49 protein-coding genes and 1 pseudogene are annotated in these 49,361 nt (G+C 42.3%); 40 read left to right on the forward strand and 10 right to left on the reverse strand.

What is annotated here, in order from left to right; genetic code table 11:
- Positions 1-33 precede the first annotated feature (33 nt).
- Positions 34-1,509: an AAA family ATPase gene (locus RM368_RS26645; protein ID WP_322696832.1), complete on the reverse strand. Its 1,476-nt coding sequence runs from the start codon at positions 1,507-1,509 to the stop codon at positions 34-36.
- A 168-nt stretch (positions 1,510-1,677) separates the two neighbouring features.
- On the reverse strand, positions 1,678-1,878 hold the full coding sequence (locus tag RM368_RS26650; RefSeq protein WP_322696833.1) for a hypothetical protein: 201 nt from the start codon (positions 1,876-1,878) through the stop codon (positions 1,678-1,680).
- Positions 1,879-2,150: 272 nt separating this feature from the next.
- Here RM368_RS26650 and RM368_RS26655 point away from each other — a divergent pair, with 272 nt between their 5' ends.
- The 17 genes from RM368_RS26655 (at position 2,151) to RM368_RS26735 (ending at position 17,011) form a co-directional block, all read left to right on the forward strand.
- Positions 2,151-2,708 carry a DsbA family protein gene (locus tag RM368_RS26655; protein ID WP_322696834.1) on the forward strand — a complete coding sequence of 186 codons (558 nt, stop codon included), beginning with the start codon at positions 2,151-2,153 and terminating at the stop codon, positions 2,706-2,708.
- Positions 2,701-3,573 (forward strand): alpha/beta hydrolase, encoded by an 873-nt coding sequence (locus RM368_RS26660; protein WP_322696835.1) that lies wholly within the window; start codon positions 2,701-2,703, stop codon positions 3,571-3,573. Before RM368_RS26655 ends, RM368_RS26660 begins: the two co-directional genes overlap by 8 nt.
- Positions 3,574-3,782: 209 nt before the next feature.
- Positions 3,783-5,342 (forward strand): GMC family oxidoreductase, encoded by a 1,560-nt coding sequence (locus RM368_RS26665; protein ID WP_322696836.1) that lies wholly within the window; start codon positions 3,783-3,785, stop codon positions 5,340-5,342.
- Positions 5,343-5,378: 36 nt separating this feature from the next.
- On the forward strand, positions 5,379-5,912 hold the full coding sequence (locus tag RM368_RS26670; RefSeq protein WP_322696837.1) for an SgcJ/EcaC family oxidoreductase: 534 nt from the start codon (positions 5,379-5,381) through the stop codon (positions 5,910-5,912).
- Positions 5,913-6,045: 133 nt separating this feature from the next.
- Positions 6,046-6,795: an SDR family oxidoreductase gene (locus RM368_RS26675; RefSeq protein WP_322696838.1), complete on the forward strand. Its 750-nt coding sequence runs from the start codon at positions 6,046-6,048 to the stop codon at positions 6,793-6,795.
- Between the two features lie 115 nt (positions 6,796-6,910).
- On the forward strand, positions 6,911-8,380 hold the full coding sequence (locus tag RM368_RS26680) for an NAD(P)/FAD-dependent oxidoreductase (RefSeq protein ID WP_322696839.1): 1,470 nt from the start codon (positions 6,911-6,913) through the stop codon (positions 8,378-8,380).
- Positions 8,381-8,515: 135 nt separating this feature from the next.
- Positions 8,516-9,508 carry an alpha/beta hydrolase gene (locus tag RM368_RS26685; RefSeq protein ID WP_322696840.1) on the forward strand — a complete coding sequence of 331 codons (993 nt, stop codon included), beginning with the start codon at positions 8,516-8,518 and terminating at the stop codon, positions 9,506-9,508.
- 256 nt (positions 9,509-9,764) lie between these two features.
- Complete coding sequence (locus RM368_RS26690) at positions 9,765-10,160, forward strand: DUF6130 family protein (RefSeq protein WP_322696841.1); 396 nt, start codon at positions 9,765-9,767, stop codon at positions 10,158-10,160.
- A gap of 293 nt (positions 10,161-10,453) precedes the next feature.
- Entirely contained in the window at positions 10,454-10,957 is a 504-nt protein-coding gene (locus tag RM368_RS26695; protein WP_322696842.1) for a nuclear transport factor 2 family protein, read from the forward strand.
- A gap of 52 nt (positions 10,958-11,009) precedes the next feature.
- Positions 11,010-11,414 carry a DUF302 domain-containing protein gene (locus tag RM368_RS26700; protein ID WP_322696843.1) on the forward strand — a complete coding sequence of 135 codons (405 nt, stop codon included), beginning with the start codon at positions 11,010-11,012 and terminating at the stop codon, positions 11,412-11,414.
- A gap of 203 nt (positions 11,415-11,617) precedes the next feature.
- Entirely contained in the window at positions 11,618-11,983 is a 366-nt protein-coding gene (locus RM368_RS26705) for a hypothetical protein (RefSeq protein WP_322696844.1), read from the forward strand.
- 31 nt (positions 11,984-12,014) lie between these two features.
- Positions 12,015-13,409, forward strand: a complete 1,395-nt coding sequence (locus RM368_RS26710) for a mercuric reductase (RefSeq protein WP_322696845.1) — start codon at positions 12,015-12,017, stop codon at positions 13,407-13,409.
- Positions 13,410-13,483: 74 nt separating this feature from the next.
- Positions 13,484-13,726 (forward strand): lactate/malate family dehydrogenase, encoded by a 243-nt coding sequence (locus RM368_RS26715; protein ID WP_322696846.1) that lies wholly within the window; start codon positions 13,484-13,486, stop codon positions 13,724-13,726.
- Positions 13,727-13,923: 197 nt separating this feature from the next.
- The gene (locus RM368_RS26720; protein ID WP_322696847.1) at positions 13,924-14,574 is read left to right on the forward strand and encodes an MOSC domain-containing protein; all 651 of its coding nucleotides are present in this window, start codon (positions 13,924-13,926) and stop codon (positions 14,572-14,574) included.
- Positions 14,575-14,692: 118 nt separating this feature from the next.
- A complete protein-coding gene (locus RM368_RS26725; protein ID WP_322696848.1) occupies positions 14,693-14,983 on the forward strand; it encodes a DUF302 domain-containing protein in 291 nt (96 codons plus the stop codon).
- A 226-nt stretch (positions 14,984-15,209) separates the two neighbouring features.
- Entirely contained in the window at positions 15,210-15,587 is a 378-nt protein-coding gene (locus RM368_RS26730) for a VOC family protein (RefSeq protein WP_322696849.1), read from the forward strand.
- Between the two features lie 404 nt (positions 15,588-15,991).
- Entirely contained in the window at positions 15,992-17,011 is a 1,020-nt protein-coding gene (locus tag RM368_RS26735) for an aldo/keto reductase (protein ID WP_322696850.1), read from the forward strand.
- A 263-nt stretch (positions 17,012-17,274) separates the two neighbouring features.
- On the opposite strand, the gene RM368_RS26740 is transcribed toward RM368_RS26735, so the two are convergent.
- A complete protein-coding gene (locus RM368_RS26740) occupies positions 17,275-17,589 on the reverse strand; it encodes an S-layer protein (protein ID WP_322696851.1) in 315 nt (104 codons plus the stop codon).
- Between the two features lie 311 nt (positions 17,590-17,900).
- Between RM368_RS26740 and RM368_RS26745 the strand changes: the two genes are divergently transcribed.
- The 3 genes from RM368_RS26745 (at position 17,901) to RM368_RS26755 (ending at position 20,614) form a co-directional block, all read left to right on the forward strand.
- Entirely contained in the window at positions 17,901-18,350 is a 450-nt protein-coding gene (locus RM368_RS26745) for an Hsp20/alpha crystallin family protein (protein ID WP_322696852.1), read from the forward strand.
- Between the two features lie 164 nt (positions 18,351-18,514).
- Positions 18,515-19,507 carry a cyclase family protein gene (locus RM368_RS26750; protein WP_322696853.1) on the forward strand — a complete coding sequence of 331 codons (993 nt, stop codon included), beginning with the start codon at positions 18,515-18,517 and terminating at the stop codon, positions 19,505-19,507.
- 432 nt (positions 19,508-19,939) lie between these two features.
- Positions 19,940-20,614 carry a hypothetical protein gene (locus RM368_RS26755; RefSeq protein ID WP_322696854.1) on the forward strand — a complete coding sequence of 225 codons (675 nt, stop codon included), beginning with the start codon at positions 19,940-19,942 and terminating at the stop codon, positions 20,612-20,614.
- 279 nt (positions 20,615-20,893) lie between these two features.
- Here RM368_RS26755 and RM368_RS26760 read toward each other — a convergent pair whose 3' ends face one another.
- Both RM368_RS26760 and RM368_RS26765 read right to left on the reverse strand, forming a co-directional pair.
- On the reverse strand, positions 20,894-21,997 hold the full coding sequence (locus tag RM368_RS26760) for a GHMP kinase (protein ID WP_322696855.1): 1,104 nt from the start codon (positions 21,995-21,997) through the stop codon (positions 20,894-20,896).
- A 47-nt stretch (positions 21,998-22,044) separates the two neighbouring features.
- Positions 22,045-22,251 (reverse strand): hypothetical protein, encoded by a 207-nt coding sequence (locus RM368_RS26765; RefSeq protein ID WP_322696856.1) that lies wholly within the window; start codon positions 22,249-22,251, stop codon positions 22,045-22,047.
- A gap of 292 nt (positions 22,252-22,543) precedes the next feature.
- On the opposite strand from RM368_RS26765, the gene RM368_RS26770 reads away from it, so the two are divergent.
- The 4 genes from RM368_RS26770 (at position 22,544) to RM368_RS26785 (ending at position 24,966) form a co-directional block, all read left to right on the forward strand.
- Positions 22,544-23,152: a glutathione S-transferase family protein gene (locus RM368_RS26770; RefSeq protein ID WP_322696857.1), complete on the forward strand. Its 609-nt coding sequence runs from the start codon at positions 22,544-22,546 to the stop codon at positions 23,150-23,152.
- A gap of 84 nt (positions 23,153-23,236) precedes the next feature.
- Positions 23,237-23,842 (forward strand): class I SAM-dependent methyltransferase, encoded by a 606-nt coding sequence (locus RM368_RS26775; RefSeq protein WP_322696858.1) that lies wholly within the window; start codon positions 23,237-23,239, stop codon positions 23,840-23,842.
- 311 nt (positions 23,843-24,153) lie between these two features.
- Positions 24,154-24,276, forward strand: coding sequence for a hypothetical protein (locus RM368_RS26780; RefSeq protein ID WP_409882902.1), 123 nt, complete (start codon positions 24,154-24,156; stop codon positions 24,274-24,276).
- 9 nt (positions 24,277-24,285) lie between these two features.
- Positions 24,286-24,966, forward strand: coding sequence for an SDR family oxidoreductase (locus tag RM368_RS26785; RefSeq protein ID WP_322696859.1), 681 nt, complete (start codon positions 24,286-24,288; stop codon positions 24,964-24,966).
- A gap of 10 nt (positions 24,967-24,976) precedes the next feature.
- On the opposite strand, the gene RM368_RS26790 is transcribed toward RM368_RS26785, so the two are convergent.
- Positions 24,977-25,408, reverse strand: a complete 432-nt coding sequence (locus RM368_RS26790; RefSeq protein WP_322696860.1) for a hypothetical protein — start codon at positions 25,406-25,408, stop codon at positions 24,977-24,979.
- A 541-nt stretch (positions 25,409-25,949) separates the two neighbouring features.
- Between RM368_RS26790 and RM368_RS26795 the strand changes: the two genes are divergently transcribed.
- The 5 genes and pseudogenes from RM368_RS26795 to RM368_RS26815 all read left to right on the forward strand — a co-directional run.
- Entirely contained in the window at positions 25,950-27,200 is a 1,251-nt protein-coding gene (locus RM368_RS26795; RefSeq protein ID WP_322696861.1) for a bifunctional sterol desaturase/short chain dehydrogenase, read from the forward strand.
- A 506-nt stretch (positions 27,201-27,706) separates the two neighbouring features.
- On the forward strand, positions 27,707-28,090 hold the full coding sequence (locus tag RM368_RS26800) for a nuclear transport factor 2 family protein (protein ID WP_322696862.1): 384 nt from the start codon (positions 27,707-27,709) through the stop codon (positions 28,088-28,090).
- Between the two features lie 771 nt (positions 28,091-28,861).
- Positions 28,862-29,107, forward strand: coding sequence for a hypothetical protein (locus RM368_RS26805; protein WP_322696863.1), 246 nt, complete (start codon positions 28,862-28,864; stop codon positions 29,105-29,107).
- Between the two features lie 137 nt (positions 29,108-29,244).
- Positions 29,245-29,682: a nitrogen fixation protein gene (locus RM368_RS26810; protein WP_322696864.1), complete on the forward strand. Its 438-nt coding sequence runs from the start codon at positions 29,245-29,247 to the stop codon at positions 29,680-29,682.
- A 223-nt stretch (positions 29,683-29,905) separates the two neighbouring features.
- Positions 29,906-30,064, forward strand: a pseudogene (locus tag RM368_RS26815) (heme biosynthesis protein); the annotation flags it as partial.
- A gap of 131 nt (positions 30,065-30,195) precedes the next feature.
- Here the strand turns inward: RM368_RS26815 and RM368_RS26820 are convergent.
- Together RM368_RS26820 and RM368_RS26825 are read right to left on the reverse strand one after the other, a co-directional pair.
- Positions 30,196-31,539 (reverse strand): cytochrome P450, encoded by a 1,344-nt coding sequence (locus RM368_RS26820; protein ID WP_322696865.1) that lies wholly within the window; start codon positions 31,537-31,539, stop codon positions 30,196-30,198.
- Between the two features lie 48 nt (positions 31,540-31,587).
- The gene (locus RM368_RS26825) at positions 31,588-32,229 is read right to left on the reverse strand and encodes a TetR/AcrR family transcriptional regulator (RefSeq protein WP_322696866.1); all 642 of its coding nucleotides are present in this window, start codon (positions 32,227-32,229) and stop codon (positions 31,588-31,590) included.
- Positions 32,230-32,344: 115 nt separating this feature from the next.
- On the opposite strand from RM368_RS26825, the gene RM368_RS26830 reads away from it, so the two are divergent.
- The 4 genes from RM368_RS26830 to RM368_RS26845 all read left to right on the forward strand — a co-directional run bounded on the left by RM368_RS26830 (position 32,345) and on the right by RM368_RS26845 (position 38,658).
- Entirely contained in the window at positions 32,345-33,712 is a 1,368-nt protein-coding gene (locus RM368_RS26830; protein WP_322696867.1) for an HlyD family secretion protein, read from the forward strand.
- A 163-nt stretch (positions 33,713-33,875) separates the two neighbouring features.
- Positions 33,876-35,945: an ATP-binding cassette domain-containing protein gene (locus tag RM368_RS26835; protein WP_322696868.1), complete on the forward strand. Its 2,070-nt coding sequence runs from the start codon at positions 33,876-33,878 to the stop codon at positions 35,943-35,945.
- 153 nt (positions 35,946-36,098) lie between these two features.
- The gene (locus tag RM368_RS26840) at positions 36,099-37,166 is read left to right on the forward strand and encodes a DMT family transporter (RefSeq protein WP_322696869.1); all 1,068 of its coding nucleotides are present in this window, start codon (positions 36,099-36,101) and stop codon (positions 37,164-37,166) included.
- A 331-nt stretch (positions 37,167-37,497) separates the two neighbouring features.
- The gene (locus RM368_RS26845; protein WP_322696870.1) at positions 37,498-38,658 is read left to right on the forward strand and encodes a peptidoglycan-binding protein; all 1,161 of its coding nucleotides are present in this window, start codon (positions 37,498-37,500) and stop codon (positions 38,656-38,658) included.
- Between the two features lie 76 nt (positions 38,659-38,734).
- Here RM368_RS26845 and RM368_RS26850 read toward each other — a convergent pair whose 3' ends face one another.
- Together RM368_RS26850 and RM368_RS26855 are read right to left on the reverse strand one after the other, a co-directional pair.
- Positions 38,735-39,190, reverse strand: coding sequence for a DUF2141 domain-containing protein (locus RM368_RS26850; protein ID WP_322696871.1), 456 nt, complete (start codon positions 39,188-39,190; stop codon positions 38,735-38,737).
- Positions 39,191-39,461: 271 nt separating this feature from the next.
- A complete protein-coding gene (locus RM368_RS26855; RefSeq protein WP_322696872.1) occupies positions 39,462-41,015 on the reverse strand; it encodes an ammonium transporter in 1,554 nt (517 codons plus the stop codon).
- A gap of 812 nt (positions 41,016-41,827) precedes the next feature.
- Between RM368_RS26855 and RM368_RS26860 the strand changes: the two genes are divergently transcribed.
- The 7 genes from RM368_RS26860 to RM368_RS26890 all read left to right on the forward strand — a co-directional run bounded on the left by RM368_RS26860 (position 41,828) and on the right by RM368_RS26890 (position 48,933).
- A complete protein-coding gene (locus RM368_RS26860; protein ID WP_322696873.1) occupies positions 41,828-42,313 on the forward strand; it encodes a glutathione peroxidase in 486 nt (161 codons plus the stop codon).
- Positions 42,314-42,445: 132 nt separating this feature from the next.
- Complete coding sequence (locus RM368_RS26865; protein ID WP_322696874.1) at positions 42,446-43,270, forward strand: SDR family oxidoreductase; 825 nt, start codon at positions 42,446-42,448, stop codon at positions 43,268-43,270.
- A gap of 22 nt (positions 43,271-43,292) precedes the next feature.
- Positions 43,293-44,222: an alpha/beta hydrolase gene (locus tag RM368_RS26870; protein WP_322696875.1), complete on the forward strand. Its 930-nt coding sequence runs from the start codon at positions 43,293-43,295 to the stop codon at positions 44,220-44,222.
- 77 nt (positions 44,223-44,299) lie between these two features.
- On the forward strand, positions 44,300-45,034 hold the full coding sequence (locus tag RM368_RS26875) for a glutathione peroxidase (protein ID WP_322696876.1): 735 nt from the start codon (positions 44,300-44,302) through the stop codon (positions 45,032-45,034).
- Positions 45,035-45,806: 772 nt separating this feature from the next.
- Positions 45,807-47,048, forward strand: a complete 1,242-nt coding sequence (locus RM368_RS26880) for a hypothetical protein (protein ID WP_322696877.1) — start codon at positions 45,807-45,809, stop codon at positions 47,046-47,048.
- A 35-nt stretch (positions 47,049-47,083) separates the two neighbouring features.
- Complete coding sequence (locus tag RM368_RS26885; RefSeq protein ID WP_322696878.1) at positions 47,084-47,851, forward strand: phosphatase PAP2 family protein; 768 nt, start codon at positions 47,084-47,086, stop codon at positions 47,849-47,851.
- Between the two features lie 380 nt (positions 47,852-48,231).
- Entirely contained in the window at positions 48,232-48,933 is a 702-nt protein-coding gene (locus RM368_RS26890) for a hypothetical protein (RefSeq protein WP_322696879.1), read from the forward strand.
- The last annotated feature ends 428 nt before the right edge of the window (positions 48,934-49,361 follow it).

A 49,361-nucleotide genomic window follows, 5' to 3' on the forward strand; every position in this document is an offset into this window, starting at 1 on the left:
GTGCAATTTATCTGGCTGCTTCTGTCATTTGGCTCAATTGATGACACGCCCTAGTATAAATAAATTACTGATAATAGGTTTAAGATGATGTATCAATAGCAAAGGTTTAAGTCGAGGCCTATGTTCTGCAATGCTATCTAGCTCTTCATAACTCAACTCTGGTATCAGTAGCTTCTCTGGCTTTCCTAATATTCGCCAGTCAAAATTTTTATATAATTGCTCAAGATTTTCTTCTCTTACTGAAGCAACAACAGTCCAACGTCGAGAACCATCTTGACTTAGAGGAATTTCAGCTAAAATACGAATTAAATCATTGATAACTTTACACTTTCCTGAATCAATAATTTTGTCAATACCATCAATGAAAATAGTAGGGTGGGACGTACCGCTTACTGCTAAAAGTAGCTTTTTTAAAGGTTGAGTTAGTTGTAATGAAGCAGCAAAATTATTCCAGTCATTCCCACTAATACGATCCCATGCAATAACAATAGTAAATCCTTCATTCCTATGGTATTGAACTAAAGTTTTTAAAATTGCAGATTTACCAGTACCTGGCGAACCGACTAGCAATAGAAGTGATGTTTTTTTCATCATTTCTCTAGCAGTATTCACGATTTCAACACGGTCAAGGACAAAACCACCAATATCAGAGCGAATGTCTCTCAATATAAAATCTATAGGCTCTTGTAATCGATTTAGATCATCACTACAGTCATGAGACGGAAGCAAAGCAAAATTATCGCTTAGTAGTTTTTGAGTCAGAATATCTGAATTAAAAGCCCCTGCACTTATATTAGCTTCCGCAGCATATTCTACAAGTTTTGTAAAAATATTTGGTGCTTCATTTTTTTGATCAGTAGGAAGCAAGTAGCTAACAGTTTGTATGGCATAAGTATAATCTCGTGAGCCTTCTTTTTGAAAATCAAAATGTAGAATAACCATCGAACGCAAAAAATTCCATAAATCATCATCACTGATGTCACTGCCTTGACAAATATTCAATTTATCGCGGATAAGTTCAACGAAACTACGTTGTGTTTGGTTCGTAAGTTTATTTTGAAAAATTCTGGTCAAGAAGTCTGTAGAATTAGGACTACTACGCGCCCAAGTAAGTACGCTTTGGTAAAATTCGTCAATTTTTTTTGAATAAAGACCAATAACAATTCCAAAGCGATCTATTCCTAAATGAAATTCAGATGATTTGAAAGTATCCCAGCAAGCACCTATTACTTCATCAAAAGTTGGATCTTGCAGACCAAAAGCAAGGTCACGTTTCATCTGAAGAGCAAGTTTCGCTTCACCAGTGGTCAAGTTTGAAATAATTATTAAGTCATCAAGGTATTCACCTTCATAAAGACGCTGAAAACGTACTTCTCGTGCTATTCCTGCTTCTTGTCCTCTGGGAACAGAAGCGATAAGCACTGATGCTAGGTAGTAAGCTGCAACATAGGCTTCGTAATTAGAGCCACCACCACCAGTTGAATAAGGACTAGCAATTTGTTTTGACATCTGTATTCTTATTTATCCTTTACTGCCTGCTTTAGATAAGCTAGAGTCCATTTTTTAGAAAACTTTTCATAATCTATCGACTCTCTAGAGTTTTCTTGAACTAATATTATCCCATCTTCCTATTTACTACCAATTACAATTCCATAGGCTCTTGCTAATTCATACCATTCATGAAACTGAGATTTTTTTGTCTATCTTAGTTTCATTAGGCTCCCAGTTTTCTACTAACGCACTTCTGAACAAACCTAATTTTGACTTTACTTTCCCTAATGCTAGTCTTTCTTTAACTACACCCAGAGCATTTAAAACTTGTTTTTCAGTAGATGAATTAATAATTTGAATTAGGTTATTGTTAAGTTTAATTCCCAATTTAGATATTTTACTTTTACCGCTTTTTGTCTTTTTAAAGTAACAAAAGAGGGATGAACCTTTACCTTTTCCCCTTTAGATTGGCTTTAGACTCCAACTAAAGTTGGAGACAACCTTCCACTACGAGATGGACAGGTTCATCCATCACTCGATTGTACAAAAATGTAAACTTAGAGTGGACTACAACAGAGGGTCAATTGTCTATATTAAATCCATAGCAACTTTAGTGCAGTTGGGTTGTAAGGCTTAGTTTGCTTAATACAAACCAAAACATGACTTACGACCGCGATAATCGTTCTTTATTCGTTCTGCCTTCAACCCAGGATCGTATTCAAGGTGTACTGAATGCTGCTGTAGTCTTCGTTATGTATGGAGATTATGAATGTTTTCAAAGTGCCAACGTCTATCGATTGATTAAAGTTGCCGGGCAGCAATTGAAGGTTTCGTTTGGAGAAAACAATTTAGGTTTTATCTTCCGTCATTTTCCTCAGCGAGAGATTCATCCACATGCTCAACGGGCAGCGGAAGCCGCCGAAGCAGCAGCGGCTCAAGGGCAGTTTTGGCAAATGCATGAGATATTGTTCATTCATCAACAAGAATTAGAGAATGGCTATCTAGTAGAGTACGCCAATCGTTTAGGACTTAATATTTCTCAATTTTTGCAGGATTTATCCAGGGGAACGTATGTCGATCGGATCGATGCGGATATCGAAGGTGGACTGCGAAGTGGAGTGGAGGCTGCGCCCGCTTTGTTTATTAATGGAATTCGCTATCTCGATCGCTGGACTGTTGAGCAGATAATGGCAGCCAGTGTTGCTGCAAATGATTAACGACAAGAACCAGAGATTTCAGCAATTTAGTAAGAATACAGAGGCGATCGCAATGATGGTTTTTACATGGAAAAAAGTTCAAAAATTGTTGCTGTGGTTATTTGCATTAAGTGTTGTTGTTGGAATATCAATACATTCAACACCAGCTACCTCCAAGGAATTACCTCAAGCCTCCAACTCTAAACCTGCGATCGTTCTCGTTCATGGGGCTTATGCTGACGGTACATCATGGCAACACGTTATTCCATTGTTGGAGCAGGATGGCTACAAAGTCACTGCTGTGCAGATTCCCCTCACCTCGCTTGCTGATGATGTAGCAACGACGAAGCGGGCGATTAATAATCAAAAAGGTTCTGTTGTTTTGGTCGGACATTCCTATGCTGGAAATGTGATTACAGGTGCAGCAGCTGGCAATCCACAGGTGAAAGCTCTGGTTTATGTTAATGCTTTCGCACCAGATGTTGGTGAAAAGACGAGCGATCTCAATAAAAGGTACGCAGCACCTCCGATTAGTACGGCGATCGTGTCTGATGCTGCAAACTTTCTCTATGTCGATCGCGATAAGTTTCACGAATTTTTTGCCCAGGACGTATCGAAGGCTGAGGCGCGAGTAATGGCAGCAACTCAAAAGCCGATCGCCAGCGCAGCGTTTGAACAATCAGTGAATGAAATCGCCTGGAAAACGATTCCTTCCTGGTTTATCGTGACTCAAAGCGATCGTGCCATCAACCCTGAACTTCAACGATTTATGGCGAAACGGATTGGTGCTAAGACAACCGAAGTTAACTCCAGTCATGTTCCTTTTATCTCTCATCCAAAAGAAGTTACTAAAGTAATTGAAGCAGCAAGCACGGCTGTGAAGTAATCCTAATCTAACGATTTGTTAGTAAGCCAAGTCCTGCAAACCAATGAGGCGCAAGTTTAGTTTCTGGCAGAACATTAATTGGTATGCAGTTAAATTCAGCAGATCGGATGTTGTAAATGAATAATTAGCAGTATTTCAGCGATCGCTCTTTAAATCAGTTCATTCTTGACTCCATTTATCCATTGTAGATAACAGAGGAAGAGAACTTTATGACTAATTATGACTACATTGTAATTGGTGCAGGTTCGGCTGGTTGTGTGGTTGCCAATCGTCTAACCGAAGACTGTGAGACAACCGTATTACTCCTCGAAGCGGGCAACCCAGCCACAAAACCAGAAATTCAAATTCCGGCGCAATGCTTTAGTCTAATAGGCTCTGAAGTTGATTGGGGTTACTTTTCTGAGCCGGAACCCTACCTGAATGACCGCAAAATGTTTTGTTCTCATGGCAAAGTCTTGGGGGGCAGCAGTTCGATTAATTTCATGATGTATGTTCGGGGCAATCCTCAAGATTACGATCGCTGGCAGGAATTAGGAAATCCCGGTTGGTCGTACCTTGATGTCTTGCCCTATTTCAAGAAATCGGAACACCAGCAGCGAGGCGCGTCAGAATTTCACGGGGTTGATGGGGAGTTAAGCGTTACCGATTTAATATCCCCTGCTGTAGTTTCCCAACGCTTTGTAGATGCGTGTGTGGCAATGGGATACAGCTACAATCCTGATTTTAATGGTGTACAGCAAGAAGGGGTAGGATTCTATCAGTTAACAGTCAAAGATGGTAAACGGCACAGTGCTGCCTCTGCTTTTCTCCTACCTATTCTCCATCGTCTTAATTTGACCGTAACGACAGGGGCATTGGTGACGCGATTGCTGTTTGAAGGCACTTGCTGTGTGGGAGTGGAATATCTGCATGAAGGTACTCTCCAGCAGGTTAGAGTCAACTTTGAAGTGATTTTAAGTGCAGGTGCGTTTGATTCGCCCAAACTGCTAATGCTTTCTGGTATTGGGGATGCAGAATCTTTGCAAGCGATGGGAATTTCTGTCATTGCAGATTTGCCGGGTGTTGGTCAAAACCTTCAGGATCACATTCTCACTTGTGTCGTTCAAGAAGTTACTCAAGATATACACCCCGCCATCACTAGTAATGGAGTTGAAGCCGGATTATTTTTGCATAGCAAGGGTAATGTGGCGGCTGCACCAGATTTGCAGTTCTTCTTCGGCCCGATTCAATTCTTGTCACCTGGTTATACTGCTGCTGATTTTGGATTTACAGGTGCAGTCTCTCTTACCCGTTTCCAAAATATTGGCAGTGTTAGTTTGCGATCGCTTGACCCTAAAGATCCACCAACCATTCGGATGAATTATCTACAAAGTCAAGCCGATGTGCAAAAGTTGGTTGAGGGAGTTAAATTAATGCGGCAATTGTTTCAGACTAGTGCCTTTGATAATTTTCGTAGCAAAGAGATTGCTCCAGGTTCTCACGTTCAGAGTGATGCAGCACTGGAAGCTTACATTCGGGATACTTGCAGCACTGTGTGGCATCCGGTTGGCACTTGCAAAATGGGCATTGACTCAATGGCAGTGGTAGACCCGGAGTTGCGGGTATATGGGGTTGAAGGATTGCGAGTTGTTGATGCTTCCATCATGCCAACAATTACCACGGGAAATACGAACGCACCGACCATCATGATTGGCGAAAAAGCAGCAGATTTAATTAAAGCGGAGCGTACCTCACAAAGCATTGCCAATAAACCCCTCTATGCCGCTTGAAAACTGGTCTATCACTTAAAAGAAAAACTCAAAAATATGAATTTACAAACAACTCAAACCACCACTACTGCTGACGAATCGGCAATCCGTGCTTTCCATTGCCAGATGATTGATGCTTGGAATCGAGGTAGCGGCGAAGGCTTCGCTGCCCCGTTCAGCGAAACTGCCGATTTCATCACGTTCGAGGGTACGCATCTCAAGGGCCGAAAAGAAATCGCTGCATTTCATCAGCAAGCGTTTGACACAGTTGTTAAAGGAACACGCCTAGAGGGTGAGGTGGATTTTGTCCGTTTCGTGAACTCGCAACTCGCGCTCATGCTCGTAGTTATCAGGGTAATACTGCCTGGACAAACCGAAACTTCACCGTCACGAGATTCGCTGCCGCTATACGTAGTAACGAAAGGCGACGAAGGTTGGCAGATCGAAGGGTTGCTCAATACCCGGAAGTTAACGCTAGAACGTCAATTCTTCTTAGACGACTTTGACTCACTAAGCGCAGAGGCTCAACGTCAAGTGACTGACCTTGTTGTAAGTCTCAAGCAGCGTCATCAGCAATCAAAGGAGATGTAAGGAATGGCACTAAGTCTAAAATACAAAAGACGATCGCCCTTACTCCCCACTACGGGCTGACCATTCTTCCTCCTAACTTTGCGCTCTATTAGCAACTGACTGCTTTAAACCCAACAATCAAAGGATGAGCATAATGAGAAAACTAGAAGGAAAAATCGCCCTTGTCACGGGTGGCAATAGTGGTATTGGTCTTGCCACAGCCAAACAGTTTGTTGCTGAAGGAGCCTATGTCTACATCACAGGTCGTCGCCAAGCCGAACTCGATGCTGCTGTGGAAGCTATTGGTAAAAATGTTACGGCTGTGCAGAGCGATGTTTCTAATCTGGCAAACCTCGATCGCCTGTTTGCCACCATTGAGCAAGAGCAAGGACACCTCGATATCATCTTCGCTAATGCTGGCGGTGGACAAATTGCCCCACTTGGAGCAATCACTGAGGAACACTTTGACAAAACATTCAACACAAACGTCAAAGGTTTGCTGTTCACCGTACAAAAGGCACTGCCACTGTTGCCAGAGGGCGCTTCTATTATTTTGAATGCTTCGATTACTTCTATAAAAGGTACGCCAGCTTTCAGTGTTTATAGCGCCACCAAAGCCGCCGTGAGATCGTTTGCTCGGAATTGGATACTCGACCTCAGAGAACGCAAGATCCGAGTGAATGCTATTAGCCCTGGTGTAGTTCCGACTCCTGGTTACGATCATTTGGGACTCAATGACCAGCAGTTGCAAGAATTCGTAGACAGCCAAGCCAGCACCATCCCACTGGGACGAGTCGGCACACCCGGTGAGATTGCCAAAGCGGTTGTTTTTCTGGCTTCAGATGACAGCAGCTTTGTGAACGGCATTGAGTTGTTTGTTGATGGCGGTATGGCACAGATTTGAAGTCCAAAAGGAGTTAAAGATGAAGCTGATCTCTGTTAATACCTCTTCGGTCGTCAGGATGTGAGATAGATCGACCCGAATAAACAATCGCATTTCACTATCTAAGGAGAGCGAGATGACAACAACGACCGATTCCGATTTTGCTGCCCGCGAGGCACTACGCCTCCTCGGCCCCGATCCCGAAAACTGGGTACCCGATCGCCCTGGCATCGATCGCAATGTTACTATAATCGGTGGCAGCGGCAGCGGTAGCGCCTTTGTATTTGCGCTACGGCGTGCTGGTATCGGTCGCGTGACGGCGATCGATGCAGCTGATGACGAGGCTCATGCAGGCGTGTGGCTGACACGAGCGCGGATGGAAAAGCTCCGCACGCCAAAAAATGTGCCTGGCCCGGAACTAGGCATCCCAGAATTATCCTTTCAAGCCTGGTACGAAGCGCGGCACGGTGCGTCAGCGTACGCAGCAATCGATCGCATTGGGCGAGTGACATGGGCTGAGTACCTCAGTTGGTATCGGCATTTCCTCGGTATCCAGGTTCGTTACCGGACGAAGTTGGTGCGGATTGAGCCAGCCGCAGGTTTCTTCCGCCTACACCTTGAGGTAAATGGTGTTCCGCAGATAGAGACTACGCGCAAAATCATCTTCGCCAATGGCGTGGCTGGCACTGGTGGTGCATACATACCTCCAGTACTAGCTGACTTACCACGCAGGCTGTACGCACATACCGCCGATGCCATCGATTTTGAAGCACTGCGCGGTAAGACTGTGGCGGTGCTGGGTGGGGCGGCTTCAGCTTTCGATGCAGCAGGAGTGGCGCTGGAATCGGGAGCTAAGGCAGTACACCTATTTGTCCGGCGGTCGGCGCTTCCATCTCTACCAATCCTTCGGATACGGGAATACCCTGGTGCTTACTGCAACTATCCCCAACTACCCGATGCAGCCCGCTGGTTCCAAGCTTGGCGCTTTCGTCAAGCAGGCTCCACGCCATCACGGAACGCGATTGAGCGAGCGATCGCCTTCCCGAACTTTCACATACACCTATCTGCACCTTGGAAATCGGCACGGGAAATGGGCGATCGTATTGTCATTCAGGTAAATGATGATGTTTTCGAGTTTGATTTTGCGATCGCTGGCACTGGTTACTTCGTTGATCCAACAAAGCGTCCCGAACTAGCCGACTTTGCCCAGCACATTGCCCTCTGGCGCGATCGCTACGAGCCACCAGAAGACCTGCGCGACGACTATTTAGGAACGCACCCTTACTTGGGTAAAGCCCGCGAATACCTAGAAAAAGTACCTGGCACTGCCCCTTATCTCAAAGACATTCACGTATTTAATCCTGCTGGTTTCGTCAGCTTCGGCTTGCCAATTGGTGACATATTTAGCATCCGCCGCGACATACCTGGAATAGTATCGTGCATCAGTCACGACTTGTTCTTTGAGGACTGGGCGCATCATGAGGCACGGATCGCAGGCGATATCGCCCCCGATTTTGAGAACTCGCTCTATGCTGCTGCGGTGTGGAAACAACCAATCGAGGCAGCGACCCGCCAGGTAGACAACCTTTTCACCAGTAACAAATAATTCCACCTGGGAAACGATGTCGGTAGAAAGCGATCGCCATTTTACAATCGTTGCCGATCAAGCATCACTGTTAAACCAATTCACTTAACAGTGTCATTTCAACAAATTGTTTACTAATTATCAAAGGAGAATGTCATGGTTGCTCAAGTAAATTCACAAGCAAAAATTTTGGAAGTTGCAGACGATCCACGTCTTTCCAGTGGGGTGAAGGAATTTTTGAAAGTGCTGAATTCAGGAGGTGTACCACTGGAGACACTCACTCCACTTGAAGCACGTCAAGTACTCGTGGATGCACAGGCTTCTGTTCCAGTAGACCTTTCAGGCATTGAAGAGTCTGAGAAGAAAATTATCGCTGATGGTTATTCGATTACGCTCAATATCGTGCGACCGGAAGGTGTCAAAGGCACATTGCCTGTTTTCATCTTTATTCATGGTGGTGGTTGGGTGTTGGGTGATTATCCAACACACAAGCGTATGGTGCGCGATCTGGTTGTGCTTTCAGGGTTTGCAGGTGTCTTTGTCAACTACACGCGCACGCCAGATGCTCAGTACCCACAGGCGATTAATGAGATTTATGCTGCGACCAAATGGGTTGCCGAGCATGGCGAGGAGATTGGGGTGGATGGCAAGAATCTGGCAGTGGTCGGCAACAGTGTCGGCGGAAATATGACAGCTGTCACTGCTTTGAAGGCGAAAGAAAACGGAGGGCCACACATCAAGCTACACATCATGATGTGGCCGATCGTCGATGCCGATTTTGAAACGAATTCTTATCATCAATTCGGCGACAAACGGTACTTAACCGCACCTACGATGAAGTGGATGTATGACCTGTACATCCCTGACCCAGAAAAGCGCAAAGACATTTACGCATCTCCCTTACAAGCGACGGTTGAGCAACTCAAAGGCTTGCCTCCAGCGTTAATTGTGGTTGCAGAGAGCGATATTTTGCATGACGAAGGCACAGCCTACGGACGCAAGCTCGATGAAGCTGGGGTAGAGGTGACAACGGTGCAGTACAACGGCATGATTCATGACTTTGGACTGCTCAATGGTTTAGCCGAGCTGCCAGAAGTCCGCTCTCTGTTTGTTCAAGCTGCTGCCCAATTGAAGAAATATCTGCAATAGGATGCGATCGATGTTTTTAGGGAAAGGAAAAGACGCTCTTCCATTGCTTTGCTGCTTACCGAGTTAGCGTAGGGGAAAAGGGGAAAGCGGAATGGCACTAAGTTAAGACACAGCCCTTGCCGTGACTAGTTCCTAGCCTGGAGGCTAGGAACTAATTCTGAGAGCCTCCGCCTCCAAAGGCTTGCTCAGTGGCAGAGCCTCTCGAAATACATTCATGGATCGTTCTATTTAAACTACTCTTAGGTACTTACCTGCTATGAACAGCCACATACCGAGTGCTAGGGACATTATCGGCTCATCACCGTTGATTGCGATTGAAAACGAAGCACCACCGAAGCTGATTGTCGATTTACCGCTTCCCGAACCGCTAGCACAAGGACGCGTCTTTATTCAGTACCGGACGGAGAATTTGCGTGTGTTGCCAGTGTTTGGCAAAGGTGCCCTCGAAGTATCGCCGCGCATCGGTCATATCCACATCACCGTTGACGATTTGCCGTGGCACTTTGTCGATGCCAGTGGGGAAACGATCATCTTGGTCGGATTGGAACCTGGCGTACACAAGGTGCTGATCGAACTAGCTGACCCCACGCACAAAGTAATCACTAGCGAAACTGTGGAGTTCACGCTGCCCGATTCTAAGAAATCATCATGAAAAAACTAGAGGAAAAAATTGCAGTTGTGACGGGGGCATCTGGAGAAACGCTGCACATCGCGGTGGTATTCATCGATCTGTATTAAACTGCTTTTGAGGTAATTCGGTCGGCAAACATTTACAGCAAAATTCAGAATCCAGAAGTAAAACAAAGTTCATACTTGGCTTTGGGACTTAGTTTGTCTACTTCATCAACTTGAAATCTGCTGTAAATTTAATACAACCATGCTGAGACTTTGGCAAAGCCGGCAAAGCCTCTCGGAACGAGAATCGCCATTTTAGAGTAGCATACTATGAACAACCCCGAAAATCCTCGACCACCCCTGCCGCCTTTTGATAATGAATCCGCCATCCAAAAAGTCCGAATCGCAGAGGATGCTTGGAACACACGTAACCCTAAATTAGTATCACTCGCTTACACGTCGGATAGCATTTGGCGCAACCGCTCAGAATTTCTATCTGGTCGTGAGGCGATCGTCCAGTTTTTAACACGTAAGTGGCTTAAAGAATTGGACTACCGTCTGATCAAAGAGCTTTGGGCTTTTCAAGACAACCGTATTGCTGTCCGATTTGCTTACGAATGGCATGATGATTCTGGCAACTGGTTTCGCTCTTACGGCAATGAGAATTGGGAGTTTGACGAACATGGATTCATGCGATGGCGTATTGCCAGCATCAACGACCTGCCAATTCACCAAAGCGATTCTCCTGCGGAGACGCTACGCGAACGCAAATACCACTGGATACTAGGTCGTCGTCCTGACGATCATCCAGGATTGTCAGACCTCAATCTTTGAAAAGCCCAACGACTATATCACTCAGTTTTTATTTTACAAGAAATCCACTGCTATGAATGCAAACAACGGCATCATTAGCCAGCTTAGTCAATATTCAGTGCCTGTAACCATTGATCGATTAGAAGCCGTCCTTGAAGTAAAAGGCATCACCATTTTTGCCCGCATCGATCAACAGGCTGAAGCCGAAAAAGTCGGACTAAGCCTGTGTCCTACACAGTTGTTGCTGTTTGGCAACCCGAAAGCCGGAACTTCCCTCATGGTGGCAGAACCAACGATCGCCTTGGATTTACCCCTGAAAATACTGGCATGGGAAGCCACTGACGGCAAGGTTTGGGTGAGTTACAACGATCCTAATTACTTAAAACAGCGATTTTCTCTCTGTGATGAGTTGGTGAAAAATATTGCTATCATTGCACCTTTAATCGATCAAGCACTTAGTTTCGCCGATTGTAAATAAGTCGCAGAATTTGCAGGCGATCGCACCAGGGCGTTTTTGAAACAGCATTAAGGATACAACAGTAGCCCCTCGGCAGCCGGAATTGGGCGACGGCTACAAGGCAGCACCGATCAACTTTGGCTATATTGCCAATGCAGTCCTTTCTACAGATGAAGTTGTTGCAGCAATCGAGTAATGTCAAACTTATTAATTTTATAAAACTTATGAAAACATCCGCGTTACTTCTGGCTCTGCCAATCAGTATCTTAGCTAATTTTTCCTTAAGAGCTTCTGCTGACTCTACAGCTGCCCTCCTCCTGAGTACAAAATGCCAGGGTGGCTACAACATCAATATTTGGCAGAATTATACTTCTCGTGAACTGCTTTATCGCGCGACCAGTCCCAACGGTAATTTAAGTTTGGGCAAAGGAACTAGCCAACCGACAGAAGGTGTTCGAGTGTATAAGTTTCGGAGTGGAATTTATGAATATTGGGTGTGGGATGGCACGTTAGATAACCCGCAGTCTGGTACTTTAGAGGTGTATAAAAATAAGCGTATCTTGATGAAGCAAGCTTGTAGAAAAAGTTGAAATCGTATTCACCCGCTCGAACTTAAAGGATATGGAAGTGAACGCTCAACACTATGACGACATTATTATCGGCTGCGGCAAAGCGGGTAAAACACTTGCACCAGCGTTAGTCGCTGACGGACGTAAAACCGCTCTGGTTGAACGCAGCTTAAATATGATTGGTGGCGGGTGCATTAATATTGCTTGCATTCCTACTAAAACTATGGTGGCGAGTGCTAATGTGGCAAACACAGTGCGAAATAGTGCCGTTTATGGTGTTAAAGCTAATACACCTATCGTTAATTTAGCAGAGGTGATTCAACGAAAACGAACGGTTGTGCAATCTGCGCGTGAAATGAACTTGCACAATTTAGAAACAGCTCTGGATAAGAACTTGATCCTTGGCACAGCAAGGTTTGTTGCTCCCAAAACAATTGAAGTGACCACGACTGAGGGGAACAATCGCTTACTTACCGCCGAGCGGTTATTTATTAATACAGGCACACGACCGTTAATTCCATCGATTCCTGGACTCACAGAAGCGGGATTTTTAACTAGTGAGTCGATTATGGAGCTAGAATATTTGCCTGAACACCTGATCGTTCTCGGTAGCGGCTATATTGGTTTAGAGTTTGCCCAGATGTTTCGGCGCTTTGGCTGTGGCGTTACTGTCATTGGGCAAAGTGAGCAAATCCTGTCACAGCAAGATCCAGATATAGCGATCGCAGTTCAAAAACTGCTAGAACGAGATGGTATTGAATTCTTGCTGAAGGCGAAGGTGTTGAGGGTGGCTCGCACTGATAATCAAACCATCCTGCAAATCCAAGTTGGCGATCGTGAAATCACCCTCCAAGGGTCGCATTTGCTCGTCGCCGTTGGTCGTGCGCCCAATACTGAGAGCTTAAATTTAGCTGCTGCTGGTGTGGCAACCGATACACGCGGATTTATTCAAGTTAACGAGCGCTTAGAGACGAACATTCCGGGGATTTGGGCGTTAGGCGACATCAACGGTGGCCCGCAATACACTCATATATCGCTCGACGATTATCGCATTATCAAAGCTAATTTAATTGATCGGGGCAACCGGAGTACACGGGATCGATTGGTTCCATCGTGTCTATTTATCGATCCAGAACTGGCTCATGTGGGTTTGACTGAGACTGAAGCACAGCAACAAGGATATGCCATCAGCGTGGCGAAGGTGGATGCGTCAGCCGTTCCCAGAGCAAGAACACTCGGTCAAATTGATGGACTGCTAAAGGCGATCGTGGATACCGAAACAGGTCGTATTCTAGGGTGTTCCCTGTTGTGTCATGAAGCAGGTGAAATGATTTCAACAGTGCAGATGGTGATGCAAGCTCAGATGCCCTACACAGTTCTGCGCGATGGTATTTTGACTCATCCCACGATGACTGAAGGGTTAAATATATTGTTTTCCAAGTTGTAAAAAGACAGCAATTGCAGATCCAAGGACTTACCAAACAAACGACATTTTACTATTGAAGGTCAAGTATACATAGCATGATTAGTAAAACATCTAAAGTCGGTATTATTGGTGCAGGTAATGTAGGTGCAGACGTTGCAAATGCTTTAGTTTTACTTGGCAGATGTGTAAGGGTTGTGCTTTTTGACCGAACCTTATCAAAAGCTGAAGGGCAAGCATGGGATATCAAAGACAGCATTCCCCTATTCAGCAATGCCTATAAAAGCGGAACAGATGCAGATATTCAAAAGACGATCGCCTTACTCCCGAATACTGGCTGACCATTCTTCCTCCTGACTTCGCTCTCTATTAGCAACTGACTGCTTTAAACCCAACAATCAAAGGATTAGCATAATGAGAAAATTAGAAGGAAAAATCGCCCTTGTCACGGGTGGCAACAGTGGTATCGGTCTTGCCACTGCCAAACAGTTTGTTGATGGCGGTATGGCACAGATTTGAAGTCCAAAAGGAGTTAAAGATGAAGCTGATCTCTGTTAATGTCGGGCTGCCGCGTGAAGTGACCTGGAAAGGAAAAGCCGTCCGCACTGGAATTTTCAAAGAGCCAGTTAATTCGAGAGTGATGGTGCGCGAACTCAATTTAGATGGCGATCGCCAAGCGGATCTCACCGTTCATGGCGGAGTTGACAAAGCTGTATATGTCTATCCTTTTGAGCATTATGATTACTGGCGAAGCGAATTGCCTGACACAGAGTTAACGCCAGGAATCTTTGGTGAAAATTTCACAGTTACAGGATTTAAAGAAGAGGAAATTAACATTGGCGATCGCTTCAAAATCGGCAGTGCGGAACTAATGGTGACTCAACCGCGCTTACCCTGCTACAAACTAGGAATTCGTTTTGGGCGATCGGATATGGTCAAACGATTTCTCGCCAGTCGTCGCACCGGATTTTACTTTCGCGTTTTGCAAGAGGGCGAAGTTGGAGTCGGAGACACTTTAGAGTTGATGAGTCGAGATACCAACAATATTACTGTTGCTAATATCATTCAGCTTTATGTTCGCGAGCGAAACAATCCAGAGTTACTGCATCGTGCAGCTCAACTGAAAGCGTTACCCGAAGACTGGCAAGACTACTTTCAGGAGCAGATTCGTCGTCAAGATGTGAGATAGATCGACCTGTTGTAAAACACCATCATGTCACTTTTGTCACTTACAAGGAGTCATCCTATGACTACATATCGTACAGTTTCGATCGATGGTTTAGAAATTTTACAAGAAATCCACTGCTATGAATGCAAACAACGGCATCATTAGCCAGCTTAGTCAATATTCAGTGCCTGTAACCATTGATCGATTAGAAGCCGTCCTTGAAGTAAAAGGCATCACCATTTTTGCCCGCATCGATCAACAGGCTGAAGCCGAAAAAGTCGGACTAAGCCTGTGTCCTACACAGTTGTTGCTGTTTGGCAACCCAAAAGCCGGAAGTTCCCTCATGGTGGCACAACCAACGATCGCCTTGGATTTACCTCTGAAAGCAGAGTACTTAGTTTTGCCGATCGCAAATAAGTTGCAGAATTAGCACGCGATCGCATCAAAGCTTGAAACAACAATACTAAATTCCAGTAGTGGACAAAAGCTCACTGTGGCTCAACTTTTGTTGGAGTGCCTAGACGTAAAAGCGCGGCTTTTAGAGTAAAAATACACGAGCAAAACCAAACTACTATTAATTGGTAAGTTTGCAGTATATTTTGCTAAAAAGCTTATAATAGCTGTACTATATAAGTTCTAGATTAGCATAGTAGAATATGACATTGAAAAACACTTTTGGTGAATATAGTTTTGTCACTAAACTAGACGTTACTAATCTCGAAGCTAGTGCCGAGTGGTACAAGTCCAAGCTTGGGTTAGTTCCTGAAGAAAAATATGACACACCTAGCTGGAGACAGTTTAGTTTTCCTGATATTCCACGCTTTGCAATCGGATTGAACTTGAGTGACTCAGTTGAACCAGGTAATACTGTCAGTACCTTTGTTGTCAATGATATAGTTGCTGCTCGTCAAAGCCTGACTGAAAAAGGAGTCTCAGTTGGGCCAATTACAGATGTCGGTCATGGAGTGCAATTATCCACTTTCAAGGATATTGACGGAAATTTGTTAGGGCTTAGGCAAAATCCGCAGTCTTAGCCTGAATTTACACCTAAATCGGGGAATTAGGCAGGGATATAATTTCAATTTGCAATTTAACCTAACTGTCTTAGTGGGGATCGGCCTAAAAAAGCTTGTAAAACGAATCTTGACCCAAGATTGACCACCAACTCCCCACTCATGACTTTAATAGTCCACATCAGCAGAACTTTCGGCAGTAAGAGAGAAAATTGATTGGCTACGCTTTTTAAAAGCGATGTCTACGATGGTCACTGAGCCTTGTCGAAGTGCGGGCTGCGCCTACGCTACTTTCTCCATCCCCAGATTTGCCTTCTGAGCAGCCCATCACCAGCAAGCATATCTGTCGGCTGCCAGGGAAGATATCCATTGTGAGAAAATGTTCACTTGACTTCAAATAGGCATGGCTTCAAGGAGTAACAGCGATGGAAACGCGATTTTTAGGAAAGTCCGGTCTTAAGATTTCGGCTCTCAGTTTCGGTACAATGACCTTCGGTGGTAGCGACTTCTTCCAAGAAATTGGGGCGACTCAGGTAGACGAGGCGCGACATCTGATTGATATTTGCCTTGATGCAGGTGTCAACATCTTTGACACAGCAGATGTTTACTCGAATGGACTTTCTGAGGAGATTCTTGGTAAAGCTCTCGGAAAGCGTCGTTCTGATGTAATTATTGCAACTAAGGCTTATGGTCGTATGGGAAAAGGAGCAAATGATACTGGATTGTCACGTTATCATCTGATTCGAGCCTGTGAGGACAGCCTACGACGATTAGACACAGATTACATCGACCTCTATCAAGTTCATGGTTTCGATGCTTTAACTCCACTAGAAGAAACGCTTCGCGCCTTAGACGATCTTATACGTAGTGGCAAAGTTCGCTACATTGGCTGCTCTAATTATTCAGCTTGGCATTTAATGAAGGCGCTGTCTGTATCAGAGCGTTTGAACTTGGAATGCTATGTGTCACAACAGGTTTATTACTCGCTTGTGGCGCGAGAGTTGGAATTTGAACTAATTCCTCTAAGTTTAGATCGAGGTGTGGGTATCTTAGTGTGGAGTCCACTCGCTTTTGGTTTCCTCTCAGGTAAGTATCGTCGTGGTCAGTCGGAACCGGAAGGGACGCGACGAGCAAAAATCGGTGATATTGGCACTGTCAGTGACCTGGAAAAGGGATACGACATTGTGGAAGTTCTGCACGAAGTGGCTAATAACCGTGGTGTCAGTGTTGCTCAAGTCGCACTCAACTGGCTGTTACGTCAGTCTGGTATTACATCCGTTATTATCGGAGCGCGGAATGAACAACAACTTCGAGACAACCTTGGTGCTGCTCAGTGGGAGCTAACATTAGAGGAAATAAATCGGCTCAATCAGGTTAGCGCGATCGCGCCAATCTATCCTTACTGGCATCAGCGCAAGTTCGGAGCTGAACGCATTCCACATTAACAATTCAAAATTCAAAATTCAAAATTCAAAATTAAAGGCAATTTCAGACGGGGATTTAAACCCTGACTGAAACTGGGGCTACCTATAGAGGTAGGGGTCTTAAACCCTTTTATTTACGATAAAATATTCCAGTTGCGATCGCATGAAGGCAGTGAGCTTGGTGCGATCGCTTGATTAAACTCTTTGCGGAACATAACCACGATGGACGCACAAATTACTTATTCCCGATCGAGCAACAGGAACGGCCAACACGCGATCAGTAATTATTTTTCAAACCGTTGTTCTTGCTGTGGTTGCTGTTGACGTTGAGTAGGTTGGAGTTTTTTTAAAATTGTTGGTGGTGTAGCTTGGCGAAATGCACCACAATAGTGCATGGTCATAACTGCTTTGAAAGCCCAATGGTCTGATGGAACATCAGTAAAAGGATTTGGTAAAGTTTGGGCAAGATTTTGAACGCAAGCATTCACAACTTGATTTGATGTTGCTGGAGCTTCAGTTACAAGTTCTTGAGATTTAGCAGGAGTAACGAAGCTAGTAGTGGCTAGTACTACGAGTGTAGCTAAAATTTTATACTTCATAACTTGAGTTTTCTAGAGATGGCATTTAACCCTATCTTAGTTTGCAGACAACAGTCTAGGAACTAGAATAATTTTGCCCAGATAAAGTGTTAGCGGTACTTAAATAAAAATTTGGCTTGGGAGACGATGCCGAAGCAATAGCTAGTTCCCGTAATCTTTTTTACTGCTTGATTTTGTGCGGGAATCATCAATTATTTGGTGATACTAACCGAATTTACAGGACTTATAACCATACTTATTATAAATACATAAGCACAAAACCAAGTGCAAAAAAAAATTAAACAAGAAATGAATTTTTCTGAGAAAGAGTTATGGCACTAATTCGTTACAATCCCTGGCAAGAATTGAACGCTCACTTAAGTCACATCAACGGCTTACTTGGAGATACCAGAGTACCATCTGCAAGGGTTGACAGAGATTTTATCAAAGTTCCGGCGGCTGAACTACAAGAAACTGATGATGCTCTGCATTTGAAGTTAGAACTACCAAGACTTGAAGCTAAAGACTTAGATATTCAAGTCACTGAAGATGCTGTTCACATTAGCGGTGAGCGCAAGTCCCAAACTAAAACCGAAAACAATGGCACTACCAAGAGCGAATTCTACTATGGTAAATTCCAACGTGTAATTCCTCTATCTGCTAAGGTTCAAAATACCAATGTCACCGCAGATTATAAAGACGGTATCTTGAATTTGACACTGCCCAAGTCCGAGCAAGAAAAGAACAAAGTTGTCAAGGTTAATCTTGAACCTACTACCTAATTGGTTGTAATGCAACTACTCTACCGACAATAATTGATTGAGATGCTAAAAGCCCAGTTATGAAATGACTGGGCTTTTTTGGATTGCAAAAGAGTTACAGAATAAACAATGTAGCAATTTGTGGTAAAACAATTAGAGCTTTCAAAAGTAATAAGCTTTCACAAATGACAATACTGCCGCAATGTAACCAAACACATACCTTGCAAAAACTAGATAGATTTTTGCGTCAACCATTTCAAAAAACTTTCTGGGGAATTGTTTGTTTAATAGTTCTGTTTGGTGTTGGTTTGGTGTCTGTAAACGCGGTACAACCCAGACGTGAGCCTCATCTGTGGCAAGTTTATCAGCAGTCGCTCAAAAAAGCCAAATATGTTGACTTGACTCATAAGATCGCTCCTTCAATTCCTGTATGGTCAGGTTTTGCTTCATCTTTCTTTGCGCCTGCCATCAACCCAAAAACCAGTGAACCATACACTTACCAAAAGGATGGGTTTGAAGCAACTCATTACGATTTATCCACCGATCAGCTAGGAACCCAATTAGATCCACCTGCTCACTGGAATCCTGATTATCCAGCTATCGATGAGTTGCCAGCGACCTTTGCTGTTCGTCCTCTAGTAATAATTCCGATTCAGGATAAAGTTGCCAAAGACCCCAATTATCATCTGAGTGTCAAAGATATTCAGGATTGGGAGCGCAAACATGGCAAAATTCCCCAAGGCTCAGTTGTGTTTGTTCGCTCTGACTGGTCTTCATCATGGCCAAACCCCGAACTAGCTACAAGAACTAAGTTTCCTGGGGTGAAGCTAGAAGCTTTAAAGTTTCTGCATCTTGAGCGCAAAATTCTTTTCCACGGACACGAACCCCTTGATACAGACAGCACCCCAACACTCGAAGGGGAAGCTTGGCTGTTGAAAAATGGATATGCCCAAGCAGAGGGTGTTACAAATCTAGATCGGGTGCCAGAAACAGGCGCATTAATCTCTATTGGGTATCCCAAATTCAAAGGTGGTTTAGGAGGTTATGCACGTTACATTGCTATCTGTCCGCCAAATTGGAAATATGGCGTTTCAGTAGGTCAAATGCCGGAGTCTCCCCTGCAAAAAGCAGATAAACCCCTGCATTGGGATACAAAATTGGGTGTACGGGTACGGTGAGATGAAGCAATTATGCTGAGGTTGTGGATGTCGATCGTGGGGTGTGGAGAGCGATCTATTTTCAAACGTGATTGGTAATAAATTAGACCTCTTGGCAAAAGTAACTTTTGCACTCTCGTGGGTAAAGGGGAAAGGTTAAAGGTTAAAGGTTTTTTGTTATTCCTTTCCCCCTTACCCTTTACCCTTTTCCCGACAAATGCCAAGAAGTCTATTGTACTTGAGCAACTATGTTACCTTTTTCAACTGTAGAAGCTCTACCCATTGAGCGACAACGAGCAGAGGATTCATAATTTACAATGCATGCAGTCAGGATTTAACTAATTGATAGTTAAATCCTAACTGCTTCATAAAACTTCTAGCATCAACATAAAGACACTATAAAACTCAATTAATTGTGTCTTTGAAATAATTTTATGCAACTAAATTAAGATTATGACTCTTAAACTTGCATTGTGGTTACTGTGGGCTGGATTTATTGCCTATATTTTATTATTGGCACCGCCCCTGCACTTAGATGAAACGCTAACGCTGTTGAAAAATATATTTACTCTTCAGTGGACTGCTATTAATCCAATTATTCTGTCTCTATTTTCTCTAGTGGGTATTTGGCTATTAATTTATAGTAGTTTATTGTTCATTGATGGCAGGATGCAATCGATTCGGTTTTGGCCTTTTGCGATCGCATCAGTGGGTTCGGGTGTACTTGGTCTTTTGCCGTATTTGGCTTTGCGTGAACCTAATCAACAATTTTCTGGACAAAAGGATGCTTTTTTGAATCTGCTAGATTCTCGCATTTATGGTATTGTCTTAACTTTCAGCACAGTTGTCTTGCTTGTCTATGGTTTCGCCTTGGGTGATTGGGGAGATTATGTGCAGCAGTTTTTAAGCGATCGCTTTATCAATGGCATGAGCTTGGCATTTTGCCTATTTTATGTTTTATTTCTTACTGTTATTGGTGATGATATGGCTCGTCGCCGTTTCCCTAATGCCCAGGTATTTTTAGCAGTGGTATTTGTTCCCTTACTTGGTTCTCTTGCTTATCTTTGCCTGCGCCCGCCACTGGTATCATCAACTAGTCGTGAGGAATCATTCATCGCTAATCGGTAAATATCGGCATTTTTCAATTAGTTCTCCTCATCGAGATTGGATGGAATGGGCGATCGCTTAGTTGACTTTAAGAAGCTCTTAACTAATTCGCCTAGCCAATCACTTTTGATACCAATTTGAAAAATGATTGCGACAGATGGAAAACTGAAACATTTATCTAATAGATGTTTCACAATCCAAAATCTAAAATCGTTCGACTGAGCGTAGCCGAAGTCTAAAATCCAAAATGGTATGAGAATCCCATAGTCAACAATTTTAATTTAGCGAACTGGTAGTATTTTAACAAACATCCCCATACTGCTTTTTGTCCTCAGCTAAGTCAATCATAGGAGTTGGTAATCTTGAAATAGTTAACTGTAACGCTTGCATTTGAGGAAAATCGCGCTCAATAATTTCGATAGCTTTTCTTTGACTCTCTTGATTTTTAGCGATCAGTTGTGCAGTGCCATCGCCCTGAGAACCCACACCTTTTCCTCCGAAGATATAAGGCTTAAGAGGCTCGTGATCGAGAAGCAGATGCAGCTTTTTTGCAGTTAATTGCTCAGGACAAGCCGGAACTACGTGCCGATCGAATTCTGTTTGGGCTTTTGTCATTAAAGCTCCAAGAAGTTGGGCATCTGCTCTTTGTATTGCTTCAACTGCTGCCTGGGTAATTTCAGAGCTAATATAACCAAAATATTTTTGGACATTTTGCTGTATTGAATTAGTAGCAAAAGGATAACATTGATTCAATTTATGTAGTATTTCTTGTGTGTTTTTGCTGCCACCAAGATCGACAATTACAAGAAACAAATCCTCACTAACTTGAAGGGAAAGCAGATCGATTTCTTCACCATCAAATATCATCAATATTGGGCGATTTCCATAAGCACAAGCCTGATCCATACGACCACAAAGGCTAGGAGTGGTTCTTTCTCCCAAGTAGGCAAACTCCATTTCTGAACGAATTGTCATCTTCAAGTCATACAGACGATTAAAAGCCCTTGCAATCAAAACGCAAAAGGCAGCACTCGAAGATAATCCCTTTTGGATGGGTAAGTCGGTTAGATAATTATCAACCTCAAGTCCGCCAACATCATAGTGAGTTAGAATTTGATATGCTGTACCAGCAGCATAACTAAAAAAACCGCCCTCTGCCGCTATGCACTTGAGGGTATTAGATTCCATAGGTAATCTCAGAGGTTCATAAATCCTACCATCATTGAGAGAAGTACGAATAATTAACTCAGTCGGATTAGGCAAGACATCGGCATAAATTCCTTGATTAGTACCAACAATTAAGGTGTAGCCCTTTTCGAGCAGAGGATTAACACTGCGATATTCTCCTGCCCAATCGCTGTGTTCTCCGAACAAACAAAGACGCCCTGGAACAAAAATTCTCATTTGAAGCTCTCACACGATCGCAATATATTTCTGCCCGATCTCCATCTTTACAACTCACTCAACACCCCATCACCAGCAACCATATTTTTGGCATAAGGAGTTGCAAGCCAAGGAAGAAGCTCAAAACCGCAGATGCCGTCTATGATACGTTGGCTGATGCTGACTTCTAAACTTTGTAATGCCAACTTCAAGATTATTCGTTTTTTGCGTAAAGCACGAAAATTGAGGTGAGTAGTATTATATAGGAATGACACTAAGAAAAGCCCAAAGACTTGTGGTTTAAGCTTGGGCGACGTTTACGGATTCGTAGTTCACTTTTTCCGGGGCGATCGCTTATTTGAGGGATCTGAAGCTGGGGATTGCTAAAAAATTAAATGCCCAAGGAGGCTTGGCCTCCTCTTTCTTGACCAGAGGCAGCAGCCCACAGGAATACATTCCCAGCCTCAAGGCTAGAACGAGGCTACCAAGCTTTCGAGCTTTTCTTAGTGGCATTCCATCAAATCCATTAAAAATAGGAACTCACAATACTGAATTTATAGCAGCGATATGGCACGAATCTTATACTTTGCACAGCGTTCACCTTACGCTCGGAAAGTGAGAATTGTCCTGAACGAAAAGCAGCTAACTTACGAACCCAAAGAAACAGACATTAACAATAAACCTCCAGAATTTCTGAGTTTATCTCCCATTGGGAAAGTTCCGATATTGGTGGATGAAAATGGTCTCGTTTTTTGGGATTCAACGCTGATTGTGGAGTATCTAGACGAGACTTATCCTCAGCCGAGTTTTTATCCAGGCGATCGCATTGAGCGTTTGTACTGTCGTCAGGGGGAAGAGTTAGCAGACAGTTTAATAGACAATGTTGTGGGATTGTGGTACGAAACCCGTAAAGGAAATCAAGCCGATTTTGGCATCCAAGCTAAACATCAGTCCAGCATTAATCGCATTTTAGGTGTTTTTGAGCAAAAGTTGACTACCTCAGCCTACCTATTAAATGAAACTCTAAGCGCTGTTGATGTGGCAGCTATATCGGGGTTGGGTTACTACAGCCTCAGATTTGGCCATAATTGGCAGCAAAAGTATCCTAAATTGAGGCAATGGTTTGAGGTATTACATCAACGTCAATCGGTTTACTCTACCATGCCAAAAGCATAAAGCAATTTAGCTGACTTTAATTACTTGAGTTTTTGGAATACATCGTAGCTATTATATTCATTTATTCAATAGAGAGGGTAACTAATGATGACCGAACGAGAATTTCCGAACTGGGAAGCGCTCTATCAAGAAGAAGCCGTTGAAACCATGCCCTGGTTCAACCCTAGTTTAGATCCAGATGTCGAAGAAGCACTCCTTACCCTTGAACTGAGCAATGGTTCAGTGCTGGATTTGGGAACAGGGCCGGGAACTCAAGCGCTTGCCCTAGCCGAACGAGGATTTCAGATGATGGCGACAGATTTATCAGAGGCGGCCATTCGTCAGGCGGCAGCAAAGGCAAATCAAAAGGGATTAAAAATTTCGTTTCAGCAAGATGATATTCTCAACAGTCATTTGGAACAATGTTTCGATTTGATTCTTGACAGAGGATGCTTCCATGTTCTGCCACCCCAAAGCTATGGTACTTACGTGCAAACAGTCGCAAGCTTATTAAAACCTAAGTGCTACCTGTTACTCAAATGCTTCTCTCAAGAGGAAACAAGAGAACAAGGCCCTTACCGTTTTAGCCCAGAGGAGATTCAGCAGATATTCAAAGAACGATTTAATCTGCGTTTGGCTAAACAAACGGTCTATTATGGGATACTCGATCCCCTTCCCAAAGCACTCTTTTGCATCCTAGAAAAGCATTGATTTTTTTGCACAAGCTTACTGGCTGACTCTATTAATTCTCAGTCTCGCCTTCTTTACTTCCGTAATATTAGACCTGAATCCTTACGTCAGTTTCTATATCTTTAACAATCATTCGGGAAATATTTTTTTGCGATTAGAAGTGTTATAATTATGGGGTTTTGTACCAAAGGTTCATACAGATACTCGTGTGGTATAGGACTCATATTTTATTTCTGAAAAAACTCAGTACACCTTTATTCCTATCTTCCCAGTCCCCAGTCCCTAGTCCCCGATCCTTACGAGTAATCAGGAATCAAATAGGATTGCTATAGATGTGCATATCTCTAGAAAAGCGGACAAAGGTAAAATCCGATCGCAATAATCCAGAATTTATCCTGACAACACGAGGTAGTGGTTATTTGTTCCTACGAATTATTTCTTGCTGTCAGGAATAGCAGAAAAATATGACTAAACTCATCTTGATTACAGGCATAAGCAAAGGTCTAGGTTATGCCATGACCGAGGGTTTTATTCAACAAGGACATACTGTTATTGGTTGCGCCCGTTCATCAGATGCTATCGATAAAATACGCCAAAAATTTAGTGCGCCCAATGATTTCACATCTGTAGACGTGGCAAATGAACAGCTTGTAGAAAAATGGGCAATAGACGTACTTCAAAAATATGCACCGCCAGATATAGTAATTAATAATGCGGCAATTACTAATTACCCAGCACCTTTGTGGGAAATACCATCTGAAGAGTTTTCCGATCTGATAGATATCAATATCAAAGGAGTAGCGAATATAATTCGCCATTTCGTACCAGCAATGGTGAAAAATAAACGGGGTATTATTGTTAACTTTAGTTCTGGCTGGGGACGTTCGACTTCAGCCCAAGTTGCACCCTACTGTGCTTCTAAGTGGGCAATCGAAGGATTAACTCGTTCTTTGGCACAAGAATTGCCGAATGGTATGGCAGCTATACCCCTTAATCCAGGGATTATTCATACAGATATGCTCTCTATTAGCTTTGGAGAAGAAGCTGCTAATTATACACCCGTGTCCGATTGGGTATTGAAAGCTGTGCCATTTATTCTCAAATTAAAACCCAAAGATAACGGGATTCCTTTGACTGTACATTAAAAAGTGAATCTCAATTGCGTAGGTGTAGCCCGTCGTAGACATCGTTGCCATTAGGGGCCGACAGTTGAATCACCTCAGTAAAACGTGAATACTTAACCGCATCGGTAGGGGGATAATCTGCCGAAACTGCAATTAACCCAATTTTTATATCCTCGAAATAAATCACACCCCCAATACGTCCTTCAAGAAAGAAAGCTCCATGAAATAAATGATACGGAGCTATGTAGATAAGCAAAAAATCACTAATCTTGATTGCCCTGCTAAACATCTGCTGACAAGTTTTTTGGAGGACAGTATCTAGATATTCATTATCGGCAGGCTTACCCAGGTCAGTGAATTCCGGCCAATCCGCAAAATGATCCATATAAAATAGCCAGATATCGGACAAGTCTGCGTCATTTGTCAGTTTTTGCTTAAGTTCATGTAATCGGTCGATATTCATATTGTGGATATTGAGGAGATGTGACAAACAGACAGCACTGTTAAAACAGTTATCAATTATATTATTTATCAGTATCGAAATATAGCACAAGCCTTGGTGGTTAGGACATCATCTGTTGATGAAACTTAGACACAAAAAGACTTTTCACCCAGTCCCCAGTCCCTTGCTATAAATCTAATTTTTTCTGAAACGGCTTAACATCCAATCAAATTTTGTTCCAGCCAGTGCCATGTTATCTAAAATATTAGAATCCAGTTCATCTTCATATTCAACATTTTGATCCAGTGATTGACCTTTGCTATAAATCGTCAGGTAAATTATGAATATTCATAGATTTCTCAACAAGATTTGGCAGATGTGGCTGCAAGTACAGGGGCAGATTTACCTGAATACGCTGTAACTAATTCGTAATTGGGCATTGCTTATTTCTCCCTGTCCTCTTGTCCCCCATTCCCTTTGATTTGAATTTGCTCTAAACTCGACCTGAACGCACCTTTATTAGATCGTGAAGAATGATTAACAAAAACGAGTATAGACAAACATGATAAAAATGCTAGCTGAAAACTTGATAGGAATTGAGACAAGCTTACAAATTAATTGGGTTTGGCTAAATGCCAGCTTACAGTTTGCTAGTTGGGCACTCTTCTCACTTTTACTTGCTGAGATATTGAGAGACAGTTACCATGCTTTGTGTCACCAAGTCAATTGGCTTGCTAAATGGCACAACAAGCACCACATGGCTTATCGCCGCGATTTATCGATAGTTTCTCTGAAAGTTTATCAAGAATCGCAGCTTTATCACGACATTTTAGAGTCGAGTCTACTGCTGGTGGTATTGGTAGTCGTTGCTTTAATTGTCCAGCAAATGGGGTTATGGCTGGGAGTAGCTTACGCTTGCACCTTCTTGTATGGCGCGTCTGTGCGATATTTTCAAGGAAAAATTGATACAGATTACAACCACCTACCCGGCCCTTTAGAGACAATTCCATCCATTTGGTGGGTGAATCGGTCTTACCATTGGCGACATCATTTTGATGATGTTAACGCCTACTACAGTGGCGTCTTTCCCTTAGTTGATAAAATTCTGGGTACAGGACTGTCTCTCAAAGGTAAAACCATCGCTTTAACTGGAGCATCAGGAGCGTTGGGGCAAGCGTTGGCGGCTGAACTTGTCAAGAATAATGCTAAAGTCGTGGCATTAACCACTAATCCAGAAAAATTAGTAGAGCAAGTTGGGATAAAGGTGGTTTCCTGGCAGTTGGGTAATGAAGTTAATCTGAAGGATAGTTTAGAGAAAGTAGATATTTTAATTATCAATCATGGAGTCAATGTCTACGCCAGCCGCACATCGGAGGCTATCAATTCCTCTTATGAAGTGAATACCTTTTCAGCATTGCGGTTGATAGATATATTTTTGACAACTGTAACAGGGCCACAAGCAAAAGCAACCAAGGAAGTTTGGGTAAACACTTCTGAGGCTGAGGTTTCTCCAGCACTGAGTCCGCTTTATGAACTCAGCAAAAGAGCGCTAGGAGATATTGTTACGCTCAAGCGGTTGGATGGGGATTGTGTAATTCGCAAGTTAATTCTTGGCCCGTTTAAGAGTCAACTGAATCCTTATGGAGTGATGTCTGCACAGCAAGTTGCTCGTGCGATCTTATTTTTGGCACGGCGTGACTTCCGAAATATTATTGTGGCAATCAATCCTCTCACCTATTTGCTATTTCCCTTAAAGGAAACGAGTACGTCACTATACTATCGAGTCTTCAGCCGGACAGCAAAAAGTGAATAGGACTTACGCAAATAATAGTCGAAAAGAATGATTTTCAAGTAGTATGTCAAGTTTAAATTGAGAGGTAAGCAAGTTTGTAGTAAGGACTTTAGTCCTTATTTTCTAAGCACTAAAGTGCTTACTACAAACCCTCAAAAGTGAAAGTGAGAGCCTTAGCCGTATCGGTATTGAATACCTACTGCTTCAAATATACAAAGGTGGAGACTATATATAGCAGATTGCAAGTAAGTGAGGTACAAAATCCAGGATTATTTATCAAATATAAAAAGTTTCTACCTCTTCCCTCCAGCAAGAGCTACCTTCTGCCTCAAAACCCGTAACTTTGTACTTCATGCAAATGAAAACTGCTGTATAAAACAACCTTCTTTACAACAGAAGAATTAAAAACGGGAAATCCTCTAAATAAACCTGACATCAGGCATGATAGTGTCGATAAAAAAAAGCTTCAGCTAAACTCTGTACAATAAATTATTAATTCTTACTGCATCTGGTTCACCATACCTCTTATGTCAGATCAAAGAGCACCAGAAATCGAACTGCTCCGTGCGGCTTACGCAGCCTTCAACGCGCGAAAGATTGACGCTGCCCTTGCCCTCATGACTCCGGACGTGGCTTGGCCGAGAGCGTTCAAAGGCGGTTTTGTCCGTGGGCCTGAAGAAGTTCGCGCTTACTGGACGGAGCAATGGAGCGAGATCGATCCGCACGTCGAGCCGATTTCTTTTTACTTGGAGGATGGCGGTAGTATTTTGGTCAATGTGCATCAGGTTGTGCGTGACAAGGCTTACGCAGTTCTTGCCGATGAGCATGTAGGCCATCGATTCACCCTTGAACACGGCTTGATTCAAGCTATGGAAGTCTGTCCACTTCCATCGTCCACCCCAAAGGCCTAACTATGCGCAAAGAGCAAACAGGCATTTCTAGGGCAGCCTTCTTCTGTATCCGGGGTGAAGTAAGCATCCGTACAGAAAGTTACGCCCTTGGATTTGATGAGCCGCTTTTAATCCAAGCGTGAGCCACGGAGAAACCTGTACTAATTGAAGTGTGATTTGAATTTTGCCAATATTTTTGATTTTATTTTCGGCGTTGCTGAATCGAAGTATGAATCATGCGATCGCACATATGTGATTTTGTTTACCATAACTCAAATGTATTAGATAGGCTATTTTTTCAACAACATTTTTATCCAACAATGGGTTGATGAAATCATGTGTGCTTGCCCTTATTTAAGAAGTTATCTGTTAAGGTTAACACTGAAAAACTGGGAAAGGCGAACACTTAAAAAGTGGGAAAAGTGGGAAAGGTAGGAAGATTTTAAGTCACAACAAAATAATAGAATTTTAGTGTTAATATTTTATGAAACCTTAAAGGTTGTTTAGAAAGTCGTAAAGTATATTAAAAATCCCTCTCTAAACCTCTCTCCTTAAAGGAGAGAGACTTTTAAACTCTCATTCTCTCGCAGTGAAATAGGGGGGTAAATTACCAACTTTTTGATGTTAGTAACAATACTTTCTAAGCATCCTCTAAGCAGAGTGTAGCGAAGTAAATAAAGCATTTATTGAGAATTTTATCTTCAAGATATTATGTGATTACTTTATTTTGTCATACTCCCAAATGAGCAGTAAACTGAAAATGAAATTAGTTAGTGAGTGGGAATAATCAAGATGAAAATAGAAAACAGAAAGTACAACAATCAAACTGAAATTCATGATTTGATTAATGAAGCTGTAAACAATGCGTTAGCACGTAGAAATCAAATTCAAGATGGAAGCGAAGGTTTATCAAGTTTATCTGATGAAGAAGCGGCAAATATTGTAGGAGGTAAAACTCAACCTGCGATCGCAGGTTTTAAATCTGTTTGTCCTCCTCCAATAATCGTGGGACTGATTGCAACAGATACTAAAGCTTAGATATTGACAGGACTTACGAAAAATATGTCGTAAGTAGCAGTAATTCATGAATTATCACTACGAAATAATAGGCTTTTAAATTATTTTTGCGTAAGTCCTGATTGAGTAAAAAATCATCTTCGCTAAAGCTTCAAATCATGGAAATTCCTGTTGATAAGACTACACTGTGTCCTAGTGCTAGACCAGAACTGGCAGACAGTATAGTCTTTGGTCTAGTTGGCGGAAAAGCGATCCAAGCGCGTGTAACTTATCTCAAGCAGCCACTACCTGTTACAGATGAACTGTTAGCAAAAGCTAGCCCAGTTACACCCACTGAAATTTTTCGCACTGCTGCCCCTTGTGCATCAAAAGATTGTCAGCATTTTGACGGTAAAGATTGTCGTCTAGCAACGAGAGTTGCAGAAAAATTACCTGCTGTAGTAGAAGAACTTCCTCCCTGTTTTATACGAAGAGATTGCCGTTGGTGGCAGCAAGAAGGCAAAGCAGCTTGTCTGCGTTGTCCACAAGTTATAACCGACAATTATAATCCATCCGAGTTAATGCATGAAGTTGCTCTACCTGAAGTAGTTATTTAAGGAGAAAATTATGTCTGATAGTTCGACCATTGCATGGAGTTGTTGAGCAGCCACATGAGAAACCATGTAAGAAACCACGTCAGAAATAACCACCTATTCATCCCAATCCGTGTATGGAATTCCAACTAATGAACAAGCAATTTAGAGCTATAAGTTAAGATTTTCGGGACGGATAACAAAAAAGCCGTCCCTCTTTAAATAAGCTCAATAGAGGATATTTTTGATGAGCGATCGCAGAATTAGCTATGCAGTTTGGGAAATTACCTTAAAATGCAATCTTGCCTGTCAGCACTGTGGTTCTCGTGCAGACCATACAAGAGCAAAAGAACTCTTCACAGCCGAAGCCCTCGATCTAGTCAAACAAATAGCAGACGTTGGCATTAGGAATTAATATCATCCCACCTTCCTTAAAACTCTGCTTGCTGGGAGCATTTGTTAGGTTTTCAAATGTGAAGAAATATTTCGCCAACAGCATCCGTTGCTACTCGCACCCCAAATTCCTCTCAAACAAGTTTATCGTTTTTTAATAGCCATCATCCGAACTCCACCATTCGGAGCAAGGGTAAATCCACGTCGTTGCAGTTTAATAGGTTTATTTTCTATTAAGGTAAGTTGATAATTGGATAAAACTGTTGCGAGGACTAATTTGATTTCTAACAAAGCAAGGGCATATCCTAAACAGCGCCGACTTCCACCACCAAAAGGAATGAACTCCCAAGGAGAATACTGGCGTTCTAAAAAACGTTCGGGATTAAATTGTTGAGGATTAGGATACAAGTCTTCCCGATGATGCAGGAGATAGACACTTGGCATTAAGGTTGTGTTAGGAGCAAATTGGTATCCGGCAATATTTATAGATGATTTGGTAATGCGTGGGAAAAGCCCTGGCAGGACAGGATACATCCGCAGGGTTTCTTGGCAAACTGCGCTTAAGTAAGGAAGCTGGGCAATTTGCATCGGGTTAGGATTTTCTCCCAAGCTGTCGAGTTCCTGCTGCAATTTTAAGAGAACATCTGAATTTCGATGAATTTGATAAAAAGCCCACGCTAGGGTTGTTGCAGTAGTTTCATGTCCAGCAAATAAAATTGTCAGCAATTCATCTTTTAATTCATCGTCGGTCATTGCTTGCCCATTTTCATCCCGTGCTGCCATCATCAAGCTTAGAACGTCACCTTGGCTGTGATTGTTCTTTGTTCTTTTCTCTTCAATTTCTGCTTGAAGTAGCTGATAAATATAGCTTTGTCTACTTTTCATCTGTCCCCAAGGAGTCCATTTTCCCCAATCTTGTTGTAAGAATCGGAAAAATAGCATACTGGAGCGCAAAGGAGAATCAGTCATATCCAACCAACTAGTAAGTAGAGGTAAAATTAGTTGATAGCGTTCCCCTTCACTTAAACCAAAGACAATTTGTAAAATTACTTCTAGACTAACTTTCTGCATGGCAGAACGAACCACAAAAGGTTGATTGATTTGCCATTGACTGGCGATTTGCTCGGTAATTAAGCAGATTTGTTGAGCATAAGTCTGTAGCCTTTCTCCATGAAAAGGGGGCATTAATAATTTTCGTTCTCGTCGATGGCGGGCACCATCTATTAACATGAGAGAATTTCGTCCAATCAAAGGCTCTGCAAGTTTATTACCACGACCAATATCAAATTTAGAATCTTGACTGAAAATTTCTTGAATGGCTTGGGGATGGCTAATAATTACATAAGAACCGAGTCCACTCAGTTGCATGGAAAAAATATCTCCATACTCTTGACTATACTTTTGCTGAAATCCAATCGGATCGGCAATCCATCCGATCAGTTGCCACCACGAAGGACTAGTAATGCAATTCGGTAATTGACTAAGCATAATATTTTACCTGTGATTCCACTTGATAATCTCAAACAAATACACCCATTATTCCTGAGTAACCGTATTTAGGGACTGGCTCATGACTGCATTTATTAAGCTATCTAGCAAGCGATCGCGCGACAAAGATGTAAGTTCTTTTCCATACAACATTTCTTGTAAAATCACGTAGGATACCAGCGAACCAAAAAAAATATGAGCCATTGCTTCTGGGTCGGTGATTCCTAATTCTGGATGAGATACTAAATACTGACTCAGCATTTGCTGACCGCGTAGCATAACGGTTTGAGTATAAAGCTTGGCTAGTTCTGGAAAGTTTTGTGACTCGGCGATCGTCAAACGCAATAATGCCAAATAATCGGGATTATCAGCAACTTCGGTTAAATAAATTTTAGCAATTTGACGCAAAAAAATCGCTGGTTCGCCATGTAAATTTTCTGTACAAAAAATACTTTGAAAACAAGCGAGGGTCAACCGTTCGATCAACGCTTTAAATAGCCCTTCTTTATCTTGAAAGTGACTGTATATTGTTTGCTTAGATACTTTAGCCGCCGCGCTAACACGATCCATACTTGTTCTAGCGTAACCCTCCTTCAAAAATACCTGTATAGCTCCTTGCAAGATTTGCTCCTGCTTGGGAGCGATCGCAGGTAAAGTATTTTCTAGTTGAAAAGTAGGGTTTATAAACATGAAAAGTAAACTTTTTGACTTATGTCTTGTCTTATCATACTAGACAGTCTAGTATATGACACAGAATTCAGAATTTTCAATTTACAAAATATTTTTCACAATCCAGGGTGATACCATGACTCAGACTATCCCAACATCCCCGGAAAATTTCAAAGATGCAGTATCGAAGCCGCAAAAGCGCAAGAAACCGATCCTTTTACCGATCGGAGTGCTGCTGGTGGTTGGTGGTATTGGCTACGCGGTGTGGCGCTCTCAACCGCAAGTATCACCAAATGTACTGCAAGTTAGTGGACGGATTGAGGGTTATGAAACCGAGATCGGGATCAAGCGTTCTGGAAGAATTGAGACAATTGCGGTACGAGAAGGGGCAGCAGTTAAAAAGGGGCAAGACTTAATTAAGTTAGATGACACAGACGACCAATTGCTGCAACAACAACTACTTGGTAGTCAAGCGAGAGTGACATCTGCGAGATATGATGAACAACAGGCAATTTCAGATGGAGAGCGAGTCAGTAGAGAAATTCAAGAAATTAACAGCCAAATTAACGAAGCCAAACTGAATTTACAGCAGTCCCAAGGAGATACCCAAGGAAGAATTGAGCAGGCACAAGCAAATGTCGCAGCAGCCAAAGCCACATTAGTGCAAGCACAAGCGCAAGTTAAACAGGCAGCAGCAGAAGTTAATTTAGCAAAAATCAACCGCGATCGCTATGCCCAACTGGTAAAAGAAGGGGCAGTCAATCAACAACAATTCGATCAAGCCCAAACTACTCTAGATACCGCGATCGCAACTTTAGAAGCACGAGTTGCAGCAGTTAATGCCGAACGCCAGCAATTAAAGGCTACATCAGGAGCGTTAACTCAAGTTAATACTACAGGTTTCAATCCTGATATTCGCAACGCCCAGTTGACAGCATTAATCAGAAAGCAGCAGCAAAGTTATGCTGAACTTAAATCTGCACAGGCAAAAGTCAACTCTGCCCGTGCCAAAGTGAAAGATGCCCAAGCATCAAATCAGCAAATCCTCACCCAGATTGCAGACTCCAAAAAAGATTTAAATGTAGTTAGTCCTTTAGATGGAGTAGTGACAGCCCGTAATGTCGAACCAGGTGCAATAGTTAGCAGTCAGACTAATATTTTGACAATTGTTGACCCCAAAACAGTGTATTTTAGAGGTTTTATTCCCGAAGGCGATATTGGCAGAGTGCGTCTAGGACAAACAACAAAAATCTTCATTGATTCTGCACCAAAGAAACCATTAGAAGGTAAAGTAATTGCCACCGATCCGCAAGCTTCATTTACACCAGAAAATATTTACTTTCAAAAAGATCGAGTCAGACAAGTAGTAGGAATTCGGATCAAAGTTCAAAATCCTGATAGCTGCTTTAACCCCGAAAAACCTTATAGGGAATCAGATTTACCCTGCGCCAAAATGGGGATGCCAGCAGATGCCGAAATTATTTTGAAGGCAGGGGACAGGTAAGAGGGCAGGGGGAGCAGGGGAGGCAGGGGGGAAATATTTATTTAGCACTTTTAAGATAGTTCCGATTAAAAAATTTCATTGCCAACCATGAAAAAGGTATCTTCGTGTACACTCCATTCTCTGAGACCATTACACCACTTTTCAAGCTAGGAAGTAGAAGGGAATGAAACAGCAAATTATTACTTTCTCTCCAAACTTACCTCCATCATCTAATCTGCCAACTACAGCAATTGAAGTTCGCGGTTTGCACAAGCACTATGGAAACTTAGCTGCTGTGCGAGGAATTGATTTGAGTGTCTACAAAGGTGAAATGTTTGGATTAATTGGCCCTGATGGTGCGGGGAAAACTAGTACATTTCACATTTTGGGCGGTGTGATGGAAGCAACCGCAGGAGAGGTGCAAATATTTAATCAACCTGCACGAGATGCCCGATTAATAACAGGTTATCTTACTCAACAGTTTTCGCTGTATTTGGATTTGAGTATTGATGAAAACTTGCGTTATGCAGCAGGGTTGCGGCAAGTAGCAGATGATTTATTAAGAGAACGCCGCAATAAATATTTAAAATTAATGAATTTAGAGCGATTTGGCGATCGCTTGGCGGGACAACTTTCTGGTGGAATGAAACAAAAACTAGCGCTGTGTTGTGCTTTGGTTTCGCAACCAGAAGTATTGTTATTAGATGAACCTACCACAGGAGTCGATCCAGTTTCCCGGCGGGAGTTTTGGGATGTGCTGGGGGAATTATCAGCCGAGGGGATGACAATTGTAGTTGCGACACCATATTTAGATGAAGCTGAACGCTGTCACCGCGTGGCTTTGATGTATAGTGGGCAAATTCATGAAATTGGCACACCCGCAGACTTACGGGCTAACTTAGGCTTGCATCGCTTAGAAGTGCGAACAGCCAACCTGGAAGCCACAGAAGAAATACTCTCCCAAGCTACTCAGACAAATATAGTAGATGTGCAAACTTTTGGCGATCGCTTGGATGTCCTCGTTGAAGATATAAATTCTGGCGAAACCCAAGTCCGCGAACTACTGCAACAACATCACTTACCTTCTGGCAGTATCGAACATGGCGAACCCACATTAGAAAACGTTTTTGTCATGCGCTTGCGACAACAAGGTTCTGCACCGCAATTTTTTCCATTTCCTCGTTATCGAAAGAGGGGAGCGGGGGAGTGGGGGAGCAGGGGGGCAGGGGAGCAGGGGGGCAGGGGAGCAGAGGGGCAGGGGAGCAGGGAGCAGGGGGACAATTCAGCACGGGCTAAACGCCCCGCTACCGCTAACAGCACTCAGTACTCAGCGCTAGCGATATATGCTCGCAACCTCAGCCGTGTTTTTGGCAAGTTCCAAGCCGTTAAAGATGTCAACGTCGAAGTTCGGTATGGGGAAATCTTTGGGTTGTTAGGTGCTAATGGTGCTGGCAAAACCACCACCATTAAGATGCTGTGTGGATTACTAGGAGCAAGTGGCGGTGAAATTTCCTTGGGTGGTGAGACAGGAAATCTACGTAGTGCAGACTTACGGCGACGCATTGGTTACATGAGTCAAAAATTCACTCTTTACGACGATTTAACTATTCTGCAAAATCTCGAATTTTATAGCGGAGTTTACGGCGTACCTCGCAAACTTCGACGGGAAAAAATTGATTGGGTAATCGCTACTTGCGGCTTAGAAGGACAAGCAAATATGATTACAGGGCAGCTACCAGGTGGTTGGAAACAACGAGTTGCTTTTGGTGCTTGCGTGATGCACGAACCAGATATTTTGTTTTTAGACGAACCAACATCAGGGGTAGATCCGTTGGCGCGTCGCCAGTTTTGGAAGCTGATTAATGATTTCGCCCGCAACGGTACAGCTATTTTAGTGACAACGCACTATCTAGAAGAAGCTGAACAATGCAACCGGATGAGTTTTATGGTTGCAGGAGAAACCGTGGCTGAAGGTTCACCCAGTTCTGTCAAAGCCTCGCAACCGGGACAACTAATAGAAATTATTGTTAATCAAAACCAAGTAGCTTCTACAATACTAAAACAACACTTCGAGTCTTGGCGTGTCTCGATTTTCGCTGATAGTTTACACATTGTTCTCGATTGTCCCGAACAGGAAATAAATCAACTAACTCAACTTTTAAAAGCTAATCAAATTACCATCAACTCTTTACGTCCGATTCCTTTTTCTTTAGAAGATGCCTTTATTGGTATAGTACAGCGATCGCCAAAATAGAAAAAGAGTTATGAAGCAAATCATACTCCAAAACCCTCCGCAATGGTGCGAAGCACCCACCAAAGGCGATACCTACGCAAAACTACATAATTCGGTAAAATTGGGTAAAGCAATTTTTGCGCTTGTTAAACAAAAAAAGGCATCAGCAAACCCATGCAACTGAAACTCAGTGCATCTCGACTTCCCTTCGCCCCCCTGTTGTTAATCGCCCCCTTTTTCCTATGGGGGACGGCAATGGTAGCGATGAAAGGAGTGATACCCCATACTACACCGCTATTCATGGCAGGTGTGCGTCTGATACCAGCAGGGATGTTAATTCTGATTGCAGCAGCATTCATGGGTAAACCCCAGCCGAAGGGTTGGGCTGCATGGCTATGGATTGCCTTATTTGCCTTAGTAGATGGGACGCTGTTTCAAGGCTTTTTGGCAGAGGGATTAGTCAGAACTAGTGCAGGGTTGGGGTCTGTGATGATTGACTCGCAACCCTTGGCTGTTGCCTTGCTGTCGTTGTGGCTATTCCAAGAACAGATTGGTTTTTGGGGATGGCTGGGGCTAGGCTTGGGAGTCACAGGCATTACTTTAATTGGCTTACCTGATGAGTGGATTTTACATTTTCTCGACTCAGGCGCAAATATGACAATCGGCAACTGGCAAGATTTGTTTGCTAGTGGCGAGTGGTTAATGCTATTAGCAGCACTATCAATGGCAGTGGGAACAGTGTTGATTCGATTTGTGTGCCGATATGCTGACCCTGTAAGCGCTACGGGATGGCACATGATTTTGGGCGGATTGCCGCTATGGGGAATTTCATCAGTTGTTGAATCCCAGCAGTGGGAAAATCTGGGAGCATCTGATTTCATGGCCTTGGGTTATGCTACCGTATTCGGCAGTGCGATCGCTTATGGGTTATTTTTCTACTTTGCTTCTAGTGGCAGTCTCACAAGTCTTAGTTCTCTCACCTTCCTAACACCCGTATTTGCGCTATTATTCGGCAATCTTTTCCTCTCAGAAGTCCTCAGTCCGTTGCAGTGGGTAGGAGTATTTCTCACTTTAATCAGCATCTATCTCATTAACCAACGTGATACTTTAGGAGGACAAAACGACACAGTTACTGTCGGCGAGATAGCTAATATACAGCAACCAGTTTTAGAAGCATCTGCTAAAAAATTGAACCCCATCAGCCTAGCAGTTAAAGAATCGGAACCAGAAATATCACCCTAACTTGTTAAAATAATTCGTAATACTCGCCTTCATGCGAGAAGCAAGCTACGTAATTTGTAATGACGCTCCTGCGGACGCTCGAGTACTCGCTACCGCTACGCTAACGCTGCGCTAACGTAATTCAGTGGGGAGATCAGGGGACAAGGGGGAAACAAAACTCCTAACTCTTAACTCCTAACTCAGCACTGGCTCAACGCCCCGCTATCCATGTACAGCACTCCTAATGCCCCATACCCAATTCTCAATTAAAAATGACAGTTAACATTTGGTCGTCTAGAAGCTATTGTGGTATCGAAGATTTTAAAAGCACCTTCAAGCTGAAACTTGCAATATGAGGCTATGCCGTTCCTCAATTCTGATATTTACCTGTTTTGCTTGCGTGGGTTTTTACCCAAATCGCTCAAGTGCAGCTTCACCTAACCTAGCACCTGAAATTTTAGAACTTGCACAAGCTAGTCCAAAAGTTACTGCTAGTCCAGCTGTTTTGAGATATGGTAGTCGAAAATCAGATGTGCAGAGACTACAAACCCAATTAAAGCAGTTGGGGTACTACAGGGGCGTGGTAGATGGACAGTATAACGCCAATACGGAAATCGCTGTAGCTAAATTCCAGAAAGTAAAGGGTTTAAAATTTGATGGGCTTGCTGGCCCGGCGACTCAGGAGAAACTGCAAGCAGCAATAGAGGCGAAAAAGCAGTTTTTCACCTCTCCAAAAGTTACCTCTTCAACAGCTACCTCTATTGCTCCGACTTCTGCAAATTCCAAAGCACCTGAGAGAGGTTTTATCTGGTGGTTACTATTTGCCATTGGAGTTTTAGGATGTAGTGGCGCACTTTTTTATCTGCTGAGGTTGTTTCAGAAGAGAAAGCAAGTGCAAAAGTCCGAAATATCAGAGCCTAAAAGTTTGAGTGAAGCTGACAAAGAGCCGATTACACCACCTTTACTGGAAACTGTCACTAGTCTACAAACACCTCCTCCACCACCAACATTTTCCACACAATTACTGTTACCAGAAAAAACTTCTCGTCTTGCTAAACTCAATATCGTTGAGGAATTAATTCAAGATTTACGCAGTTCTGACCCAACCAAGAGGCGCAAGGCTATTTGGGATTTGGGTCAGCAAGGAGATTCGCGGGCAATTCAACATCTGGTTGACCTGATAATTGATGCTGATTCTCAAGAAAGCAGCTTAATTTTGGCAGCTTTGTCAGAAATTGGTATGCGCACACTCAAACCAATGAACCGTGCTTTAGCAATTTCAATTCAAAATGAAAGTCCACAAGTGCGGCAAAATGCGATCCGTGACCTGACGCGCGTTTATGACATGATGGGTCAAATGACTCAGATGTTGCACCATGCGCTAGAAGACCCAGATGCCGATGTGCAAGCAACAGCACGATATGCTTTAAATCAGATGAATCGAATACGAATACGTGACTTGCCAGAGCAACAGAGTCTACAAGAAGATTCCGATCGTAATTCACAACAATAGAGATTGATGTGTACCAATACTTGTCGGGTTTTGAGGAAAAGTATTGGCAGTGTACCAAGCTGAATCTGCTGTCAGCTTAAAAATATTTCAACTGGATGTGGATATTAGTATCTGGCCCTGCCACTAAAAATGCTGCTTCGCTAAATTTAGGCGCTCTTGTGCGAATTTCTGGGTTGCTGGAAAACCCAAAACCTTCTCTTGGTATACCAAAAAGATTGGTATTGAGAGTGCGGTCATTATTTTGATCGTGGAAGACAGCAACGGCGTAACTACCTGCTTTCAAGTTATTAAAGGTAAGTGGTAAGGGATTTTCAGTAATCTTGGTACACTGCTTTTGTAAGACGCGATCGCCATCGCTAGGAAATCCTTCACTGCTAGCAAATATACTGGCACAAACTTGTCCTTTTTTATTCTTCAAACCATCAATTTCCACGGTGAGTTTGCCGTTAAAATTTGCTTTGGCATTAAATGACCATGCTAAATTTCCGATCGCTGCCAATAGCAGCATACTAACTCTTAAGCCTTTAAGCATAAAATTTTCACAAGGTAAAATGCGATCGCTAAATTATTGAAGGAGGCAGGGGGCAGGAGATTTTATACCCCCTACTTTTCACCGCTTGGGTAGAGAAGCAAAATCAGTTCAATCAACTAATGGTGTATTGGTCGCTCAAATTACAGCTATTTTCAGATAAATAGACCACGCAGTAGGAGCGCAAGGCCTTACGCCCCGACGAGAGGTGTGGTTCAAATACATGATTTCTGCTGTCAGAATATGCCAGAGGGTGAGCTAAAGAAATATTTCCCTAATATCTCCCAATTGAGCTTTGTTCGTCAGAAAATGCCATTGCATCACCTTCTTTAAGAAATCCACTGTAGGCTTCCATACCGTGTTCGCCAATATCCAAACCTTCTAATTCCTCTTCTTTAGATACTCTAATACCTAAAGTAGCTTTTAGTGCCAACCAAAAAATACTACTGAGTAAAACAGTGAACCCACCTACTGAGACAACGCCCAGCAACTGAACACCAAACTGTCCAAAGCCACCACCGGAAAATAAACCTTTTTCTGGGCCAAGTGTATACCAGGTAAAAACACCAGGGCCAACAGACCATAGACCAACTGCTAAGGTTCCCCAAATACCACAAACTAAGTGAACTGAGGTAGCTCCCACTGGGTCATCAATGCCAAGTTTGTCAAAGAATGTTACAGAGAAAACTACCAGTACCCCAGCAATGAAGCCAATTACTAAAGAACTAGCGACACCTACGTAAGCACAAGATGCTGTAATCCCAACCAAACCAGCCAAAATACCATTGATAATCATTGATAGGTCTGGTTTACCTAAGTACAACCAAGCTGCGATCGTGGCAGCAATTCCACCGCCAGCAGCCGCCATGTTAGTAGTTAGAGCAATATGAGCGATCGCACCAGGATCGGCAGCCATGACAGAACCAGGGTTGAAACCAAACCAGCCCAACCACAAAATCAAACAGCCCAAAGTAGCAATACTCATGTTGTGACCGGGCATTGCTACAACTTGCTTGTCTTGATATTTACCAAGACGGGGCCCAAGAAATGCCGCTCCCATCAAAGCTGCCCAGCCACCTACAGAGTGAACCACCGTAGAACCAGCAAAATCCCAAAAGCCTCTATCTGCTAGCCAACCACCACCCCAAATCCAATGTCCGGTAATGGGATAGGCAATACCTACAAGTAAAAGGCTAAAAATTAGGAAGTTAACAAACTTAATCCGTTCGGCTACAGCACCAGAAACGATTGTTGCTGCTGTTCCAGCAAACACTAGTTGGAATAAAAACTTGGCTGCTAAAGGTACACCAGCCCAATTAATGGCATTGAAGACACCTTTATAAGCGTCTGCTGTGGCGGGACTGTTATCTCCTCCTTTTAAAAAAAATCCATTCAATCCAATGAAGTCATTGCCATTACCAAACATTAAGGCAAAACCGATTGACCAAAAGGCAACGGTAGACAGAGCAAATACAATCAAGTTTTTGGAAAGAACATTGACAGCATTTTTCTGGCGACAGAAGCCGGTTTCTAACATACAAAAACCAGCGTTCATGAAGAACACTAAAAAAGCAGCGATCGCTACCCACAATGTGTCAATAGCAATTTTGAGTTCTGCTGTCGTCGGCGCTGCGGCTGGAGTTTGGGCAACTGCGGCATAACCCCAACCCAACACAATCAGACAAGCAATAGGTAAACAAGCTTGCCAACTGGGAGAAAGTCGCTTAATCAAATTCAATAGCTTAACTTTAGAGTTCGATTGCGAGTTTATAACGTAATTTCTTGCAGACAAATGCCTATTTTTTGTTTTCGATTTTTGTTTGTACATGAATTTGAGCATCATCCTCCAAATTATCCTTAAAAAAGGGAAAAAGCAGGTTAAGCAGAAAAAAATACTGTCCGAAATTAGATCCAGTGAGTTTTGATATTTTTCCTTTAGGCAACTTATTGAAAAACCATAAACTCAAATAACCTTAGTAGGAGTTTAAGAAACTATTGGCACATTTGTAAATATTTTTTATAGTTCTTCGTCAGAAATTTATGATGTATTTTCTGAAAGAGTCAAGTCTTCTTAACTTAATCTTTAATCTTTGAAAAAAAATTGGCTGAGAAAGCGCCCAAAATTGTCTTTAATAATCTCAATAAAAAATCAGGTAGAAAGAACTACCCTAAAATGGCTCTTTTAAGCTAACAATGTGATTTTCAGCTCTATTCACTATCAAAATTAGAAAACTGTATCATAAAATACAGTTTTCTAGTTTTTGTGATGAAATATAATTCATGATGCAACAAAAAAGTAACTATATTATTTCTAGCTACCTATTTTCCAAAATCATAAATTGGAGAATTCAGGATGTTGTTAACTTTTGATACAAAGAGTCAATTCTTTATGACTTTCAACCTAGATCGATTCATCACCGCATCCAAAATTTTGTATTAAAAACAACTTAAATTTACCGTACTTGTGCTGGAATAGCAGCTTTACCAAGCTATTTCTCCAAGATACAGGGTTTTGCAACTACACAACTCACATAGAATTGTTACAACAAGACTAACAAACCTAATTTCCTTAAAGAAACCGAGTTTAGAGTACCTGTAATATGGGAGACTTGGCAATATTCCCTATCAATCAGATTTCAGATGAATAACACAATTTCGGATATTGCAGTCAAGACCATCAACGGTGAAGATAAGCAATTAAACGACTACACCGATAAGGTACTCTTAATTGTAAATGTGGCTTCCTTCTGCGGTTATACTTCTCAATACGAGGGGTTAGAAAAGTTGAACCAAAAGTATGGAGAAGCAGGTTTACGTATTTTAGGGTTTCCTTGTAACGATTTTGGTGGGCAAGAACCAGGAAGCAATGAAGAAATTGTGCAATTCTGCACGAGTAAATATAGTGTTACCTTTGAACTATTTGATAAAGTTCATGCCAAAGGTTCACAGCAGCATCCACTTTATGAGCGACTTACTAAAGCTGTTGAGCCAACGGGAGCTGTTGCTTGGAACTTTGAAAAATTTTTAGTTAATAAGCAAGGTGAAGTTGTAGCTCGATTTAATAGTAGTGTCCAGCCAAATTCACCAGAAATAATTGCCATAATTGAGAAAGAATTAGCGAAATAGTCATTAGGTAAAAATTTCTGTCCTGTTAATTATTGACTATTAGCTCTGGACTGTTAAAATTATTTACTTCCAGACAGTTAATTCAGAAAATCGTCTCAATGAGTAGTTTAATTTATTTGAGTCTAATTTGTCATGAACGTTGCAATCATTGGTTGTGGTTATGTTGGTTATAAAGTTGCTCAATATTGGCAGCAAGATATGAATTTTGTTGTTAGTGTAACCACAACTTCGCCTGAGCGTGTCCCCGCCCTACAATCAGTATCTCAAAGAGTTGTAGTTACCAGTGGTAATGACATAGATGGTCTAAAATCAGTTTTGCATAATCAAGAAGTTGTACTTTTGAGTGTTGGGGCAAAAAATAGAGAAGTTTATGAAAAAACTTATCTACAAACTGCCCAAACTTTAGTTTCGTGCTTACAGCAGATTAAGAGTGTAAAACAATTAATCTACACAGGTAGTTATGCCGTATATGGTGACAGAAATGGTGTATGGGTAGATGAAGAAACACCGCTTGCACCTGCTAATTTAAATGCCCAAATCCTCTGCAAAACAGAAGAGGTGTTGCTATCGGCATCTAGCGAAAATCTCCGTGTTTGTATATTCCGCTTAGGAGGAATTTATGGAACTGGTAGAGAACTGTTGAAAATATTTGGTAGATATTCTGGTACAACCCGTCCGGGCAATGGTGAGGACACCACAAATTGGATTCATCTAGATGATATTGTTGGTGCGATAGAATTTGCCCGTCACCGTCGTTTGCAAGGAATTTACAATCTGGTAGATGATGCACATCTCACTAGCCGAGACTTGCTAGATAGCTTATTTGAAAAACATAATTTACCCAAAGTAGAATGGGATACATCTATCACAAGTACTCGCCCATATAATGCTTGGGTATCGAATGAAAAACTCAAAGAAGCTGGATACAAATTGATTCATCCACAGATGATTTTTTAGTACGTATTAAAAACTAGGAATTATGCAACCATCTGCTGTAGCTAACACAACTAATTTGACAGCATCTCCTAGCCAGTTTTACAGTTGGCAGAATTATCGTTGTGCCTACGAAGTACATCAACCAATTAATACAACATCTGAGGGCATTCCCTTACTATTAATTCATCCGATTGGCGTGGGATTATCGCGGCGATTTTGGCAACGATTTTGTCGCGAGTGGTATAGTACAGGTCAGCGTAATTCAATTTATAACCCTGATTTACTAGGATGTGGTGAAAGTGATATGCCCCGTATAGCTTACACTCCTAGTGATTGGGCAGAACAGTTGCAGTCCTTTTTACAAACAGTAGTCCAAAAACCTGTTATTGTTGTAGTGCAAGGCGCTTTATTGCCAGTTGCTATTCAATTAGTCCAAAAAGAATCAAATTTAATTGCCGGATTGGTACTTTCTGGGCCGCCAACGTGGGCTTTGATGACAAATAAACCACCAAAATGGCAGGAAAAATTTCTTTGGAATGTATTAGATTCGCCTTTTGGCAGTGCTTTTTATCGCTATGCACGCACTCCAAAATTTTTACGTTCTTTCTCGATTCGCCAACTTTTTGCTTCTGAAAATGCGGTGGATGCAGAGTGGTTAAATACATTGCTTGCAGGTGCAGAAAATCCTGCAAGCCGCCATGCAGTGTTTTCTTTTTTAGCAGGGTTTTGGCGAGATGATTATACTAGTTTTATGGCCTCTATTGGGCAACCAACATTAATAGTTATGGGCGAAACTGCATCGAGTATTAGCCAAGACAATAAAAAAGAAACGCCAGATGAACGCTTGGCTCATTATCTTGCTTGTTTCCCTAAAAATAGAGGTATAAAAATAAACGGACGTAATGTTTTACCCTATGAATCAACCACCGAATTTGTAGCAGCGATCGCGACCTTCATTAATGAAGTTTCTTAGACGATTGATAGTTACATTGTACCAGTTCTCTCATGATAGGTTATGACTGGAATTGATTACTAACGGCAAGCAAAATTATGTTACCCAATCATCGAGGACAAAGAGTACCCAATGTCACTTTTCATACTCGCAATAACGACCAGTGGGTGGATGTGACAACCGATCAGCTATTTGCTAATAAGACAGTAGTTGTCTTCTCTTTACCAGGTGCTTATACTCCGACTTGTTCATCTACTCATCTCCCTGGCTACAACGAATTAGCTCCAATTTTCAAACAGAATGGTGTCGATGACATTATCTGTATTTCTGTTAATGATGCCTTTGTGATGAACGAATGGGCAAAGGATCAAGAAGTAGAAAATATCACACTAATTCCTGATGGAAATGGGGAATTTACTGAAGGCATGGGTCTATTAGTAGATAAATCAGACCTGGGGTTTGGGAAGCGATCGTGGCGTTATTCTATGCTGGTGAGAGATGGTGTAATTAACCAGATGTTTATTGAACCAGAGGAGCCAGGAGATCCCTTTAAGGTGTCTGATGCTGAGACAATGCTCAGATACATCAATCCCCAAGCAGTTAAGCCCGAAGTAGTTTCCCTGTTTGCGAAAGTGGGTTGTCCTTACTGTGCCCGTGCTAAGGCAATGCTCAAGGAACATGGCATCAACTACGAAGAAATTACCTTGGGTAAGGATATCACCACGCGATCGCTAAAAGCAGTTGCGGGTGCAACAACAGTTCCCCAAGTATTTATCGATGGTAAATTAATTGGTGGTTCTGAGGCATTAGAAGCCTACTTCGCTGCTAAATAGGGTTGAGTAGGTTTGCAATAGTAGACTTCTTGGCATTTGTCGGGAAAAGGGGGAAAGTGCATTAGACGTAGGTTGGGTGGAGCAAAGCGCAACTCAACATATATCAGGATGTTGGCTTTGGCAAAGCCTTTACCCAATCTACAATTTTTTTGCAACTCCCCCTAAACCCTTGTCTTCCTTAACTGAACCATATTGCTATATAAGCAACAGATACCTCGAAGTCGTGTTGAAGTACTCCAAAGTCGTTTCGAGGTACTCCAAAGTCGTTTTGAGGTACTTCAAAGTCGTTTTGAGGTACTTCAAAGTCGTTTCGAGGTACTCCAAAGTCGTTTTGAGGTACTTCAAAGTCATTTTGAGGTACTTCAAAGTCATTTTGAGGTACTTCAAAGTCGTTTCGAGGTACTCCGAAGTCGTTTCGAGGTACTCCGAAGTCGTGTTGGAGTACTTTAAACTTTGTCGCACCGCGATCGAGTACACAGGTGCGTAGGCGTAGCCCGCACTTTGGCTGCGCTCAGTGACCGCCGTAGGCATCGCTTTCATAAATTATAAACATTGTGTAAACTTCAGGCGAAAGTTATGATATTTTTGACCGCAGCCTGATTTGTAAGAATTGAAAAACACAGATTCCCGACTTCGTAAAAGTTGTCGGGGATTTTGTTTTTCCCCAGTAGTTAACAAATCTTCAGATCGGTAGATGTATTTTTGTCTAGCTATTCACTAACGATCGCATAAAATTGATTCGGATTAAATTTACATTTATTTAAAAGACAATATGTTTGCCAGAATTCGCCGAATTTTGAGTCAATTTTTTAGTAATTCCAGAACAATCAACAACGAACCACTGAATAAAGTCAGTTTGATTGTGATTATTATAGTTGATATTTTTATCTTAATTAATGTTTTTACCGGACTCGATGATATTAGCAGATGGCATATCAGTCCAACTGAAGCTTATCCATGTTATTCAGAGTGGCAAAATTACCGGGCGAAAACCACTAAAGATAAAGACTATGAAATTGTTAGACTTTCATTGTCATCTTACACGAACAGTCAATTTAGTTTTCGGGGAAACTATCAACAAGCCGAAGCAGGACATCTAGGTAAGGTTTCTCAAACGTGTTTGCAATATGCCGATTACAAAGATAAGATTAAGAATTCTGAAAAGCAGCAAATTATCAAAACTATCGAGCAAAAACAAGCAAAAATTAGTAGACTCGAACAAGCAAATAGCACGATTAAATCTCAGTACGACTCAACGCTATTAGAAAAAATTGCCGGACAGAATCGCGAACAATCAATTAATCAAGTCAGTGCTGAAAAAGCCAAACAGACGTTAGAAGAAAATAATCGCCAAATTTCTACTCTTCAACAAGAAACTTCTACTCTGAAAAATGAACTACTTGCTAAACCAGAAAGCATTAGTTTTATAGCCTTTCTGAAAAATGACAATCGATTTCAAGAAGTCGATAAAGGCTATCATCAGGCATCATTTTGGTATCCAAGTATCCAACTTGGTTTTCAGTCCCTCTTTCTTTTACCACTGATTCTCATTGCCTTATCAGTTCATAAATTTGCCCAAAGAAGAGGATATGGACTCGTCTCGCTAATTAGCTGGCATTTACTAGTTATCTTTTTTATCCCATTAATCATTAAAATATTTGAATTTCTCCAAATAGGTGCAATATTCAAATTTTTATTTGATATAATCAGTGCCATTTTTGGCGGTTTACTTTTCCTGATAAATTATGTTTATATCTTGCTGATTCCAGTTATTGGTTTTGGAATCATCCAATTTTTTCAAAAATTTGTCTTTAACGCTAAAGTCCAAGCAGCTAGCAGAGTTCAAAAATCACGCTGTGTCAATTGTGCCAAGAAAATTCGACATCTTGATAATTACTGTCCACATTGCGGTTATTATCAGTACATTGAATGCCATAACTGCCATAATCTTACTTATAAGCATTTGTCGTACTGTAAACATTGTGGAACTTCTCAAGTTTCCAGTCATTTGTAATCAGTGAAGTCGTCGATCGCCTTTTAAATTTAGATATGGAAAAAGAGAAAAAAATCAATAAAGAGAGTCAATCGCCGCTTGATTTTCTCAAAAACCTGTTGATTGCTCGTTGGCGATCGCTCTTACTCCTTTTGATTGGAGTCTATTTACCTTTGCAGATTTTTGAAATCCTGACAGTGAGGATATGGGAGAATCAAGCGGGCTTTCCTTGGGATGTGCCGATTCTGTTAGCAGTTCATTCTACCACAAACCCACAGTTAGATGTTTTAGCTGTCACCCTAGCGACAATTGGGTTGCCTTGGACGGCAATGGTGATTTTGGGGGCGATCGCACTGATGTTACTACTTCAAAAACGCTGGCGATCGCTAGCTTATTTACTCACCGCCTCAGCAGGAAGCGTCATCATCAACCGCACCGCAAAACAATTAATGCATCGAGTGCGTCCACAATTGTGGCAGTCCATTGCACCTGAGTCTAGTTTTGCATTTCCCAGCGCTCATGCAATGACGAGTGTAACACTGGTAGCAATTTTGTTATTTTTAACTTGGGCTACCTCTTGGCGCTGGTTAGTTCTCATATTTGGCAGCTTATACATCATCGCGATCGCGTGGTGTCGTCTCTATCTAGGGGTTCATTTTCCTAGTGACATTCTCGCAGGTTGGATGGTTGCAGTAGGTTGGACGATTGGTGTCAGTCTAATTATCAAACCTTATAGAACTATAGCCAAATCCATAGATAGCGAAAGTCCTAAAGATGAAACTACCTTACTCCCAGAAGAAGTAAAGTCGATAAATAAGGAGTAATATTAGCCCTCACCCTAAATCCCTCTCCCAAGGGAGAGGGACTTTGAAATTGGCTCTCCTTCTCGCAATTTGGGGAGAAGGGGTTGAGGGCAAATTTTGTATTTGTGCAAGATGATTATTAAAACCAGAGCAAAGCAAAAAAGTTATCCAGGAGATGACAAAACAAGTGATTGCTACTTTTGGTTTAACTCAGTCAGACGATTAAAAATAGATTGTCAAACATTTATAGTTGACGTTGAAAAATAAAAAGTGCAGAAATAATAAAATTCTCCTGCTGCTGATTGCGATATTTTTCGATTTACTGACTTTACCATTCAACCTCTTGGTGATAGAGTGATTCCATTAATTCATATCTATTCCAAACAACAATCAATATAACAATGAAAACATTGCGGGCTTTAACGCCGATCGCGCTGGGTTTACTTACGCTTACGGTCGCAAGTTCTGTGAATGCTCAAGCGATAATTGACACTGTAGACAACGGTAATTTAAGTGTGACGGGGATGACACGAGGAAGCGGTTGCACTGTCCTTTTTAGTCCTCAAGGGGAGCTAGTTCAAAACGGTCGTTCCTGTAGTTCAAGAGAAATTGGTAAAGCTCAAACTGCGATCGATACCTATCTCCGGGAGCAAGGCGCACCTGAGCGCAACAGTGACAACTCAATGGGGCAAAAACTGACCTTAATCTGCTACGGTGAAGGTCGCAAACCAAGTCTTGAAAACCGCAACAGCTATGAATGGAACTCACGCCGTCATCGCTATGAACTGCAAAATCGTGTAGAGTCTTCGACAAACGAGTTCGATTCCGAGGTTCAAGTCGAGATTCGTAATATGCAGGGAAAAATTCATCTGGGCGGAAGACTCATCCCGCCAATTAATTCCGGCGGTACTAATGGATGGTGGAACCTCAAGGATCTCCGTGTCACACCTGAGCAAATCACGGGAAAATACCAAGTAAATGGGCTAAATCATCCGCGTGTTGAGATCGATCGACGCAGTGGACGGATTGCCATTAATGGGATTGAGAATTTCCGTGGTACTTGCGATTCCGGCGACTGGAGCAATAGCAGAACTCGTTTCTAGTCTGTTGTATTGTTGGGTTTTATAAAGACAAAGACAAAACCCATATCTTCGCAGTTTTTATCTCACATTCGGAACCTTCAACTGTTATATAGGAATCATATTTGATTTTTGAAAAAAATTAGGTATTGTAATGGCGTGGCAAGGCTAAATTGTTGCAATAAATTTTATTGTGGGATGGGTGTCCTCACCCGTCCAGGCGGGCAAGATGCCTACCCCATAAGAGGATGTCTGAAAAGTTCTTTTATATACATCTAACCTTTGGAGATCCCCCTAAATCCCCCTTAAAAAGGGGGACTTTAAGATTCTTATTCCCCCCTTTTTTAAGGGGGGTTAGGGGGGATCAATAAATATTTGATACTTCTCAGACATCCTCTAAGAGCTGATTCGTAAAGAAAATCTAAAGAGAACAGAGCCTCGTTTGACTCAGG

The sequence above is a fragment of the Nostoc sp. DedSLP03 genome, from assembly GCF_034530815.1.
In the GTDB taxonomy this organism is placed as follows: domain Bacteria; phylum Cyanobacteriota; class Cyanobacteriia; order Cyanobacteriales; family Nostocaceae; genus Nostoc.

Excerpts from the sequence above, each read along its gene's own strand:
- RM368_RS26655 (WP_322696834.1), top strand. The coding sequence starts at position 2,151 with ATGACTTACGACCGCGATAATCGTTCTTTATTCGTTCTGCCTTCAACC.
- RM368_RS26710 (WP_322696845.1), top strand. The coding sequence starts at position 12,015 with ATGGAAGTGAACGCTCAACACTATGACGACATTATTATCGGCTGCGGC.
- RM368_RS26875 (WP_322696876.1), top strand. The coding sequence starts at position 44,300 with ATGTTACCCAATCATCGAGGACAAAGAGTACCCAATGTCACTTTTCAT.
- RM368_RS26685 (WP_322696840.1), top strand. The coding sequence starts at position 8,516 with ATGGTTGCTCAAGTAAATTCACAAGCAAAAATTTTGGAAGTTGCAGAC.
- RM368_RS26775 (WP_322696858.1), top strand. The coding sequence starts at position 23,237 with ATGATGACCGAACGAGAATTTCCGAACTGGGAAGCGCTCTATCAAGAA.
- RM368_RS26880 (WP_322696877.1), top strand. The coding sequence starts at position 45,807 with ATGTTTGCCAGAATTCGCCGAATTTTGAGTCAATTTTTTAGTAATTCC.
- RM368_RS26890 (WP_322696879.1), top strand. The coding sequence starts at position 48,232 with ATGAAAACATTGCGGGCTTTAACGCCGATCGCGCTGGGTTTACTTACG.
- RM368_RS26690 (WP_322696841.1), top strand. The coding sequence starts at position 9,765 with ATGAACAGCCACATACCGAGTGCTAGGGACATTATCGGCTCATCACCG.
- RM368_RS26810 (WP_322696864.1), top strand. The coding sequence starts at position 29,245 with ATGGAAATTCCTGTTGATAAGACTACACTGTGTCCTAGTGCTAGACCA.
- RM368_RS26660 (WP_322696835.1), top strand. The coding sequence starts at position 2,701 with ATGATTAACGACAAGAACCAGAGATTTCAGCAATTTAGTAAGAATACA.
- RM368_RS26830 (WP_322696867.1), top strand. The coding sequence starts at position 32,345 with ATGACTCAGACTATCCCAACATCCCCGGAAAATTTCAAAGATGCAGTA.
- RM368_RS26820 (WP_322696865.1), bottom strand. The coding sequence starts at position 31,539 with ATGCTTAGTCAATTACCGAATTGCATTACTAGTCCTTCGTGGTGGCAA.
- RM368_RS26770 (WP_322696857.1), top strand. The coding sequence starts at position 22,544 with ATGGCACGAATCTTATACTTTGCACAGCGTTCACCTTACGCTCGGAAA.
- RM368_RS26795 (WP_322696861.1), top strand. The coding sequence starts at position 25,950 with ATGATAAAAATGCTAGCTGAAAACTTGATAGGAATTGAGACAAGCTTA.
- RM368_RS26885 (WP_322696878.1), top strand. The coding sequence starts at position 47,084 with ATGGAAAAAGAGAAAAAAATCAATAAAGAGAGTCAATCGCCGCTTGAT.
- RM368_RS26835 (WP_322696868.1), top strand. The coding sequence starts at position 33,876 with ATGAAACAGCAAATTATTACTTTCTCTCCAAACTTACCTCCATCATCT.
- RM368_RS26725 (WP_322696848.1), top strand. The coding sequence starts at position 14,693 with ATGAATGCAAACAACGGCATCATTAGCCAGCTTAGTCAATATTCAGTG.
- RM368_RS26860 (WP_322696873.1), top strand. The coding sequence starts at position 41,828 with ATGAATAACACAATTTCGGATATTGCAGTCAAGACCATCAACGGTGAA.
- RM368_RS26675 (WP_322696838.1), top strand. The coding sequence starts at position 6,046 with ATGAGAAAACTAGAAGGAAAAATCGCCCTTGTCACGGGTGGCAATAGT.
- RM368_RS26865 (WP_322696874.1), top strand. The coding sequence starts at position 42,446 with ATGAACGTTGCAATCATTGGTTGTGGTTATGTTGGTTATAAAGTTGCT.
- RM368_RS26700 (WP_322696843.1), top strand. The coding sequence starts at position 11,010 with ATGAATGCAAACAACGGCATCATTAGCCAGCTTAGTCAATATTCAGTG.
- RM368_RS26870 (WP_322696875.1), top strand. The coding sequence starts at position 43,293 with ATGCAACCATCTGCTGTAGCTAACACAACTAATTTGACAGCATCTCCT.
- RM368_RS26730 (WP_322696849.1), top strand. The coding sequence starts at position 15,210 with ATGACATTGAAAAACACTTTTGGTGAATATAGTTTTGTCACTAAACTA.
- RM368_RS26850 (WP_322696871.1), bottom strand. The coding sequence starts at position 39,190 with ATGCTTAAAGGCTTAAGAGTTAGTATGCTGCTATTGGCAGCGATCGGA.
- RM368_RS26715 (WP_322696846.1), top strand. The coding sequence starts at position 13,484 with ATGATTAGTAAAACATCTAAAGTCGGTATTATTGGTGCAGGTAATGTA.
- RM368_RS26740 (WP_322696851.1), bottom strand. The coding sequence starts at position 17,589 with ATGAAGTATAAAATTTTAGCTACACTCGTAGTACTAGCCACTACTAGC.
- RM368_RS26785 (WP_322696859.1), top strand. The coding sequence starts at position 24,286 with ATGACTAAACTCATCTTGATTACAGGCATAAGCAAAGGTCTAGGTTAT.
- RM368_RS26800 (WP_322696862.1), top strand. The coding sequence starts at position 27,707 with ATGTCAGATCAAAGAGCACCAGAAATCGAACTGCTCCGTGCGGCTTAC.
- RM368_RS26855 (WP_322696872.1), bottom strand. The coding sequence starts at position 41,015 with ATGTACAAACAAAAATCGAAAACAAAAAATAGGCATTTGTCTGCAAGA.
- RM368_RS26790 (WP_322696860.1), bottom strand. The coding sequence starts at position 25,408 with ATGAATATCGACCGATTACATGAACTTAAGCAAAAACTGACAAATGAC.
- RM368_RS26745 (WP_322696852.1), top strand. The coding sequence starts at position 17,901 with ATGGCACTAATTCGTTACAATCCCTGGCAAGAATTGAACGCTCACTTA.
- RM368_RS26780 (WP_409882902.1), top strand. The coding sequence starts at position 24,154 with ATGTGCATATCTCTAGAAAAGCGGACAAAGGTAAAATCCGATCGCAAT.
- RM368_RS26720 (WP_322696847.1), top strand. The coding sequence starts at position 13,924 with ATGAAGCTGATCTCTGTTAATGTCGGGCTGCCGCGTGAAGTGACCTGG.
- RM368_RS26670 (WP_322696837.1), top strand. The coding sequence starts at position 5,379 with ATGAATTTACAAACAACTCAAACCACCACTACTGCTGACGAATCGGCA.
- RM368_RS26680 (WP_322696839.1), top strand. The coding sequence starts at position 6,911 with ATGACAACAACGACCGATTCCGATTTTGCTGCCCGCGAGGCACTACGC.
- RM368_RS26825 (WP_322696866.1), bottom strand. The coding sequence starts at position 32,229 with ATGTTTATAAACCCTACTTTTCAACTAGAAAATACTTTACCTGCGATC.
- RM368_RS26750 (WP_322696853.1), top strand. The coding sequence starts at position 18,515 with ATGACAATACTGCCGCAATGTAACCAAACACATACCTTGCAAAAACTA.
- RM368_RS26705 (WP_322696844.1), top strand. The coding sequence starts at position 11,618 with ATGAAAACATCCGCGTTACTTCTGGCTCTGCCAATCAGTATCTTAGCT.
- RM368_RS26805 (WP_322696863.1), top strand. The coding sequence starts at position 28,862 with ATGAAAATAGAAAACAGAAAGTACAACAATCAAACTGAAATTCATGAT.
- RM368_RS26695 (WP_322696842.1), top strand. The coding sequence starts at position 10,454 with ATGAACAACCCCGAAAATCCTCGACCACCCCTGCCGCCTTTTGATAAT.
- RM368_RS26845 (WP_322696870.1), top strand. The coding sequence starts at position 37,498 with ATGAGGCTATGCCGTTCCTCAATTCTGATATTTACCTGTTTTGCTTGC.
- RM368_RS26840 (WP_322696869.1), top strand. The coding sequence starts at position 36,099 with ATGCAACTGAAACTCAGTGCATCTCGACTTCCCTTCGCCCCCCTGTTG.
- RM368_RS26665 (WP_322696836.1), top strand. The coding sequence starts at position 3,783 with ATGACTAATTATGACTACATTGTAATTGGTGCAGGTTCGGCTGGTTGT.
- RM368_RS26760 (WP_322696855.1), bottom strand. The coding sequence starts at position 21,997 with ATGAGAATTTTTGTTCCAGGGCGTCTTTGTTTGTTCGGAGAACACAGC.
- RM368_RS26645 (WP_322696832.1), bottom strand. The coding sequence starts at position 1,509 with ATGTCAAAACAAATTGCTAGTCCTTATTCAACTGGTGGTGGTGGCTCT.
- RM368_RS26755 (WP_322696854.1), top strand. The coding sequence starts at position 19,940 with ATGACTCTTAAACTTGCATTGTGGTTACTGTGGGCTGGATTTATTGCC.
- RM368_RS26735 (WP_322696850.1), top strand. The coding sequence starts at position 15,992 with ATGGAAACGCGATTTTTAGGAAAGTCCGGTCTTAAGATTTCGGCTCTC.